Annotated in this window: 47 protein-coding genes and 3 pseudogenes; 8 read left to right on the forward strand and 42 right to left on the reverse strand. The window is 41.5% G+C overall.

Going from position 1 to position 56508, the window contains the following annotated elements:
- Together SORDD24_RS03035 and SORDD24_RS03040 are read right to left on the reverse strand one after the other, a co-directional pair.
- Positions 1–713, reverse strand: a 713-nt coding sequence (locus tag SORDD24_RS03035; protein WP_061407305.1) for a YebC/PmpR family DNA-binding transcriptional regulator, incomplete at its 3' end; no start/stop codon positions are given.
- Between the two features lie 96 nt (positions 714–809).
- Positions 810–2180 (reverse strand): MATE family efflux transporter, encoded by a 1371-nt coding sequence (locus SORDD24_RS03040; RefSeq protein ID WP_061407309.1) that lies wholly within the window; start codon positions 2178–2180, stop codon positions 810–812.
- 109 nt (positions 2181–2289) lie between these two features.
- Between SORDD24_RS03040 and SORDD24_RS03045 the strand changes: the two genes are divergently transcribed.
- On the forward strand, positions 2290–2844 hold the full coding sequence (locus SORDD24_RS03045) for a GNAT family N-acetyltransferase (RefSeq protein WP_061407312.1): 555 nt from the start codon (positions 2290–2292) through the stop codon (positions 2842–2844).
- Between the two features lie 174 nt (positions 2845–3018).
- Here SORDD24_RS03045 and SORDD24_RS03050 read toward each other — a convergent pair whose 3' ends face one another.
- The 7 genes and pseudogenes from SORDD24_RS03050 to SORDD24_RS03075 all read right to left on the reverse strand — a co-directional run.
- The gene (locus SORDD24_RS03050; RefSeq protein ID WP_007520719.1) at positions 3019–3708 is read right to left on the reverse strand and encodes an aspartate/glutamate racemase family protein; all 690 of its coding nucleotides are present in this window, start codon (positions 3706–3708) and stop codon (positions 3019–3021) included.
- 461 nt (positions 3709–4169) lie between these two features.
- Complete coding sequence (locus SORDD24_RS03055; protein ID WP_061407315.1) at positions 4170–4577, reverse strand: hypothetical protein; 408 nt, start codon at positions 4575–4577, stop codon at positions 4170–4172.
- 126 nt (positions 4578–4703) lie between these two features.
- Positions 4704–4922 carry an NAD(P)H-dependent oxidoreductase gene (locus SORDD24_RS11615; RefSeq protein WP_308248920.1) on the reverse strand — a complete coding sequence of 73 codons (219 nt, stop codon included), beginning with the start codon at positions 4920–4922 and terminating at the stop codon, positions 4704–4706.
- 711 nt (positions 4923–5633) lie between these two features.
- Positions 5634–7976 carry an ABC transporter ATP-binding protein/permease gene (locus SORDD24_RS03060; protein WP_061407318.1) on the reverse strand — a complete coding sequence of 781 codons (2343 nt, stop codon included), beginning with the start codon at positions 7974–7976 and terminating at the stop codon, positions 5634–5636.
- A gap of 85 nt (positions 7977–8061) precedes the next feature.
- The gene (locus SORDD24_RS03065) at positions 8062–8628 is read right to left on the reverse strand and encodes an NAD(P)H-dependent oxidoreductase (RefSeq protein ID WP_061407322.1); all 567 of its coding nucleotides are present in this window, start codon (positions 8626–8628) and stop codon (positions 8062–8064) included.
- Positions 8625–9221: a TetR/AcrR family transcriptional regulator gene (locus SORDD24_RS03070; protein ID WP_061407325.1), complete on the reverse strand. Its 597-nt coding sequence runs from the start codon at positions 9219–9221 to the stop codon at positions 8625–8627. The genes SORDD24_RS03065 and SORDD24_RS03070 overlap by 4 nt, the downstream gene beginning before the upstream one ends.
- A gap of 195 nt (positions 9222–9416) precedes the next feature.
- Positions 9417–10190 (reverse strand): annotated as a pseudogene (locus SORDD24_RS03075) (MATE family efflux transporter); the annotation flags it as partial.
- A gap of 128 nt (positions 10191–10318) precedes the next feature.
- Here SORDD24_RS03075 and SORDD24_RS03080 point away from each other — a divergent pair.
- The 5 genes and pseudogenes from SORDD24_RS03080 (at position 10319) to SORDD24_RS10770 (ending at position 15364) form a co-directional block, all read left to right on the forward strand.
- Positions 10319–11689 carry an aminotransferase-like domain-containing protein gene (locus SORDD24_RS03080; RefSeq protein WP_061407328.1) on the forward strand — a complete coding sequence of 457 codons (1371 nt, stop codon included), beginning with the start codon at positions 10319–10321 and terminating at the stop codon, positions 11687–11689.
- A gap of 181 nt (positions 11690–11870) precedes the next feature.
- Positions 11871–12266: a helix-turn-helix domain-containing protein gene (locus SORDD24_RS03085; RefSeq protein WP_231082670.1), complete on the forward strand. Its 396-nt coding sequence runs from the start codon at positions 11871–11873 to the stop codon at positions 12264–12266.
- 15 nt (positions 12267–12281) lie between these two features.
- On the forward strand, positions 12282–12947 hold the full coding sequence (locus SORDD24_RS03090) for a CPBP family intramembrane glutamic endopeptidase (RefSeq protein ID WP_061407331.1): 666 nt from the start codon (positions 12282–12284) through the stop codon (positions 12945–12947).
- Between the two features lie 77 nt (positions 12948–13024).
- Positions 13025–13630 (forward strand): DUF998 domain-containing protein, encoded by a 606-nt coding sequence (locus SORDD24_RS03095; protein ID WP_049514087.1) that lies wholly within the window; start codon positions 13025–13027, stop codon positions 13628–13630.
- A 427-nt stretch (positions 13631–14057) separates the two neighbouring features.
- A pseudogene (locus SORDD24_RS10770) lies at positions 14058–15364 on the forward strand (ISL3 family transposase).
- A 42-nt stretch (positions 15365–15406) separates the two neighbouring features.
- Here SORDD24_RS10770 and recA read toward each other — a convergent pair.
- The 9 genes from recA to rpoB form a co-directional block, all read right to left on the reverse strand.
- Positions 15407–16555 carry a recombinase RecA gene (gene recA, locus SORDD24_RS03115; RefSeq protein WP_061407338.1) on the reverse strand — a complete coding sequence of 383 codons (1149 nt, stop codon included), beginning with the start codon at positions 16553–16555 and terminating at the stop codon, positions 15407–15409.
- 54 nt (positions 16556–16609) lie between these two features.
- A complete protein-coding gene (locus tag SORDD24_RS03120) occupies positions 16610–17866 on the reverse strand; it encodes a competence/damage-inducible protein A (protein WP_061407341.1) in 1257 nt (418 codons plus the stop codon).
- 72 nt (positions 17867–17938) lie between these two features.
- On the reverse strand, positions 17939–18979 hold the full coding sequence (gene brpA / locus SORDD24_RS03125; protein ID WP_061407344.1) for a glycopolymer--peptidoglycan transferase LytR: 1041 nt from the start codon (positions 18977–18979) through the stop codon (positions 17939–17941).
- 4 nt (positions 18980–18983) lie between these two features.
- On the reverse strand, positions 18984–19505 hold the full coding sequence (locus SORDD24_RS03130) for a GNAT family N-acetyltransferase (RefSeq protein WP_061407347.1): 522 nt from the start codon (positions 19503–19505) through the stop codon (positions 18984–18986).
- A complete protein-coding gene (gene tsaE / locus SORDD24_RS03135; protein ID WP_061407349.1) occupies positions 19495–19938 on the reverse strand; it encodes a tRNA (adenosine(37)-N6)-threonylcarbamoyltransferase complex ATPase subunit type 1 TsaE in 444 nt (147 codons plus the stop codon). Before tsaE ends, SORDD24_RS03130 begins: the two co-directional genes overlap by 11 nt.
- Positions 19939–20021: 83 nt before the next feature.
- Entirely contained in the window at positions 20022–20645 is a 624-nt protein-coding gene (locus tag SORDD24_RS03140) for a hypothetical protein (RefSeq protein ID WP_081103508.1), read from the reverse strand.
- A gap of 134 nt (positions 20646–20779) precedes the next feature.
- Positions 20780–21199, reverse strand: a complete 420-nt coding sequence (gene ndk, locus SORDD24_RS03145; RefSeq protein ID WP_061407352.1) for a nucleoside-diphosphate kinase — start codon at positions 21197–21199, stop codon at positions 20780–20782.
- Between the two features lie 108 nt (positions 21200–21307).
- Entirely contained in the window at positions 21308–24973 is a 3666-nt protein-coding gene (rpoC, locus tag SORDD24_RS03150; protein ID WP_061407355.1) for a DNA-directed RNA polymerase subunit beta', read from the reverse strand.
- 32 nt (positions 24974–25005) lie between these two features.
- Positions 25006–28617, reverse strand: coding sequence for a DNA-directed RNA polymerase subunit beta (rpoB, locus tag SORDD24_RS03155; protein ID WP_061407356.1), 3612 nt, complete (start codon positions 28615–28617; stop codon positions 25006–25008).
- A 442-nt stretch (positions 28618–29059) separates the two neighbouring features.
- Between rpoB and SORDD24_RS03160 the strand changes: the two genes are divergently transcribed.
- Positions 29060–32770: a pullulanase gene (locus SORDD24_RS03160; protein ID WP_061407357.1), complete on the forward strand. Its 3711-nt coding sequence runs from the start codon at positions 29060–29062 to the stop codon at positions 32768–32770.
- A gap of 227 nt (positions 32771–32997) precedes the next feature.
- Here the strand turns inward: SORDD24_RS03160 and SORDD24_RS03165 are convergent, their stop codons facing one another.
- The 3 genes from SORDD24_RS03165 to glmS form a co-directional block, all read right to left on the reverse strand.
- Entirely contained in the window at positions 32998–33531 is a 534-nt protein-coding gene (locus tag SORDD24_RS03165) for a hypothetical protein (RefSeq protein WP_061407359.1), read from the reverse strand.
- Between the two features lie 40 nt (positions 33532–33571).
- The gene (locus tag SORDD24_RS03170) at positions 33572–34183 is read right to left on the reverse strand and encodes a helix-turn-helix domain-containing protein (RefSeq protein WP_061407362.1); all 612 of its coding nucleotides are present in this window, start codon (positions 34181–34183) and stop codon (positions 33572–33574) included.
- Positions 34184–34368: 185 nt separating this feature from the next.
- Positions 34369–36177 carry a glutamine--fructose-6-phosphate transaminase (isomerizing) gene (glmS, locus tag SORDD24_RS03175; protein ID WP_061407365.1) on the reverse strand — a complete coding sequence of 603 codons (1809 nt, stop codon included), beginning with the start codon at positions 36175–36177 and terminating at the stop codon, positions 34369–34371.
- A 250-nt stretch (positions 36178–36427) separates the two neighbouring features.
- Here glmS and SORDD24_RS03180 point away from each other — a divergent pair.
- Positions 36428–36640, forward strand: a pseudogene (locus SORDD24_RS03180) (EamA family transporter); the annotation flags it as partial.
- 33 nt (positions 36641–36673) lie between these two features.
- Here the strand turns inward: SORDD24_RS03180 and SORDD24_RS03185 are convergent.
- From SORDD24_RS03185 to secY, 21 genes are all read right to left on the reverse strand, one after another.
- Entirely contained in the window at positions 36674–38053 is a 1380-nt protein-coding gene (locus tag SORDD24_RS03185; protein ID WP_061407368.1) for a glycoside hydrolase family 1 protein, read from the reverse strand.
- A gap of 106 nt (positions 38054–38159) precedes the next feature.
- Positions 38160–40013, reverse strand: a complete 1854-nt coding sequence (locus SORDD24_RS03190; RefSeq protein WP_061407370.1) for a proline--tRNA ligase — start codon at positions 40011–40013, stop codon at positions 38160–38162.
- 16 nt (positions 40014–40029) lie between these two features.
- On the reverse strand, positions 40030–41286 hold the full coding sequence (rseP, locus tag SORDD24_RS03195; protein ID WP_061407374.1) for an RIP metalloprotease RseP: 1257 nt from the start codon (positions 41284–41286) through the stop codon (positions 40030–40032).
- A gap of 15 nt (positions 41287–41301) precedes the next feature.
- A complete protein-coding gene (locus SORDD24_RS03200) occupies positions 41302–42105 on the reverse strand; it encodes a phosphatidate cytidylyltransferase (RefSeq protein WP_061407377.1) in 804 nt (267 codons plus the stop codon).
- Positions 42106–42113: 8 nt separating this feature from the next.
- Positions 42114–42872, reverse strand: coding sequence for an isoprenyl transferase (locus SORDD24_RS03205; RefSeq protein ID WP_061407381.1), 759 nt, complete (start codon positions 42870–42872; stop codon positions 42114–42116).
- Between the two features lie 206 nt (positions 42873–43078).
- Positions 43079–43663 carry a nucleotidyltransferase family protein gene (locus SORDD24_RS03210; protein WP_061407385.1) on the reverse strand — a complete coding sequence of 195 codons (585 nt, stop codon included), beginning with the start codon at positions 43661–43663 and terminating at the stop codon, positions 43079–43081.
- Entirely contained in the window at positions 43644–44642 is a 999-nt protein-coding gene (gene ruvB, locus SORDD24_RS03215) for a Holliday junction branch migration DNA helicase RuvB (protein ID WP_081103492.1), read from the reverse strand. The genes SORDD24_RS03210 and ruvB overlap by 20 nt, the downstream gene beginning before the upstream one ends.
- Before the next feature lie 486 nt (positions 44643–45128).
- Complete coding sequence (locus tag SORDD24_RS03220) at positions 45129–45545, reverse strand: GNAT family N-acetyltransferase (RefSeq protein ID WP_061407388.1); 417 nt, start codon at positions 45543–45545, stop codon at positions 45129–45131.
- A gap of 11 nt (positions 45546–45556) precedes the next feature.
- Positions 45557–46252: a GNAT family N-acetyltransferase gene (locus SORDD24_RS03225; protein ID WP_061407391.1), complete on the reverse strand. Its 696-nt coding sequence runs from the start codon at positions 46250–46252 to the stop codon at positions 45557–45559.
- A 110-nt stretch (positions 46253–46362) separates the two neighbouring features.
- The gene (gene leuS / locus SORDD24_RS03230) at positions 46363–48864 is read right to left on the reverse strand and encodes a leucine--tRNA ligase (RefSeq protein ID WP_061407394.1); all 2502 of its coding nucleotides are present in this window, start codon (positions 48862–48864) and stop codon (positions 46363–46365) included.
- Between the two features lie 159 nt (positions 48865–49023).
- On the reverse strand, positions 49024–49716 hold the full coding sequence (locus SORDD24_RS03235; protein WP_061407397.1) for a histidine phosphatase family protein: 693 nt from the start codon (positions 49714–49716) through the stop codon (positions 49024–49026).
- A 236-nt stretch (positions 49717–49952) separates the two neighbouring features.
- Positions 49953–51290 (reverse strand): PFL family protein, encoded by a 1338-nt coding sequence (locus SORDD24_RS03240; protein WP_000354874.1) that lies wholly within the window; start codon positions 51288–51290, stop codon positions 49953–49955.
- 9 nt (positions 51291–51299) lie between these two features.
- Complete coding sequence (locus SORDD24_RS03245; protein ID WP_000644111.1) at positions 51300–51566, reverse strand: ACT domain-containing protein; 267 nt, start codon at positions 51564–51566, stop codon at positions 51300–51302.
- Positions 51567–51829: 263 nt separating this feature from the next.
- The gene (gene rplQ / locus SORDD24_RS03250; protein ID WP_061407400.1) at positions 51830–52216 is read right to left on the reverse strand and encodes a 50S ribosomal protein L17; all 387 of its coding nucleotides are present in this window, start codon (positions 52214–52216) and stop codon (positions 51830–51832) included.
- A gap of 11 nt (positions 52217–52227) precedes the next feature.
- The gene (locus tag SORDD24_RS03255) at positions 52228–53163 is read right to left on the reverse strand and encodes a DNA-directed RNA polymerase subunit alpha (protein WP_000568993.1); all 936 of its coding nucleotides are present in this window, start codon (positions 53161–53163) and stop codon (positions 52228–52230) included.
- A 42-nt stretch (positions 53164–53205) separates the two neighbouring features.
- Positions 53206–53589: a 30S ribosomal protein S11 gene (gene rpsK, locus SORDD24_RS03260; RefSeq protein WP_001118385.1), complete on the reverse strand. Its 384-nt coding sequence runs from the start codon at positions 53587–53589 to the stop codon at positions 53206–53208.
- Between the two features lie 17 nt (positions 53590–53606).
- Positions 53607–53972 carry a 30S ribosomal protein S13 gene (gene rpsM / locus SORDD24_RS03265; RefSeq protein WP_000090781.1) on the reverse strand — a complete coding sequence of 122 codons (366 nt, stop codon included), beginning with the start codon at positions 53970–53972 and terminating at the stop codon, positions 53607–53609.
- A 17-nt stretch (positions 53973–53989) separates the two neighbouring features.
- Positions 53990–54106 (reverse strand): 50S ribosomal protein L36, encoded by a 117-nt coding sequence (gene rpmJ / locus SORDD24_RS03270; RefSeq protein WP_001808836.1) that lies wholly within the window; start codon positions 54104–54106, stop codon positions 53990–53992.
- 24 nt (positions 54107–54130) lie between these two features.
- Positions 54131–54349, reverse strand: a complete 219-nt coding sequence (gene infA, locus SORDD24_RS03275; protein WP_001029883.1) for a translation initiation factor IF-1 — start codon at positions 54347–54349, stop codon at positions 54131–54133.
- A 116-nt stretch (positions 54350–54465) separates the two neighbouring features.
- A complete protein-coding gene (locus SORDD24_RS03280; RefSeq protein WP_001050433.1) occupies positions 54466–55104 on the reverse strand; it encodes an adenylate kinase in 639 nt (212 codons plus the stop codon).
- A 145-nt stretch (positions 55105–55249) separates the two neighbouring features.
- On the reverse strand, positions 55250–56506 hold the full coding sequence (gene secY / locus SORDD24_RS03285) for a preprotein translocase subunit SecY (protein WP_061407403.1): 1257 nt from the start codon (positions 56504–56506) through the stop codon (positions 55250–55252).
- Between the last annotated feature and the right edge of the window lie 2 nt (positions 56507–56508).

Raw genomic sequence — 56508 nt, forward strand, 5'->3', positions numbered from 1 at the left:
AATCCATCTACATTGGTATAGATCTTTTGTACATCTTCGTCGTCTTCAAGGACGCTGTAAAGTTTTTCAAAGGTTTCAAGGTCATCGCCTGACAATTCCACTTCTGACTGAGGAATCATCTCAAGTTCTGTCACTTGGAATTCTTCAATGCCTGACTCACGAAGGGCAACGATAGCCTTGTGAAGGTCAGTTGGAGCTGTGTAAACAGTGATTGTTCCATCTTCTGCTTCGACATCATCCACATCCACATCAGCTTCAAGCAAGAGTTCAAAGATAGCATCCGCATCTTCACCAGCAAATACGATCACACCCTTGTTGTCAAAGAGGTAAGAAACTGAACCAGAAGCACCCATGTTTCCACCGTTCTTACCAAAGGCTGCACGGACATTGGCCGCGGTACGGTTGACGTTTGACGTCAAGGTGTCAACGATCAGCATAGAACCATTTGGTCCAAATCCTTCGTAACGTCCTTCTGTAAAGGTTTCATCTGTGTTTCCTTTTGCTTTATCAATCGCTTTATCGATAACGTGTTTTGGCACTTGCGCTTGTTTAGCACGATCGATAACGAATTTCAAGGCAGTGTTTGATTCTGGATCTGGTTCCCCTTTTTTAGCTGCTACATAGATTTCTACACCAAATTTTGCATATACTTTAGAGTTAGCTCCATCTTTAGCCGTTTTCTTGGCTACGATATTGGCCCATTTACGTCCCATTAGGAATCTCCTTTTTTCACATTTTAATCTTTCTTATTATAACACAAGTCTAGCTGATTTTCACTAGAGGAAATGGATTTTCTTTTGCAAAGCAAGCTAGGATTTCCCTCCGACTGCCACGATTTTCTTGCCTTCTTTTATCCAAGGGTGTCGGGAAAGGGAGAAGTAAAGTTGGACAGTCATCACAACCCAGAGTAGCGGTTCACAGAGAATAACACCTGTATAGCCTGTCCATGGAATAATCCAAGCTACGAAAATAATTTTCCCAAACAACTCGATAAAACTAGATACGAGGGGCAAAAGTTTTTGGCCTAGTCCCTGCAAGCTATTTCTATAAATCAATAAAAGACTTAAAAATGGATAAAATACAGAACTGATACGTAAGTACAAGGTCCCGTTTTCTACCAAGTAGCTGTCTGTCGAACTTGCTAGGAAAGAAACTAGGCTAGGACTGGCAAAAAATAGGAAAATACAGGCAAGGGCTGCCCAAGACATACTCAAATAGCTCCCTAAACGAAGGCCTTGGACAATACGTTCGGGACGTTTTGCACCAAAGTTTTGAGAGATAAAAGTCGTCATCGATGCTGAAATAGCCGTCATTGGTAATAAGGCAAAGGCCATGATTCGCCGTGCTGCCGTTTGAGCACTGATAATGACTGCACCAAAACTATTGACAGAGGATTGCAAAATGACACTCCCTATAGAGACGATTGACCCCATCAGACCCATGGCTAGTCCCTGCTCCAAGAGATCCACATAGAGAGCCTTATTCCATTTGAAATGTTTGAGACCCGGAAGAAGCTCTGGAACACTCCTACGAATATAAAAATAACAGAGGATTGCTGACAAACCCTGCGAGATAATGGTTGCAAGACCCGCAGACTGAACTCCCAGATGCAGTTGCGTAATAAAATATAAATCCAAGATTACATTAACGATAGCTGAGAAGATAAGAAAAGCAAGAGCCGCAAGGCTATCGCCAATCGAGCGCAGTAAGCCTGCAAAAAGATTGTAAGCAAAACTAACCCCTACACAGGTAACAATCATGGAGATGTACTCATAGGATTGAGGAAGGATTTCTACAGGTGTCTCTAAATATTGCAAGAGTGGATAAAGACCGAAGAAGCCTATCAGCATGACAAGAGCACTCAGGATGGCACCCAGAATCCAAGTTGCTGCAACAGCTTCTTTAATCTTAGCAAAATTACGAGCACCGTAAAGACGAGCGATGACAACTCCCATCCCATTTCCAACTCCGAGGGCAAAACCGATAATCAGATCAAAGATAGCCGTCGTTGCTCCTACTGCTGCTAGGGATTCTTGTCCAAGGAACCGCCCTACAATCAAGACGTCAGCTGTATTATATAGTTGTTGAAAGATATTGGACAACAGAATTGGAAGGGCAAAGCTCAAAAGTGAGGGAAGAATGGGGCCATGAATCAGGTCCACTGTTCGTTTTTTATTCATAAAGATATTATATCAGCTTTCCAGAGGACCGACAAGATTCTTTAACGAATCCTAAAATCAATTGCTTACAGAGACACAATTTGCTATAATCAAGAAAAGGAGGTCATTTATGAGTTTGACCAGTCAATTAATAACCGATGTGTTTCCAGATCTTGATAAAGTTGAAAATCTAAATAATGAAGCTTTCCCCGAGGAGGAACGAGTCCCTCTTTCCGAGTTTTTGCGCTATCAGGACCGAGATGACGCCCACTTTTTTGCTTTTTATAACGAAGAAGAATTTGTTGGCTTTGCTTTTGCCATCTCCAACCAAAAGGCCTTCTATATTAGCTTTTTTGCCATCATGCCTCACTTAAGAAGTCACGGGTATGGGAAGGAAATTATCGACAAACTAACTGATTTTTACCAGCGGACCATGTTGCTTGAAGTGGAGCGATTGGATGAAGAATGCGATAACTTAGAACAAAGAAAAGCTCGTATGAGCTTCTATCAACAAAATGGCTTTAAAACAGCTAACGCTTTTCTAGAGTATGATGGCTTGAGTTTTGAAATTCTCTACCGCGGTGACCATTTCGACGAGGAAGCCTATCGCGATATCTTCCAAAAATTACAAGATGAACATTATTTCGACTTTCATATCAAATACAGACGCTTTAGTGATCATTAGTTGTTTCAAGGAAGAGAAGTCTAATGAACTTTCTCACAATAAAACGCATAATATCAGGGTTATGAATACCTGATATTATGCGTTTTTATGATGGCTCTATAATATTTGTAGTGGGTAAATCCCCCAATAATTGACTCATAGTCTTAAGAACTTAAGCTAAATACAACCATTCTTTCACTCAATCCCCATCTTCGCTGCTTTCTCTGCATGGATAACTGTTGTGTCATAAAGAGGAAGAGCTATATCAGATTGCTTTACTAGAAGACCAATCTCTGTACAGCCTAGGATAACGGCTTCTGCACCAGCATTTTTTAAATCGTCTATAACGGTAAGATATGTCTGTTTTGAACTTTCTCTGATATCTCCCAGACAGAGTTCATCATAGATAATCCGATTGACGTCCGCAATGCCTGCTTGGTCTGGAATCAGCACTTCTAGCCCAGATTCTAGTAATTTCTCCTTGTAAAAGTCTTGGGTCATGGTGTACTTAGTCCCCAAGAGTCCAACCTTTCGAATACCATCATCTACCAGGGCTTGAGCAGTTGCTTGCGCAATGTGCAAAATTGGAATTGCAATTTTCTTCTGAATCTGCGGCGCAACCTTGTGCATGGTATTGGTACAGATGACGATAAAGTCCGCACCCGCCTGCTCTAAGCGCTGGGCAATGTCCGCCAGCACCTGCGCACTCTTGTCCCAGTCTCCAACAGCCTGATAATGCTCAATCTCTGCAAAATCCACACTGTAAAGCAGGATTTTAGCAGAATGCAGACCGCCTAGTTCCCTTTTGATAGTTTCGTTGATAATTTGGTAGTAAGAAGTGGTGCTTTCCCAACTCATACCCCCGATTAAACCGATTGTTTTCATCGTCTAATTAAACTCCTCCTTGTTAATGATTGCCAATGAATTGTACAATATGCTACTGTGAGATCTGTTTCCGACGGCAATCGCAAACAACACTTCCGTGATAGTCGTCTCTTTACATCCTTCCACAAAGGGATCACTAATAATTTAGTTCATAACAGTCTTAATTTATATGACTAAATCCAGATTTTTAGCTTATCACTCTATCATCAAATTTTGGCTAATTTATGTAGTTTATATTCATAGTGATAGGTGGAATAAGTTAACAAAAAACCTGTTGTATTATACCGTAAGAAAAAATGTGGTAGTTATTCAAACGGGCTGTCCTCATTATACTACTAAAATCCCTTACTTACAATATATTATTCCCAACCTAAAATATCTGATTGCCAAATTCTCAACTTGTTCATTCTATTCTTTAAACAAAACTAGGAGAACTGAGCATACTGCTCTGCAAGTTTGCCTTATTTTGAAATATCATAAAGATTATGGCGGCGAAAAACTACTAAATAAAGTAAGAAAATAATCCATAAAATTGGAAGCCCCCAATTCACCAGAGAAAGACCAGCTGTAAACGGCATAGTCTTAAACAGAATAAATAAGATAAGGAGTAAAACAACTAACACAATGAAAGAGGGGGCGTTTCCAACTGTAACAGAGACATTGTCATTTTCTTTGATATCTAGAAGTAATGTCTGACTTGTAAATCCCAGAATGTCTTTAATATAAAGAGAATGTTTTCCTGCCGATAGTTCAATTTGCTTATCTACAATTGCAGTAACTTTGCCTTGATTGACATCGTCCACTATCAGATAAAGCAAGCCTCTGTCATTGACAAAACTTAATTTTCTATGAAGTTGCAAAACAGCCATAATAAATACCTCCTAACGACCAATATTATATATGTTTTAAAAATTGAATATAGGCAGATGCGCTTCTCTCAATTTCTTACTTTGTTGAAACCGGGTGTCCTCTCTGAACTATAAAAAGCAAAGAGATCACGATAATTTCAGCGACAATAAAAATTTAAATAAAATCTTAAAAGGAACTAATCCCTGCTCAAGAGTATAATAATATTTCCCATCAGGTTGATAATCCTTTTCCTGAATCCCAGCAGATACTGCTAATGCTATTTTTCTCCTCTGTAATTTATCTCCTCCATTTTTACCATAAGACCAACCATAAATTAATACATTATCTATCCACTTTTTAGCAATGACGGACTAGAAAAATTAAATATAGAAAATTGAAAAACTAAGTTTTGATGAGATTCAACTAATTACTATTCTCTTTTTTTATTTATAGTACCTTCTGGGCATTCTTTATATAATTCATGAAATTGTATATTCTTCTAGATATTTCCCCAATTCCTCAATCCAACGTTTATTAATGGTTGAATGTTCCATATCTGAGTGTGTCACTATGATTAATGTTTTCATCTATATTTTTCTCCCTATTTATTAGGTACTGAATTATCAAACTAGGTGCACAAATTCCTCATAGATACTTCATAAGATATTATTCAATTTAGACATTTCTGAGCTCTATGATTTAGTTTTTCTTCCTATTTTTTTGAATTAAGAAATCATCAATCTTTATCCGGTGTTGTGATTTCATTTGTCAATTACTTCACCATCAGAGTCATTAGCAGTTATAATTATCCTACTTTAACAGCTAGTTGATTTGAGGAAATGAAAATAGCAAATCTGTTAGTGCGGCAAGACAATTTCTATCATTTTAACCAATATTCTCTATTCCCTATTTCAAATACTTATCGGTTTTTTATTGGTTTTTACGAATGGTCTGAGAAATTAGTGAAGTAGGATAATTTTACTTACTACAGAAATTATGAAACTATTTTTAGATACTCCTTAGGACTCTATCTCAGATTCCCCAAAGGAATAGAATTTCCCGATTCATGCATTGCTCTATTCGGTTCGAAGAGCTTCAACAGGATTCTTGCGAGCGGCAATCTTGGAAGGAATATAGCCGGCAAAGAATGTCAAAATAATGCTAAGAGCCACTAATACAGCTGCATTCTCAGGAGAGAGGTTAGCTGTGAAACCTTTGATATTCAACGAATCAGCTACCAATTGGTTAATGGGAATAGTCAGAAGTGTTGCGATTCCGATACCTAATACCCCAGAGCTCAAACCTAACAGCCCTGCTTCAGCATTAAAAATGCGCGAAATATCTTTCTTACGACTTCCCAGAGCTCGCAAAATTCCGATTTCTTTCGTTCTCTCTACAACAGAAACATAGATTAAAATTCCAATCATAATGGAAGAAACTAACAGTGAGATGCCTGAAAAGGCAGTTAGAATAAAGGTTACAGAACCAATAATATCAGTAAAAGCCTCTGATACTGTTTTTGCCATATCCGTATAGGAGACAGAATAGCGTTCATAATCATTGCTGTTTTTGCCATATTTTTTGGCTACATCTTCATTAAATGTGTGTATAGTTTGCAGGATCTTCTTTCGATCTTCAAAAGACTTGGCATAAAAACTTAAACTTGTTGGTGTGTTATCACCTCCTAGTTGTTGCATCATTGTTTGGTAGCTTTCTTCTGACAGAACCTCGCCACTGATGTCCAAGACACTACGGGTCTGGCTTTTTTCCTGTGCTTGAACAATAGCTGAACTTTTTTCTACCTCCAATAATTGATTGAGAAAAGTTTGACTATAGCCAATCGTTCCATTAAATGGGGTTGTGGTGGCATCCTTTAGCTGCATGATTTCTGTTATTCTCAGAGTTTGCCCTTCTTGATAAAGGCTGTCTGTCACTTCATTAGGAATAAAGCGCTCTCCAATTTGTCGGAAATATTGGTCATTTGTAAGAACATGGATTTCTTTACCAAGAAGTTCCTCTACCTTTACTTTATTTTTTCCCTTATAACCTAACATAGCAAGTTGTTGTTCGCTTAAACTACCATCTGAATCTAAAAATAGAATAGCTTGATTACCAGTTGGATACTTAAATATCTTATCTTCGCTAGCAACTAATCGGTACTTATCCGTAATGGTGGTTTCATCTGTTGGAAGAACTGCAAAGTTGGTAGTAGTTGCCATCAAAGTTCGTACCACATTATTTTGAATCTGATGGATCTGACCATCTGTATCCTTGACAAAAGCCTTAAGAGTATAACCAGTATTGAAATTTAGACTTTTGTAGTAAGATTTAGCATGCTTTTTCATATATGAGATGAAATCGCCGTCTTTTCCCCCTAGAGCATCTTCAGTGTAACGATTCTGATGTGTTTTCCCTTGCTCAGCTACCTTGATTTCTTTGATTGGTTCTTCAGTTTTTTCTGCTAATCGATCGGATAAGGTTCGAATTCCTCCTGAGTCTGCTGCTGATATAGTTATGGGCATAGTGGAAAGGGTGTCTTCCTGCATACTTTTAATATAGCCATTCATCCCAGATGAAATCGCTAAAACAGAAGCAATACCTATAATTCCAATACTTGCTGCAAAAATCGTTAAAATACTCCGAACTTTCTTAGTCAGTAAATTTTTAAAACTAGAGCTAATTGCCCGAGCAAAAGACATAGAAGTTTTGCCCAGCTTGTAACCCTTATTGGAATCAATTTGAGGATTTGGGGCTGTATCTTCGATAATCTTTCCATCTGATAATCGGACAATTCGACTACTACAGTTTTCTGCCAACTCAGGATTATGAGTCACCATGATAACCAACTTACCCTGACTGATTTTCTTAATCAATTCCATAATTTGTATACTAGTGCTACTGTCTAGTGCGCCAGTAGGTTCATCAGCTAAAATAATTTTAGGATTGGTTACCAAGGCCCGAGCAATAGCCACTCGCTGCATCTGACCACCAGATAATTGATTGGGTTTCTTGTGAATATGCTGCTCCAGTCCAACATCTTTCAGAGCTACAACAGCTCTTTCCTGACTTTCTTTATTGGATAAACCTGAGATAGATAGAGCTATTTTAACATTTTCTAATACTGACAAATGGCTGATGAGCTGGTAATTTTGAAAGATGAAACCAATGGTCCCATTACGATAACTATCCCAATCTTTATCTTTGAAAGATTTCGTAGAAGTGCCATCTACAATCATATCTCCTTCATCATAACTATCTAAACCACCAATAATATTGAGGAGAGTTGTTTTGCCGCTGCCACTAGCGCCTAGGATAGAGACAAATTCATGTTCACCAAAACGGATGGATACATCATTCAGTACTCGGTTTTCTTCCTCACCACTATTGTAAATCTTTGTAATATGCTTTAATTCTAACATCAGCATCTCCTCTCTTCTTGCTCTCTACCTGACATACAGTCAAAATTCCAAGAAAAGTCTGTTTTTATAATTTTATTGACATTTATCAAATGCAGCTGGCGATCTGAGCTATGTCTTCCAAAAATTGTTGGCGTTTATCATCGGAAATCTTTTCGACACCTGCTAATTGAGTCAATTTAACCGGTGCAACAGCACAAGTTTTTAAAATTTGATTTTTCAGGACTTTACCATAGTCCTGAGCAAAAGGTGTTACAAAAGAAGGTGTGTTATGAGTCGTGATAATCCAAGCAGATTTTCCTTGTAAATGTCCTTCAAGACCGACTTTTTTATAAGAATAAGCAAAACCTGCTACAAAGACACGGTCAATGAACCCTTTGAGTATGGCAGGCATGCCACTCCACCAAAGAGGGAAAATAAAGATTAGATGATCTGCCCAAGTAACCAAATCACGGTATTCCTCCATTTCAACAACTTTGTCTAAGTCACGCCGTTTATGACTTTCATCAAATCGTAATATCGGGTCAAATTGCTCATTGTATAAATCTAAGGTTTTAACAGAATGTTTGCTCGAAATGTTAGCTTGAACCTGCTTGAGAATCGCTCCGTTAAAACTTTGATGGGTTGGGTGAGTATAGATGATTAAAATATTCATGATCGTTCTCCTTTGATATAAATATCAAGCATATGCTCAATAGTAGTTTGAATCGCTTTGTTATCAAAATCATAACCAATGGGACTGTTCGCCAGAACGGCAAGACCTGAAATGAAACTCCAAAAGTGAAACAATGTTTCAGCTTCACTATTGGTGAACTGTTCCTCTTTACGGAGCTTCAAAACAATACGCTTAAATTCTTCAAAACCTGGTAAATCTGAATCCAGCGAAATAGTATCCTGTGTGACCTTCATATATTTGAAAGGAAATTTAACAAAGAGAGCTTCAAAGAAATATGGATACTGTTTGGCAAAGGTGATGAAGTTAAATCCCATTTTAGCCAATTGATGACGAGCAGAAGCTTCCAAATCAATTTCCTGTTGCATTTCTTGATTGAGAAAAGTAGAGAGGCGTTTTAAAACCACTTTTAAATAATTTTCTTTGCTTTCAAAATGGCGATAAGGAGTTCCGTGGGTCACACCACAAGATTTAGCAATAGTTCTCAGCGAAAGTTGATCAATGCCATGTTTTTTGATCTCTTCCACTCCTGTCTGAATAAGTCTTTCTTTCAATTCTGCTGTGTTGCGTTTCATATCTCTCCTCCAAAAGTATACATCGTCTACATTTTTAGTATACACTGTCTACATTGTTTTGTCAATTCTAAGAGTATAATAAAATCCCTTTTCATTGTAAAAAGAATAAAAAGGGATTAGAGATAGAAAAGCCAGCATAGTTTATGCTTATTCATTCTACAGAGAGTTTGCTCTTCTTAAAATATATCTATAATAAAACAGTCGCATCAGAAAGCCAAAACTAATGAAAACCTGCTGCAGCATAGCAGGAAGCCCAATAGATAACGATGAACGCAATTCTTTGCTGCTCCATTTTAAATCGGATAAATGAGGAAATAAGTCTGGATATTTTTGCTTCATGTACAATAAACAGACAAAGAAAGAAAAGTACTGAGCGATGACAGTAGCACCGGCGGCACCAGCAACACCACAATGAAAGCCAGCAATAAAAACTACATCTAAAAATGCATTCAGACAAACCGAACTAATTAAAATATAAGTTGGTGTCTTAGAATCTCCAATCCCTCTCAAACAATTCGCTAAAGTATTGTATGCAAAAAGCGGCACCAAGCCTAAAAAGATAATTTTTAAATAAACATCCGCATCAGCTAATAAAGATTGAGGTACATTTAATTGTCTTAGAAATATGCTCGAATAGAAAATCCCCAAAATTGTTAAAATAAAAGCTAGAATACTCGTGAAAATCAAGTTCGTATCAAGAATATCTTTCATCTTTTGGAAACGTTTTGCTCCATAAAGCTGGGAGATAAGTACACTGGCTCCAATGGAGATTCCTGTTGAAAGGGCAACTGTTAAGGCTACTACTTGAGCACTAGCACCAACAGCTGCCAATCCTTTTGTCCCCACAAGATTTCCGACAATGGCAGTGTCTGTCACATTATATAATTGCTCAAATAAATTTCCTAAGAGGATGGGAACAGAAAAATAGAGTATAGTTTTTAATTCATTTCCTTTAGTTAAGTCCGTCATTTATTTTCTCCTTTTAATCTGCTATAATAAGATTAAAACCATACAATTCGTACAATATCATTATAAATAAAAAATTGGCTCTTATTATCCAAAAAATTGTCGGCAAGATAATTTTATAAGGAGAGAATATGTCTGTTAATTCATTTGAACATTATCCCATGACGTGGAAACCTAATAAGAAACTGTTAAAAGCCCCTCTGTACCTTACACTGGCAGAGTTGCTAGAGCAAGATATTGTCAGCGGCCGGCTGGCAGCTGAAACCAAATTGCCGCCACAGCGTGAGTTAGCAGACTTTTTAGATATTAATCTCAGCACTATTACACGAGCTTTTAAACTATGCGAACAAAAAGGAATCATTTATGCTGTTATTGGTAAGGGAACGTTTGTGTCGCCAAATAAAGCAACTCCTTTAGGGGCGCTTGAAAAGAATCAGTCACTAATTCCACTCGGTAATCTGAGACCTTACTATCAACTGAACACTATTGCATCAGATACCGTTAGGCGATTGCTGCAGAGCCCTTCTATTGATAGACTCTTTCGCTTTGATACGGTTAATGATACCGACTGGCACACAAGAATTGCCCAGTATTGGCTGAAAAATTTTTCTCTCAGTACTTCTCAAGAGAATATCTTTCTAACCTCCGGCACTCAAAACGCACTTGTTTTGCTTTTTTTAACGGTATTTCAGGCTGGTGATAAGATTGCCACAGATACCTTTACCTATACCAATTTCATCTCCCTAGCCCGTCAGTTTCGGATTGAATTGATTCCCATCATATCTGATACTAAAGGCATTCTTCCTGAAGATTTGGAGAAAAAGTGCCAACAGCATCAGATTAAGGGAATTTATCTAGTGCCGACAAACAATAATCCAACTGGTGCTACCTTAACCGCACAGCGCCGAAAAACTTTAGCTGATATCATCATAAAACATCAGCTTTTGTTAATTGAAGATGATACCTATGCCTTTATCAATAAGCAACAGCTGCCTCCATTAGCCAGCCTGATTCCTGACTGTACCTTTTATATCCATGGGCTTTCAAAAGCGTTGTTTCCTGGCTTGCGGATCGCCTATATGGTCGTGCCTGACCGATTTATCAAAAAGATTTCACTTACAGCTAACAATATCAATACTCATATCTCTTTGTTAAATGCTGAAATTACCAGTGAACTCATTTCAAGTGGACAAGCCCAAGAAATTATCCAGCAAAAAAACCGATTGTCAGAAGAACGCAATCGTCTTTACCGTCAGTTCTTCCCTGAAGTTACTTCTGAGAATCCTTTTGCTTTATTTCAATGGCTGCCATTACCAAAGAAATGGAAAGGATATGAAGTTGAAACTCTTGCCCGGCAGCATGGTGTAGAAATTCTTTGTGCAGAACGGTTTTTTGTCGGCGGTATCATAGAGCAGTCAGCCTTACGAGTATCCATCTGTTCGCCAGAAAATATGGAAGAATTAGAAAGAGGACTAAATATCCTTACGAATTTATTAAGATGATAAGAAGTACGAATTATATTAAAAATGATATTCTTTTACTCTTAAGAGAAAATTGAGAAAAAATAACATAAAACGGATTAATCGGTTAAAAGTTGTACAATAGGGCCTGTCAAAGAATTTTGACTTAGCTCCCCCCTAAATGTTAAAGAATTTAACCTAGACCAAAAAGGAGAAAAACGATATGATGATGATGAAAAGAGAAATGCTTGGAAAGCAGTTAAGAAAAAGCAGAGAAGTATTTGGCTACAGTCAGATTCAAGTAGCTAATTTGCTTGGTGTCTCCCGGCAAACAGTTTCTAACTGGGAAAATGACAAAACGATTCCAGATGGCATCAGTCTAATACAGTTAGCAGATATTTATCATATTTCTCTAGATGAATTATGCGGTCGGACAGTTTTGCTAAAATCGACATCTCATTCGGTTAGTAAGGTGGAAATCGGGCAAATGCTTGGCTTAGTTGGTGTATTCCTATGCTGCTCGCTCGTTAGTCTGACAAATATCCTATTTTTTAGTTTCCTTTTTCTCTGCTTCTTAATCTTTTTCATCTATTCTCATTTTCAAAAATACAATCATTAATATTGGAGGTCAGAAATGACGAAAGAGACAAGAGGATTAGCCTTAATTGCGGGTATTTATTTTCTTCTTTTTGTAATTCCGCATTTTATACATTTTTCATATGGAAATCAGTCACTTAGGATGATTATCCCGCTGCTGGCTTATATTTTCCTAGCTTTATTTGGACTCTATGTGTTGCGTTATCGGTTAAAGGAAAATTTGTCGTGGATAAAACAGCATAAGCTGAAAAGTTTGGGGATTACACTGCTTGTTTTTTTAGCGATGACCCTCTTTACGATAGCAGGCAGTTTTTTAGCTCAGTTAGGCTATTCATTTTTTAACATTGACCAGGCAAACTTAACTAACGATACCAATATTGGATCGGCAATGAATTTGTTTCCTGTACCTCTGCTAATCTTGGTTTTAGGTATCTTAGGACCTTTTGTTGAAGAAATTATCTATCGTTATATTTTGCTAAATTTTTTTAAAAAATATTGCTCTGTGGGAGTGGCGATTTTTTTATCCAGTCTTTGTTTTGCCATGATTCATGTCAATCATTTTACAGCCAATGAATTGTTAGGCGTTTTACCTCATTTTATGTCAGGTCTTGTCTTTGCTTATACTTATCACAAAACAGATAATCTCCTTTTTTCATCTGCTGTGCATATCTTCAATAATAGCAGTATATTTTTGCTGATATAAAGGCGAAGACTATACTAAACCGAGGTTGTTTAATCTGCTTTGAATTCTATATTTATTAAGGAAGAAGGTTCTTTTATATGTTGACCAGCTGTTTTAGTTTTTTAGTCATTCTTTGTATTTTAGTCTATTTCTATTTAATGTTAGACTTGCATTTAAAAAATAAGGGCATCTACAGTCCTATCAGACATGCTGTCAGTGACTATGGGGTAGGGGAGTATAAATATCTTTTTAACTGGGCAGGAATTGTCAGTACATTCCGTAATATTTTCTTGATAGGTGCTCTTATCTGTTGGAACTATGAGGCTGCCTTTAAAGAAAAAGCTATTTGGTTATTAGTACTGGCTTTGGTTGGCTATTTCGGAGTCATGGTTTTTCCAACAGATATTGAGGGAAGCCACAAAACAATCAGTGGTCGCCTGCACTTGCTATTTGCTATTTTACAGTTTACCGTCTTGGCCATTTTTCTTTTTCAATTGACCGATGTAATGAGTGCATTAGTGCCTTCATTAGCTGTTTTCTTCTTGGCAATAGAATGGCTGATAAAGATTGGTTTATATGGATTGGTCGCCGCACTTATTTTACCTTTTTTAAAACCCTTCTTTGGGTTATTAGAACGCATTTTTCTGTACGCAAGCAATATTTATATCCTGATTTTTTGTATAATACTATTTCAACAAAAATAGATTATGGATTTTATTATAGCCGTTTAGTGTATTCTTTATTATATATGAGGTTCTTAATAAAGAACTGCTTGACTTATACGATAAGATAGTAAAGCGAAAAGGGCGGAAGTTGCTTACTACAATTGAGATACTTTTACAACTAACTATAAGTGTGGTTACTAATTGAGATACAGATCATTTATTAGAAAGAGAAAACTATGCTGAATGAACAAGATACTTGTGTTCCGACGGGTATTTCTCCAAAAGAGACAGGCTTTGGTTATACTATGTCAGTAATTGGCAGGAAATATAAACGGCAATTCTACATATTTTACTAGAAAATCTTATGAGTTTTTATTTGTGCACTTATATTGTATATTCAAGGTAGAAAAAAGTCCCATATGACCTATAATGAAAAGCGACTAAACAACTCATTAGAAAGAATCTTATGAAATCATTACATTTTGTCACAAACCTACTCGATATTAAAGACCCTAATATCCAAATTCTAGACATCATCAATAAGGATACTCACAAGAAAATCATCGCTAAACTGGACTACGACGCCCCATCTTGTCCTGATTGCGGAACCCAAATGAAGAAATATGACTTTCAAAAATCGTCTAAAATTCCTTACCTTGAAACAACTGGTATGCTTACCAAAATTCTCCTTAGAAAACGCCGTTTCAAGTGCTATCATTGTTCGAAAATGATAGTCTCTGAGACTTCCCTCGCCAAGAAAGATCATCAAATCCCTCGTATGATCAATCAAAAGATTGCTCAAAAGTTGATTGAAAAGACTTCTATGACCGATATTGCTCATCAGCTGTCTATTTCAACTTCAACTGTTATTCGCAAGCTTAATGACTTCCGTTTTAAGCATGATTTTTCTCGTCTTCCAGAGATTATGTCTTGAAATGAGTATACCTTCACTAAGGAAAGGATGAGTTTCATTGCGCAAGATTTTGAAAAGCTCGACATCATCACTGTCCTTGAAGGTAGGACACAAACTATCATCCGAAATCACTTTCTTCGCTACGAGCAAGCTGTTCGCTGTCAGGTGAAAATCATTACGATGGATATGTTTAGTCCCTACTATGACTTAGCTAAACAGCTTCGCTTTCGAATTTCTAAGCTCAGGCTGAAACAGTCTCCTAGACCGTTTCACTCCCAAACGCTAAAATCGTTCTAGATCGTTTTCACATTGTCCAACATCTTAGCCGTGCTATGAGTCGTGTGCGTGTCCAAATCATGAATCAGTTTGAGCGAAAATCTCATGAATATAAGGCTATCAAACGTTACTGGAAACTCATTCAACAGGATAGCCGTAAACTCAGCGATAAACGATTTTATCGCCCTACTTTTCGTATGCACTTGACGAATAAAGAAATTCTAGACAAGCTTTTGGGCTATTCAGAAGACTTGAAACACCACTATAATCTCTATCAGCTCTTGCTTTTTCACTTTCAGAATAAGGAACCCGAGAAATTTTTCGGACTCATTGAGGACAATCTAAAGCAGATCCATCCTCTTTTTCAGACTGTCTTTAAAATCTTTCTCAAGGACAAGGAGAAAATCGTCAATGCCCTTCAGCTACCTTATTCCAACGCAAAATTGGAAGCGACTAATAATCTCATTAAACTCATCAAACGAAACGCTTTTGGCTTTCGGAACTTTGACAACTTTAAAACTAGAATTCTCATCGCTCTCAACATCAAAAAAGAAAGGACGAAATTCGTCCTTTCTCGATCTTAACTGATTTCAACCCACTACAGTTGACAAAGAGCCGTTTTATCTTTAATCTTCAATTTCGATTTCAAGTCCATCGCCAAGGTCAAGCGTTACTTCTTGGTTAGAAGTTGCCTCCGCTACTGGACTATGATCAGAAGCTTCTTCATCTTCAATCAACCCATATTGAACACGGACTTGGTGGTCAATGGCATCAAAAATTTCCGGATGATCTGCCAAGTATTTCTTAGCATTTTCAGATCCTTGCCCGATTTTTTCACCCTTGTAAGAGTACCATGCTCCCGCTTTTTGGATGATATCGAGATCACTTGCGATCTTCAAGAGCTCACCAGTCTTAGAAATCCCTTCTCCGTACATGATTTCAACAAAGGCTTCCTTAAATGGTGGAGCCACCTTGTTTTTCACGACCTTTATCTTGGTTTCCTTACCGACATTGGTATCTTTTTGGTCACCAGTTCCCTTGATTTGTGTGCTTCCACGAACATCCAAACGGACTGAAGCGTAGAATTTCAAAGCACGTCCACCAGGAGTTGTTTCAGGATTTCCAAACATGACCCCAACTTTTTCACGCAATTGGTTGATAAAGATGGCAATTGTTTTGGTTTTATTGATAGAAGCACCAAGTTTACGCATGGCCTGACTCATCATACGAGCCTGCAAACCAACGTGGCTGTCTCCAATATCCCCATCAATTTCTGCACGAGGTACAAGGGCCGCAACTGAGTCAATAACAACAAGGTCAACTGCACCTGAGTCAATCAATTTCCCTGCAATTTCAAGACCTTGCTCACCTGAGTCTGGTTGTGATAAGAGCAATTCGTCAATATTCACACCAAGGGCTGCTGCATAGGCTGGATCAAGGGCATGTTCCGCGTCGATAAAGGCAGCGATACCGCCTTCTTTTTGAGCTTGCGCAACAGCGTGAAGGGCAACTGTTGTTTTACCAGATGATTCTGGTCCATAGATTTCGATGATACGTCCCTTAGGATAACCACCTGAACCAAGGGCAATGTCTAGAGCCAATGAACCTGAACTCATCACTTGAACTTTTTGCTCCGCGCGCTCACCCAAGCGCATGATTGAGCCTTTACCAAAGTCTTTCTCAATCAATTTAAGAGCATCGTTCAAGGCTTTTTCACGATCAGCTCCAAATTTTTTTCCGATTTCATCTAATTTTTTTGTTGGTTTTTTCGCCATTTTGTTCTCCTATATTCTACTGGTCCTTAGACCTATCTTTTATTATACCAAAATTTAGTCACTTAATAAAGCCTTGCGAACTAGGTTAAAGGCATGCATAACCGCAATATGACGAACATCTGCACGGCTCCGTCCTGCGATATTCGCCTTGATAACCTCTGTTCCTTTTGCATGCGCCAAGCAGATAAAGACGGTTCCAGCTGGATGCCCCTCTAGGCTATCTGGTCCTGCCACACCCGTCAAACTAACTCCGTAGTCAGACTGAGTCTTGAGACGTGCCTGCTCTGCCATTTTTCGAGCGGTAAACTCAGAAACGACCCCGTATTCTTTCAGCTCTTGCTCGGAAATATCCAGCATCTTGGACTTTTCCTCTAGGCTGTAGGTGACAAATCCTCCATTAAAGATAGCTGACACACCTGAAAAGTCTGCTAAAGTAGCCTGAAAGAGCCCTGCCGTCAAACTCTCTGCTGCAGTAATGCTTTTCTGTCTCTTCTTTAGCTCTTCTACAACGACACTTGCGAGGCTGGTTTCTTCTCCATATCCATAACAGATGTCTCGCAGTGACTGTCCATCGAAAGTTTGGCGACCCAGGATTTCATTTTCTAGGACGTCCAGTGCTTGGTCAGCCTTTTCTTGACTGACTGCCTTTGTAGACAAGCGCAAGGTCACCTCTCCCGTTTTGGCATAAGGAGCCAAGGTTGGATCAGTTTGTTGGTCAATCAAGTCCGCCAAAATAGTCACCAACTGACTTTCACCAATCCCAAAGAAACGGAGCACTCGTGAATAGAGCTTAGCACCAGTCATTAACTTGGGTAAGAGCTGATTTAAGACCATGGGTTTCAACTCACTAGGAGGTCCTGGAAGAACCACGTAAGTCACTCCGTCAGCTTCCGAAACTCCTCCGACAGCTAATCCTGTCTCATTTGGCAGTGGAGTTGCCCCTTCTACAATTTGAGCTTGGCGCTCATTATTCGGTGTACGAGCATAGTCAGGTCTATGAGCAAAGAAAATATCCAATTTTTCTTGTGCTTGAGGGTCAAATACTAGATTTTTTCCCAAAAATTTTGCCAACGTTTGTTTGGTCAAATCATCTTCAGTTGGTCCCAAGCCTCCTGTCAAAATGACTAAACTGCTACGCAAACTCGCAATCTCTAGCAAGGACATCAGGCGCGCTTCATTATCTCCAACAGCTGTTTGGAAATAAACATCTACTCCAATTTCTGCTAGCTTTTCTGATAAGAACTGGGCGTTGGTATTGACAATCTGCCCTGTCAAAATTTCCGTTCCTACAGCAATAATTTCTGCTTTCATTTTTCCTCCTACCTATCTATTCGGATTCTTTTTGAAAAAATCGCAGGAACTTTCCCACGATTTAATCTTTTTTTATTCTGTTTCTTCGCTTGAAGCACTAGTACTTGATGAAGGTCCAGGTCGACCAAATGCCGTCTCGTAAAGAACAACATTGGTTTCCAACTCAGTCACTTCCTCTTTACCTAGTGAACGACGTAAAAGATTTTGCATTTCGAGCATATGTTCTGAGGTGACAATTTGATAAGAAATCCCCTGCAACTCGGCATCTTCTCCACGTAATTGATGGGTTTCAATATTCTTGAAGGAATCTTGATAGCCGAGCAATTGTGGAATGCTCTTGGCTGAAAGGTCGACGTTGGTCTGCATATTGTTGCTCAAAGCTTTGAGAATGCCTTGATAGTGGCTCACACTATTTAGACTCAAAACCTTCTCTACGATTTTTTGAATAACTTCCCGTTGACGTTTTTGACGACCATAATCTCCTTCTGGGTCTTGGTAACGCATCCGTGAATAAACCAGCGCTTCCTCACCATTCAAGGTTTGTTCTCCAACACCAATGGAAATCTTATTAAACTCTTCTTGATCAGCAATCGAAATCGGGAAACCGAGTGTATTGTTGACGGTGATTCCCCCAACTGCATCCACCAATTGTTGAAGACCTTGCATATTAACCATGACATAGCGGTCTATATGGATATTCATCATCTTTTGAATAGTAGAAATCGCCAGTTCCGCACCGCCATTGGCATAGGCAGCATTGAGTTTGGCTTCCTGAACTTGGCCGTCTCCAAGGTCAATCTTGGTTAAAATATCCCGTTCCAAACTCATCATAGTGGTTTTCTTGGTCTTCGGATTAACGGTCAGGAGAATCATGGAATCACTATTCCCCACCCATGGGTCTGTACGTTCCACATTTCCCGTATCTACCCCCATCAAGAGGATGGTCAGAGGCTCCGTCGCTTCGATAACGTTGGTTTCTTCCCCGATTTTTTTGTAAGTATTTTTACTTAGGGTTTCTGTTCCCTGTTGGTAGATGGTATAGCCATAAACCGCTACACCTAAAACTGTTACTGCCAGGAAACCTAGCATCATTCCAATTAATTTTTTAATCATCTCGTTATTTATTTATCAGCTTGCCCATAAGACAAACATCTAAAAATATCCCTTCTGCTAAATAGGCTCCTCTTTCCTGTAAGCCTTCTGTGATAAATCCCATTTTTGAGTAGAGGTGGATCGCAGCCTCGTTTCGTTTTTGTACACTAAGTTGCAAACGGCGCAAGACACCACTGGTTTTAGCCCACTCGATGCCTTCTTCTAGAAGTATAGTTGCCAAGCCTTGGTTCCAAAATTTCTTGCGAACTGCTAAAAAAACATCACCGATATGTCGAACTCTTAAATGTTGGTCCGCTGTGATATTTAAAACTCCTGCAATCTCATCATTCAGTAAGGCGAGGAGAGTAATTTGATTCTCTGATCCAGCTTGTTTTTCGATAAAAAGAGCCATTTCAGAAGCTGTCATCCCTATGCCATGTTCATCCAAGCTGGTAAAATCTGTCTCTCGACCGACTTGATTTAAAAATGCAACCAAAGCTGCGGCATCTGAAATCTCTGCCTCACGAATACACAATTCATACTCCATCCTGAAGCTCCTTGATAAGGTGTTCAGCTCGAGAGCCATGAGCTATAAATTGAAGGCAACGCCCCTCAGCTTCTTTCAAAATTTCCAACTCCAAGTAGGAATCTGGTAAATCCTCACCCAAAAGATGCCCCCACTCGATAACAGTCACACCGCCACCAAAGAGAAACTCATCCAAGTCAATAGAATCAGCGTCCCCTTCGATACGGTAGACATCCAAGTGATAAAGTGGCAAGCGTCCTTCATACTCTCTGACAATGGTATATGTTGGACTTTTAATCATCTGACGGATATTCAAACCCTTGGCAAGGCCTTTTGTAAAGGTTGTTTTACCCGCGCCCAACTCACCCGTCAAGATCAGAACATCGTCTTTTTGAAGGATACGACCTAATCTTTCTCCGAGAGCTAGAAGCTCTTCTTCATTTTTTGTGTGCATGCTACTATTATACCAAAAAGTTTCCTTTTGTGTGAATTTTCTTTACAAACTTACTATAATGATTTTAAAGAATTATCCTCTACTTAAAAGAATAGAAGAATCGCAAAAACAAACAAGATATCTCGAATCAGGTGTCCGTAAAAGGAGATTTCCCTTTGGATACATTTTGGAAAAAGGAAACGTGCGCATAGAAAACCAACACTGACATAAAGGAGAATCGAGGAAATCACTAAGGGATTCCTCAAAAAAACCATCGTAGCTAGAACGGAAATGACGACTGTTTTCTTTTTATTTAGGTGATTTTCTATATGGCGAAAAATTTTATCAAAAGGTAAGAAAATCAATAGATCTACTCCGAGCAAGAAAAAGAAGGAGGGTAAAAAGAGGTCAACCAGTTCCTGCTGCAATTTGCTAGTGGTTTGGATGCTTTCTGAGAGAACCAGACAGGTTGCCAGAAGATTGACTACTAAAAGGAGGCAATAAACAAGACTCACTTTCTTTTGAACATGTAAAATACTATGTCTAGACTGGTCTGCTGTATGGAAATAATTTATCCCAGCACAAAGAACAGAAAATCCTACTATCAAAATTAAAAAATAAGCATTGGTCTGCTTCAACGATAAAAAAGATTCTTTCCATAATAAGCAACTAGCAAAACTAATCTGGATGACCGCAGCCAACAATAATAGGCGAATTGATTTTATCATTTCTTGTCCCTCCATATAAGGGATTATACCCTGTAAGGAGTGTGAAATGAAGAATGCCCTCTCAAGTGTTCTTTTTTTATGCTCAACTGACCAAAAAACAGTTCCATTATGCATAGAACTGTTCTTTTACCAATCTAATCCTTAAACCAGAGAGCAATTTCTCGTTTGGCAGAAGCTTCAGAATCAGATCCGTGAACCACATTTTGAATGGCTTGATTGTCTCCTGCTGCTTTAGCAAAATCTCCTCGGATAGTTCCAGGCGAGGCTTCTTCTGGACGAGTAGCTCCCATCATTGTCCGCCAAGTTTCAATCACTTTCGGACCTGATAGAATGCCTACCACTACTGGTCCTGAGGTCATAAACTGACGGATAGGAGGATAAAAACTTTTTCCAACCAAGTCTTGATAGTGTTGGTCAACCAAATCTTCTGAAACTGCTGAACGCAACTCTAATTTTTCAATTTTGAAACCACGCTCCTCAATTCTTTTCAGAACCTGACCAATCAGACCTCTTTTCACACCATCTGGCTTAATGATAAAGAATGTTTGTTCCATACGGACACCTCCTTGGCATTTTAGTTCTTCTATTCTACCATACTTTATGAAAAAGTGGAAAATTTTCTGAAACAAAGAAAAGAGAACCCAAAAGTTCTCTTTTTGCTTTTATTCTACTGTTTCTTCAACTTGGATTTCCACAGCTTCCTCTACTGGAGCAAGTTCTGTCTCCTCTTGTTCTGGAGCCAGATAGGCTGCTTCATTGATAGCTTGTGGTTCAAGGTTACGGTAGCGAGCCATACCAGTACCTGCTGGAATGATCTTACCGATGATAACATTTTCCTTGAGTCCAAGGAGATGATCTTTCTTACCACGGATGGCCGCATCAGTAAGGACACGAGTTGTTTCCTGGAAGGAAGCCGCTGACAAGAAACTATTGGTTTCAAGTGAGGCTTTGGTGATTCCCATAAGGACAGGGCGACCAGTCGCTGGAACTCCACCTGCGATAAGAACATCCTTGTTGGCATCTGTAAAGTCGTTGATGTCCATGAGAGTACCCATAAGAAGGTCTGTGTCACCTGGATCCATGACACGAACTTTACGGATCATTTGACGAACCATTACCTCGATGTGTTTGTCACCGATTTCTACCCCTTGGCTACGGTAAACTTTTTGCACTTCACCGAGAAGGTAGGTTTCAACTGACAAGACATCACGAACAGCAAGGAGGCGTTTCGGTTGGATAGAACCTTCTGTCAATGCTGCACCACGAGAGACTTGGTCTCCAACTTCGACACGCATACGTGCTGTAAATGGAACGACATATTCACCTTCACCAGTTTCACCCTTAACAAAGACTTTCTTGGTACGAGTTGAAGCATCTTCTTCGATGGCTGTAACCTCACCCTTGACTTCTGTGATAACCGCTTCCCCTTTTGGATTGCGGGCTTCAAAGATTTCTTGGACACGAGGAAGACCCTGAGTGATATCGGTATTTGAGGCAACCCCACCCGTGTGGAAGGTACGCATGGTAAGCTGTGTACCAGGTTCCCCGATAGATTGGGCAGCGATTGTACCAACTGCTTCACCAACTTCAACCGCATCACCAGTCGCCAAGTTGATACCGTAACAGTGACGGCAGACACCATGACGAGTGTTACATGTAAATACGGAACGGATAGTGACTTCTTCCACACCAGCATTGACAATTTCACGCGCCTTGTCTTCTGTAATCAACTCATTTGGACCAATGATCACTGCGCCAGTTTCTGGGTGTTTAACAGTTTTCTTAGTGTAACGACCATTGAGACGCTCTTCGAGAGACTCGATCATCTCTTTTCCTTCTGCGATAGAACGGATCAAGAGACCACGGTCTGTTCCACAGTCGTCCTCACGGATGATAACGTCTTGGGCAACGTCAACCAAACGACGAGTCAAGTAACCTGAGTCGGCTGTCTTAAGGGCCGTATCGGTCATACCTTTACGGGCACCGTGAGTTGAGAAGAACATTTCGAGTACTGACAAACCTTCACGGAAGTTTGAAAGGATTGGCAATTCCATGATACGTCCATTCGGAGCGGCCATCAGACCACGCATACCGGCAAGCTGTGAGAAGTTTGAGATGTTACCACGGGCTCCAGAGTCCATCATCATAACGATTGGGTTCTTAGGATCTTGGTTGGCAATCAAACGTTTCTCCAATTTTTCACGAGCTGCACGCCATTCAGCGGTAACTGCATTGTAGCGCTCATCGTCTGTGATCATACCACGACGGAATTGTTTTGTGATTTGTTCTACACGTTTGTGTGATTCTTCGATGATTTCAGCCTTGTCTTCAACGACTGGGATATCGGCAATACCCACTGTCAAACCTGCAAGAGTTGAGTGGTGATAACCGAGGTTCTTCATACGGTCCAGCAGGGCAGATGTTTCTGTCGTACGGAAACGTTTGAAGATTTCAGCGATGATATTTCCAAGGTTTTTCTTCTTGAATGGAGGGTTGAGTTCAAGGCCATCGATAGCTTCCTTGATATTTCCACCCAGCGGCAAGAAGTATTTAGCTGGAACACCCTCTGTCAAGTTCGTGTTTGTTGGCTCTTGCAAGTAAGGTAAACCTTCAGGCATGATATCGTTGAAGAGGATTTTACCAACAGTTGTAAGCAAGATTTTGTGTTTTTGCTCTTCTGTCCATGGTTTGTTCAAGCTATCTGTTGCGATACCTACACGTGAGTGGAGGTGAACATAACCATTACGGTAAGCCATGACAGCTTCATCACGATCTTTGAAGACCATACCTTCGCCTTCGCGACCAGCTTCTTCCATAGTCAAGTAGTAGTTACCCAAAACCATGTCCTGAGATGGAGTAACAACTGGTTTACCATCTTTAGGGTTCAAGATATGCTCAGCAGCAAGCATCAAGATACGAGCTTCTGCTTGGGCTTCTTCTGAAAGAGGTACGTGGATGGCCATTTGGTCGCCGTCAAAGTCGGCATTGTAGGCTTCACAGACAAGCGGGTGCAAGCGAAGGGCCTTACCATCGATCAAGACTGGCTCGAAAGCTTGGATACCCAAACGGTGAAGGGTCGGTGCGCGGTTCAAAAGCACTGGATGTTCTTTAATAACTTCTTCGAGGATATCCCAGATACGCTCATCTCCGCGTTCCACCAAGCGTTTAGCTGCTTTCACGTTTTGCACGATGTCACGGGCAACGATTTCACGCATAACGAATGGTTTAAAGAGCTCAATCGCCATTTCACGTGGCACACCACATTGGTACATCTTAAGCGTTGGACCAACGGCGATAACGGAACGTCCTGAGAAGTCAACACGTTTACCGAGCAAGTTTTGACGGAAGCGTCCTTGTTTACCTTTGAGCATGTGGCTTAATGATTTGAGTGGACGGCTACCTGGTCCTGTAATCGGACGACCACGACGACCGTTGTCAATCAAAGCATCTACCGCTTCTTGCAACATCCGCTTCTCATTTTGAACGATGATGCCAGGTGCGTTCAACTCAAGCAAACGAGCCAAGCGGTTGTTACGGTTGATAACACGACGGTAAAGGTCATTCAAGTCAGATGAGGCAAAACGGCCACCATCCAACTGCAACATTGGACGAAGATCTGGTGGAATAACCGGAAGAATGTTGAGAATCATCCATTCAGGTTTGTTTCCAGACTTGTAAAAGGCATCCAAAACATCCAAACGACGGATGGCTTTGACACGTTTTTGTCCAGTAGCTGTTTTCAACTCTTCTTTGAGTTCGGTAATTTCTTTTTCAAGATCTACTTGTTTCAAGAGGTCTTGGATGGCTTCGGCACCCATCTTGGCAACGAATGATCCATAACCATACTCACGCAAGCGCTCACGATATTCACGCTCTGTCATGATAGACTTGTGCTCAAGTGGTGTATCCTTAGGATCAATCACCACATAAGCCGCAAAGTAGATAACTTCCTCGAGGGCACGAGGGCTCATATCAAGGGTCAAGCCCATACGGCTTGGAATCCCCTTGAAATACCAGATGTGAGATACAGGAGCTTTCAACTCGATGTGCCCCATACGCTCACGACGAACTTTCGTACGCGTTACCTCAACCCCACAGCGGTCACAAACAATTCCTCTGTAACGAATGCGTTTGTACTTACCACAAGCACATTCCCAGTCTTTTGTAGGACCAAAGATGACTTCGTCAAAGAGTCCTTCACGTTCTGGTTTCAACGTACGGTAATTGATTGTTTCAGGTTTTTTGACTTCTCCATAAGACCATGAACGGACTTTGCTTGGAGAAGCTAGGGTGATTTGCATACTTTTAAAACGATTTACATCAACCACTATTTCTTCCCTTTCTATTCTAAGTGAACTGCTTATTCTTGTTCAGCAGCTTCTTCTGTTGCTTCCGCTTTTGTTGCCTTCTCAGCTTCTTCTGCTTCAAAAGCTGCTTTAGCCTCTTGGGCTGCTTTTTCGCGGGCTTTTTCAAGGTCATCTACGTGGATGACATCTTCGTCCATTCCTTCATCCAAGTCGCGAAGTTCCACTTCTTTGTCATCTTCGTCAAGGACACGCATGTCAAGACCAAGAGATTGCAATTCTTTGACAAGAACTCGGAAGGATTCTGGAACACCTGGTTTTGGAATTGGTTTTCCTTTTGTAATAGCTTCATAAGCTTTCAAACGTCCGTTGATATCGTCAGACTTGTAAGTCAAGATTTCTTGAAGGACATTTGACGCACCGTAGGCTTCAAGAGCCCAAACCTCCATCTCACCGAAACGTTGTCCACCAAACTGAGCTTTACCTCCGAGTGGTTGTTGAGTAACGGTTGAGTATGGTCCGACTGAACGCGCGTGCAATTTGTCATCAACCATGTGGTGGAGTTTGATCATGTACATGACACCAACTGATACACGGTTGTCAAACGGCTCTCCTGTACGTCCATCGTAAAGGATTGTCTTGGCATCACTGTCCATACCTGCTTCTTTAACAGTGTCCCAAAGATCTTCAGAACTTGCTCCGTCAAAGACTGGTGTTGCGATATGGATACCAAGAGTACGGGCTGCCATACCAAGGTGGAGTTCCATAACCTGACCGATATTCATACGTGATGGCACCCCAAGTGGGTTCAACATGATATCGACTGGGGTTCCGTCTGGAAGGTAAGGCATGTCTTCTACAGGAACGATACGAGAGACAACCCCTTTGTTTCCGTGACGTCCGGCCATCTTATCTCCGACCTTGATCTTACGTTTTTGAGCGATGTAGACACGAACCAGCATATTCACGCCGGATTGCAATTCATCACCGTTTGCACGTGTAAAGATCTTAACATCACGAACGACACCATCGGCACCGTGAGGTACACGGAGAGAAGTGTCACGCACTTCACGAGACTTGTCTCCGAAGATAGCGTGCAAGAGACGTTCTTCAGCTGAAAGGTCTTTCTCTCCCTTAGGTGTGACTTTACCTACAAGGATATCGCCTTCTTTAACCTCAGCACCGATACGGATGATTCCCATTTCGTCAAGGTCTTTAAGAGCATCTTCACCAACGTTTGGAATTTCACGAGTAATTTCTTCAGGCCCAAGCTTTGTATCGCGCGTTTCTGATTCGTATTCCTCGAGGTGGACAGATGTATAAACATCGTCTTTGACCAAGCGTTCGCTCATGATAACGGCATCCTCGAAGTTGTAACCTTCCCATGTCATGTAGGCAACGATTGGGTTTTGTCCAAGCGCCATTTCCCCTTTTTCCATAGAAGGTCCATCAGCGATAAAGTCGCCTTTTTCAACAATATCGCCGACTTTTACGAGAGTACGTTGGTTGTAAGCAGTACCTGAGTTTGAACGACGGAATTTTTGGATGTGGTAAACATCAAGTGAGTTATCTTCACGACGAACTTCTACCTTGTCAGCATCTGCGTAAGTAACTTTACCACCATGCTGAGCAATCACAGCTGCACCTGAGTCATGAGCTGCTTGGTATTCCATACCAGTACCAACGTAAGGCGCTTTTGGATCAATCAATGGCACAGCCTGACGTTGCATGTTGGCACCCATGAGGGCACGGTTGGAGTCATCGTTTTCCAAGAATGGAATACATGCAGTCGCAACGGCAACTACCTGTTTTGGTGACACGTCCATGTAGTCAACCACTTCTGCTGGATACTCTTGGTTGACCCCTTGGTGACGTCCCATGACAACTTTCTCAGCAAAAGTACCGTCCTCGTTAAGACGAGAGTTAGCCTGCGCTACAGTAAATTCATCTTCTTCATCGGCTGTCAACCAAACAATCTCGTTGGTCACAACACCTGTTTCACGGTCAACCTTACGGTATGGTGTTTGAACAAAGCCATACTTGTTCAAGTGTCCGTAAGATGACAAGTTATTGATCAAACCGATGTTTGGTCCTTCAGGTGTCTCGATTGGACACATACGACCATAGTGAGTATAATGCACGTCACGTACTTCATATCCAGCACGGTCACGAGTCAAACCACCAGGTCCCAAGGCAGACAAACGACGTTTGTGAGACAACTCAGAAAGCGGGTTGTGTTGGTCCATGAACTGTGACAACTGTGATGAACCAAAGAATTCTTTAACCGCAGCTGTTACAGGACGGATGTTGATGATTTGTTGCGGTGTCAAAACTTCATTGTCCTGAACAGACATACGTTCACGGACATTACGTTCCATACGAGAAAGTCCAAGACGTACTTGGTTGGCAAGCAATTCACCAACTGCACGGATACGACGATTTCCAAGGTGGTCGATATCATCCACACGTCCGATACCTTCAGCCAAGTTGAGGAAGTAGCTCATCTCAGCAAGGATATCTGCAGGAGTTACAACACGCACCTTGTCATCAGGATTGGCATTCCCGATGATGGTTACAACACGGTCTGGATCCGTTGGGGCAACAACCTTGAATTTTTGAAGCACAACTGGTTCTGTCAGAACAGCTGCATCGTTTGGAATATAAACGATTTTGTTCAAGTCGCCATCCAAGTGACTCTCGATACTTTCAATCACGCTACGAGTCATAACGGTACCAGCTTCTACCAAGATTTCACCAGTTTCAGGGTCTACCAATGGCTCAGCGATAGTTTGGTTGAGCAAGCGTGTTTTAACGTTGAGTTTTTTATTGATCTTGTAACGACCAACTGCTGCCAAGTCATAGCGACGTGGGTCAAAGAAACGAGCTACAAGCAAGCTACGTGAGCTTTCAGCAGTCTTAGGCTCACCTGGACGAAGGCGTTCGTAGATTTCTTTCAAGGCTTCGTCTGTACGAGAGTCCATTGGATTCTTGTGGATATCTTTTTCAACGGTATTGCGAACCAATTCGCTGTCACCAAAGATATCAAAAATTTCATCATCACCAGAGAAACCAAGCGCACGAACCAAGGTTGTAAACGGAATTTTACGGGTACGGTCAATACGAGTGTAGGCGATGTCTTTAGAGTCACTTTCCAGTTCCAACCAAGCTCCACGGTTAGGGATAACAGTTGAACCGTAGCCAACTTTACCGTTTTTGTCTACCTTGTCGTTAAAATAAACACCCGGAGAACGAACCAACTGAGATACGATGATACGTTCACCACCGTTGATGATGAAAGTTCCCATCTCTGTCATGATTGGGAAATCTCCAAAGAAGACTTCTTGGGTCTTGATTTCGCCTGTTTCTTTATTGATCAAGCGGAAGGTTACAAAAATAGGTGCTGAGTAGCTAGCATCGTGGATACGAGCTTCTTCGAGCGTGTATTTGGGTTCCTTGATCTCATAGCCAACAAACTCCAACTCCATAGTTTCTGTGAAGTTTGAAATTGGCAATACATCTTCAAATACTTCCTTAAGACCGTGATCTAGGAAATCTTTGAATGAATCCGTTTGAATTTCAATCAAATTTGGTAAGTCAAGAACTTCTTTGATTCTTGAAAAACTACGACGGGTACGATGTTTCCCGTATTGAACGTCATGTCCTGCCAAGATGATTCTCCTTTGTAAATAAATTCCAAGCCTTGTCAATCAGGCTTTTCTAATCGTCATATGGTTTTAAAAACCCCTATCACCGTGTCCCTTTGACGAATTTTCAGAATCTTTAAATCTTTGTTACAAGCACTCAAAAACCTGAAAAAAAGCACAAAAAGAGCAGCTAAATCTGACTTTTTCAGAAGATTTAACTGCTGTGAGCCTTGTCTGGACAATATTTCAGACAAAACCTACGACAAATGATTACTCATATTATACCTTATTTAGCTAGATTTTTCAAGGTTTTTTTACTATTTTTTAAACAATCTTTTCCTATATATTATTTTAAAATTTCAAGAAAATGAAGCATTATATTTTCTCTTAAAAGTCAGGAAAACGCTTGCACTAATGTTTACCTCGTGCTATACTGTTAGGGAACAACTACACAAGGAGAATTGTGATGAAAAAAATCCCATCTCAAACTGAGAAAAAAATGATTTACGGTATCCGTTCCTTGAAGAACGGAACTGGTTCTGTCCTCATTGGTACCAGCATTGTCCTGCTTTCTGCTACAATGCCAACTATTTCGGCCAATGAAAACCTTCCTCAAACTCAGGAAAATACCAGCACTGTGACCAAGGCCCCTACTGAGACTGAAACGAGTCAAACTCAAAAGGAAACGCCTATTTCTGAACAAAAGAATGCAAACGCTTCCCTTGATTCTAAAAAAGAAGCTCCAGCTGCGGAAACTACTACAGTACCAGAAACACCTAAAACAGAAGATACTACTACAAGCCAGGCTAACAGCAAGGAAGAGAAAGTAGACGCCAGCACTTCAACGCCAACATCAGATCAAAAACCACAAGCTGACACATCTTCTGAAGAACCCATCGCAGACAACCACTTCCGCATCCATGTAAAAAAACTCCCTGAAGAAAACAAAGATTCTCAAGGTCTTTGGACTTGGGACGATGTTGAAAAACCGTCTGAAAACTGGCCCAATGGAGCCAAGTCCTTCAAGGATGCCAAACAAGATGACTACGGCTATTATCTAGATGTCAAACTCAAAAATGAGCAAGCCAAGAAAGTCAGCTTCCTTATCAACAATACCAAGGGGGATAACCTGACAGGGGACCGTTCTGTAGAGCGCCTCTCTCCAAAAATGAATGAGGCTTGGCTAGATGAAAACTACAAGGTACACAACTACCGCCCTCAACCAGCAGGAACTGTCCGTGTCAACTATTACCGCACAGATGGCAACTATGACAAAAAATCTCTTTGGTATTGGGGCGATGTCAAAAACCCAAGCAGTGGAGAATGGCCTGACGGTACTGACTTTACCGCAACTGGAAAATATGGACGCTACATTGATATCCCACTCAATGAAGCTGCAAGAGAATTTGGATTTTTATTACTAGACGAAAGCAAGAAAGGCGATGATGTGAAAATCAGAAAAGAGGATTATAAATTCACTGATCTAAAAAATCACAGTCAGATTTTCCTCAAGGATGATGACGAAACCATCTACACCAATCCTTACTATGTACACGATATTCGCATGACTGGTGCCCAACATGTTGCCAAGTCTCGTATCGAAAGCAGCTTTTCTACCCTTGTTGGAGCTAAGAAAGAAGACATTCTTAAACACTCCAGCATCACTGATCATAAAGGGAATAAAGTAGCCATCACAGATGTGGAAGTAGATGAAGCTGGTAAGAAAGTGACCTACATCGGCGACTTCTCTGATACCCAACACCCTTACACTGTCAGCTACAATTCAGACCGTTTTACCACACGTTCAAGCTGGCGCCTCAAGGATGAGTCTTACAGTTACGATGGTCCACTCGGCGCAACTCTAAAAGAAGATGGCAAGCGTGTTGATCTCACCCTCTGGTCTCCAAGTGCTGATAAGGTTTCCGTTGTCGTCTATGACAAGAAAGACCCTGAAAAGGTAGTCGGAACTGTCACCCTTGAAAAAGGAGAAAAAGGAACCTGGAAACAAACTCTGGATGCAAACTCTGGTCTCGGTATTAGCAACTACACTGGCTACTACTACCACTACCAGATCGAGCGCCAAGGTAAAACTGTCCTCGTTCTTGACCCTTATGCCAAATCATTAGCGGCTTGGAATAGTGACCTAGCAAAAACAGATGCCGCTCATAAGGTCGCTAAGGCTGCCTTTGTCGATCCAGCGAAGTTAGGCCCGCAAGACTTGACCTATGGAAAGATTCGTAACTTCAAATCACGTGAAGATGCCGTTATCTATGAAGCGCATGTACGTGACTTCACCTCAGATCCTGCCATCGCAAAAGACTTGACAAAGCCATTTGGTACCTTTGAAGCCTTTATCGAAAAATTAGACTATCTCAAAGATTTGGGTGTCACCCACATCCAACTCCTTCCAGTCTTGTCCTACTACTTTGTCAATGAATTGAAGAACCAAGAACGCTTGTCTTCCTATGCTTCAAGCAATAGTAACTACAACTGGGGATATGACCCTCAAAGCTACTTCTCCTTGACTGGTATGTACTCTAGCAATCCTAAGGATCCAGAAAAACGAATTGCAGAATTCAAAAACCTCATCAACGAGATCCATAAACGTGGCATGGGGGCTATCTTGGATGTGGTCTACAACCATACTGCTAATCTCGATATCTTTGAAGACCTAGAGCCAAACTACTACCACTTTATGGATGCAGACGGAACTCCTCGTACTAGCTTCGGAGGCGGCCGTTTGGGAACTACCCACTACATGTCTAAACGTGTCTTGGTAGACTCTATCAAGTATCTGGTTGAAACCTACAAAGTAGATGGTTTCCGTTTCGATATGATGGGTGACCACGATGCGGCTTCAATCGAAGAAGCTTACAAGGCTGCACGCGCCCTCAATCCAAATCTTATCATGCTAGGTGAAGGTTGGAGAACCTATGCTGGAGACGAAAACATGCCTACAAAAGCTGCTGACCAAGATTGGATGAAACATACCGATACTGTCGCTGTCTTTTCAGATGATATCCGTAACAACCTCAAGTCTGGTTATCCAAACGAAGGCCAACCTGCCTTTATCACAGGTGGCAAACGAGATATCAATACCATCTTTAAAAATCTCATTGCCCAACCAACTAACTTTGAAGCAGACAGTCCTGGAGATGTTATCCAGTATATCGCAGCCCATGATAACTTGACCCTCTTTGACATCATCGCTCAGTCTATCAAAAAAGACCCAAGCAAGGCTGAAAACTACGCTGAGATCCATCGTCGTTTGCGACTTGGAAACCTCATGGTCTTGACTGCTCAAGGAACTCCGTTTATCCACTCTGGGCAGGAATATGGACGTACCAAACAATTCCTTGATCCAGCCTATAAGACTCCTGTTCCTGAAGATAAGGTTCCAAACAAGTCTCACTTGTTGCGCGACAAGGACGGCAAGCCATTTGTCTATCCTTACTTTATCCATGACTCTTACGACTCTAGTGATGCTGTCAACAAGTTCGATTGGACCAAGGCAACAGATGGTAAAGCCTTCCCTGAAAATGTCAAGAGCCGTAACTATATGAAAGGTTTGATTGCCCTTCGTCAATCGACTGATGCCTTCCGACTCAAGAGTCTGCAAGACATCAAAGAGCGCGTCCACCTCATTACTGTTCCAGGACAAAATGGTGTTGAAAAAGAAGATGTGACCATCGGCTACCAAATCACTGCTCCAAACGGTGATGTCTACGCTGTCTTTGTCAATGCAGATGATAAGGCTCGCGAATTTACTCTAGGAACTGCCTTTGCCCACTTGAGAAAGGCTGAAGTCCTGGCAGATGAAAATCAAGCCGGACCAGTAGGAATCGCTAAACCTCAAGGTCTCGAATGGACTGAAAAAGGCTTGAAATTGAACGCTCTCACTGCCGTTGTTCTCCGCTTGTCTCAAGGTGGTGCCATCGTTGCCCCAGCTGTGGAAGAAAAACCAGAATTTAATCTTTCTAGCTTGGAAACCCAACAAGACCAAGCCCAAAACCTAGTAGCAAATCCTGACTCTCAAGAAACTGCTACAGAGGCTCTTGCTCAGAAAGTCCTTCCAAACACAGGTACTGAGAGCAAATCCCTTCTTGCCCTTGCTGGATTCAGTATCCTTGCCCTTCTCGGACTTGGATGGTTGATAAAAAACAAGAAAAAGAAATAGCACTCAATGAAAATCAAAGAGTAAACTAGGAAGCTAGCCGCAGGCTTTACACGAGTACGGCAAGGCGAAGCTGACGAGGTTTAAAGAGATTTTCGAAGAGTATAAACTAGCCCTCCTATAGAAAAACACCCCATGATTAGAAGACTCTTCTAGTCATGGGGTGTTGTTTTTTATATTTATCAATCTTTACCCAGCATAATAGGGAAAAAATTTTCGAAATCTATGAATTACTCAACTATCAGTTCCTGGTCTTTCAAAGTCAACTTCGAGTTTTCTGTCAATTCTGTTTGTTCAAAAGTGTAAATCGTCTCACCCTTTGTATCAATCATGTACCAGGCTTGGTCTTTACGGACAACCAGGGCAAGCTCCGTACTATTTGTGTCCTCGTTTTTGACAGACAAAGGAAAGGCCTTGTCCACACCTTCCAGAGCTACTTTCTCACCAGTTTTTAATTCTACTAGGTAGTGCACGCCATCCTTTGTACCAAAACTGTAGTCCCCATTAATCTTTGTGTGGCTATCGTAGTCTTTCATTAGAATGGAAGTTTTATCTAAACCATCAAATGCCTTTTTAAAGTGTTCTTTCTGCTCTTCAGCTTTCTTTTGATCTTGAGACTGAACCGTCTCTTGCACAGCAGCAATCCGTTCCAGGTTTTGCTTTTTCGCTTGTCTTGCCTGATGGATCAAGATCGTACGTATCAAGAAAGAACTAGACAAGACGATACCAATCAGCATAGCAATAATATTTTTTTTCTTCTTCATTTTTTCTCCTTAGAGTATACAATATAGGAGTGAGAAAATGCTATTTTATCTGTTTTTTTAAAACAATATAACTTGTAATCAAAATCACAAATAGAACTAATATAAAATTCAAAGTGTGAAATATTCCTATAGGATATGGCGCAACCCACCCCTGTTTGAAAATCAACAATGAAATAAAACCAGTAGCCATAGAAGTAGGCATAAAAGCAATTCCAATTATATTAAGCCAATTCACATAAAACGGTGCTTTTTCTTCTGATAATATTCTTGCGATAAAATATCCAACAATTCCTACCACTTGAATAATTATTGCCCCCAAAATAGCTTCCATTGTTTGTTTTTCATACCATTCAGCAAATGCACAAAACAGTCCAATAGCAATAAAAGCTGTTGATGAGATATAAAGTACCTTGCTCGCAAATTCTCTATTTTTTTGTTCTTTATCTACTACCGGTTCAATTCCTTTTAAAATATAATCTGTAGTAACACCAAAATAATCACTCATTATAATTACTTTTTCTAACTCAGGTGTACTTTGTTCACTTTCCCATTTTGAAACAGCTTGTCTTGAAACACCTACCTTATCAGCAAGTTCTTCTTGTGATATTCCTTTAGTTTTTCTTAAATATTGTATTCTGTCTGCCATGTTCATTTGACAACACTCCTTTCTTTTATGATACAATCATAACAATTTCGTTGGTTGCATAGCCACCATTAAAATATAGAAATATGTCAACTTGCAGTTGCAAATGTGTTTTTCAATACAAATCCCTATAAATTCCGATTTGTTATATAGTTACATTATACCCTACTTATGGCAAACTAGACTCTTTTAGCTTATTCTACTGTTACCGACTTGGCAAGGTTACGTGGTTTGTCCACATCAAGGCCACGGTGGAGTGTTGCAAAGTAAGCGACCAATTGAGTTGGTACAACCATTGAGATTGGCGAGAGGTAAGGGTGTACGGTCGTCAGAACGATATCGTCTGTCTCTTTAGCAACATTTTCTTCTGCAATAGTGAGAACCTTAGCACCACGGGCTGCGACCTCTTGGATATTTCCACGAGTGTGGTTAGCAAGGACTGGATCTGACAAGAGGGCCAAGACAGGTGTTCCTTCTTCAATCAAGGCAATAGTTCCATGCTTGAGCTCTCCTGCCGCAAAACCTTCACACTGGATGTAAGAAATCTCTTTGAGCTTAAGACTGGCTTCCATGGCTACATAGTAGTCTTGCCCACGTCCAATGTAAAAGGCGTTGCGAGTGGTTTCAAGAAGGTCACGAACTTTAGCATCAATGGTTTCTTTCTCAGAAAGGGTTGATTCGATAGACTGAGCCACGATAGACAACTCGTGAACCAGGTCAAAAGCTTGGGCTTTGGCATTGCCATTTGCTTCTCCGACAGCTTTTGCAAGGAAGGCAAGTGCTGCGATTTGCGCTGTATAGGCCTTTGTTGATGCTACGGCAATTTCAGGACCCGCGTGAAGGAGCATGGTATGGTTGGCTTCACGAGAAAGGGTGGAACCTGGGACGTTGGTCACTGTCAAGCTTGGAATGCCCATTTCATTAGCCTTGACCAAAACCTGACGACTATCCGCTGTTTCACCAGACTGACTGATAAAGATGAAGAGTGGTTTCTGGCTGAGAAGTGGCATACCATAGCCCCACTCAGAAGAGATTCCAAGTTCAACTGGTGTATCCGTCAATTCTTCCAGCATCTTCTTAGAAGCAAATCCTGCGTGGTAAGATGTCCCAGCTGCAAGGATGTAGATACGGTCTGCGTCTTGAACAGCCTGGATGATAGCTGGGTCAACCACTACTTGACCTGTCTCATCTGTGTATGCTTGGATGAGTTTACGCATAACAGTTGGCTGCTCATCGATTTCCTTGAGCATGTAGTAAGGATAAGTTCCCTTACCGATATCCGACAAGTCTAGCTCAGCAGTGTAGCTAGCACGCTCACGGCGATTGCCATCATAGTCTTGCACTTCGACACTATCAGCCTTGACAATCACCAACTCTTGGTCATGAATTTCCATGTATTGGTTGGTCTCACGAATCATTGCCATAGCATCCGAGCAGACCATGTTATAGCCTTCCCCAAGACCAATCAAGAGTGGTGATTTATTTTTCGCTACATAGATAACATCTGGATTTTCAGAGTCAACCAAGGCAAAGGCATAAGAACCACGGATGATATGAAGAGCTTTTTTGAAGGCTTCAAGAACTGAGAAACCAGCTTCTTCTGCAAATTTTCCAATCAAGTGAACGGCGATTTCCGTATCTGTTTGCCCCTTGAAGTGGTGACCTGCAATATATTCTTCCTTGATTTCAAGGTAGTTTTCAATCACTCCATTGTGCACCAAGACAAAACGTCCAGTCTCAGAGCGATGTGGGTGAGCGTTGTCCTCAGTTGGTTTTCCATGAGTCGCCCAACGCGTATGTCCGATACCAGTTGTTCCCTCAACACCAGCTGTCTTAGCAGACAATTCTGCTATACGACCGACAGCCTTAACTAGATGATTTTCAGCACCACCTAGGACAAAAATCCCCGCAGAATCATAACCACGGTATTCGAGCTTTTCAAGCCCTTGAATCAAAATATCAGTTGCATTTGTGTTTCCAACAACACCAACAATTCCACACATAGTATATACGACACAGACTAACTGTGCTTTCTCCTTAAATTGGTATAGTCTGATTTCCCTTTTACGGAATCAGCAAAGACAGTATATACTTGTTTTTCTCACTTGTCAAGGATAAAAATTGGTATAGCTTTTATAGGGTTCCTGAAATTGAGATTTCACCTAATAGCTGACAAGGCAGATGCTTTACTTATAGTCGTAAGAGGAGGGGGGTGCCATGTGATTTTTCTTCGCACTTTTATCTTCTCTTCCCATCTTGTCTAATTTCCCCATGGGCGCCTCCTGGCTCTGCTATTACAAGGCCTTGCAGATGGGCAATGCAACTGAGGTATCTGCTGTCGATAAATTCAGTCTCGTCCTTACCCTCGTTCTAGCCTTTTTCTTCCTACAGGATGTCCTGACGTTTAAAACAATTATCGGCTGTCTCTTGATTACGATTGGGAGCTTGGTGATGATCTTAGAATAAAAAGTGAGATGAAGATCATCTCACTTTTTATTCTTAAAATCCATTATTGTCACTAAGCTCTTTGAACCAGTGACCCGATTTCTTCAGGCGACGTTCCTGCGTTTCCAAATCAAGCTCAACCAAACCATAGCGGTTCTTGTAGCTATTGAGCCATGACCAGCAATCGATAAAGGTCCAAATCAAGTAGCCCTTACAGTTAGCACCGTCTTCAATGGCGCGATGAAGCTCAGCAAGATGCCCTTTGACAAAGTCAATACGATAGTCGTCCTGAATCATGCCATTCTCACGGAATTTATCTTCACCTTCAACCCCCATGCCATTCTCTGTCAGCATCCACTCGATATTGCCATAGTTTTCCTTGATGTTTTGGGCGATATGGTAAATCCCTTGCTCGTAGATTTCCCAACCACGGTGGGGATTAATTTTACGGCCTGGCATGACATAAGGCTCATAGAAATGCTCTGGCAAGAGGGGACTGTCAGGATGTTTAGCAAAACGTGGGGCCATGACGCGCAGAGGCTGGTAGTAGTTGACTCCAAGGAAGTCTACTGTATGTTCACGGATCAATTCCAACTCTTCTGCTGTAGAATCTGGCAGCAAATCATGCTCAGCTAAAATTTCCACTAATTCTTCTGGATAAGTTCCCAAGACAGATGGATCTAGGAAAGACTGGGCTTGAAAGAGATCCGCAATACGAGCGGCTTTCACATCCGCAGGATGTTGGCTACGTGGGTAGGCTGGTGTCAAGTTGAGGACAATCCCAATCTTAGAATCAGGCAGAACCTCATGACAAGCCTTCACCGCAAGACTACTAGCCAGTTGAGTGTTATAAGCTACCTGAACCGCTGCTTTAGCATCTACCTTATGAGGATAATGGGCATCATAGAAATAGCCAAACTCCACAGGAACAATCGGCTCATTGAAGGTAATCCACTGGTCCACCAAGTCACCGTAAGTCTCAAAACAGAAACGCGCATAGTCTTCGTAAGCCTTAATGGTTGCCTTGTTTTCCCAACCATCCCCATCTTCCTGCAGGGCAAAAGGCAGGTCAAAGTGATAGAGATTGACTAAGAGACGAATGCCCTTGGCCTTAATGGCTTCAAAGACCTGACGGTAGAAAGCCACACCTTGAGGATTGACTTTTCCACGACCTTGCGGGAAAATACGAGACCACTGGATAGAAGTACGAAAGGCTGTGTGACCAGTTTCTAGCAAGAGTTCGATATCTTTTTCCCAGTTTTCGTAAAAAGTCGATGTTTTGTCAGGTCCAATTCCATTATAGTAACGATTTGGCTCTACTTGGAACCAATAATCCCAGAGATTGTCTCCCTTTCCGTCACCAGGTACACGACCTTCTGTCTGTGGTCCAGAAGTAGAGGAACCCCAGACAAAATCCTTTGGAAATTTTAACATACTTATACCTCTTAACTTGATGATGTATTCTTCACTCTCATTATATAGAAAAAACAAGGTAAAAACTAGTTACATTTTTGCCTTGTTTTTCTTCTGATTATAGTTTTTATTTCTTGCTTAGGATTTCCAGCGTTTCAAGCAAGTTATCTGCGTGAACTTCAATTGTGTCCCCAGTTGCCTTGATCTTAACCTCTACGATACCATCAGCTGCTTTTTTCCCAACAGTGATACGGATTGGCAACCCAATCAAGTCGCTATCGCTAAACTTCACTCCGACACGTTCGTTACGGTCATCCGTCAAGACTTCGTAACCTTTATTTACCAAAGCTTCTTCGATACGATTTGTCAATGAAAGACTTTCTTCATCCTTGACATTAACTGGAATCAAATGCACATCAAATGGTGCCAATTCTTTAGGGAAGTTAACTCCCCAAGCGTAACGGTATTCACCTTTTGGAGTCTTGTTTACAAAGAGGCGAGCGTGTTGCTCCATAACTGCTGAGAGGAGACGGCTGACACCGATACCGTAACAGCCCATGATGATTGGAATCGCACGGCCGTTTTCGTCCAAGACATCCGCACCCATGCTTGCTGAGTAGCGAGTTCCCAATTTGAAGATGTGACCAATCTCGATACCACGGGCAAAGTTAAGGACACCTTGTCCGTCTGGTGAAATTTCACCCTCACGAACTTCGCGGATATCCACGTATTCTGCAGTGAAATCGCGACCTGGGTTCACACCCGTCAAGTGATAGCCATCTTGGTTGGCACCAGCAACAGCATTGCGAACATCTTGCACCTTGCGGTCAGCAATGATTTTGACATTTTCTGGCAAAGCAACTGGTCCAAGCGAACCAAAGCCTGCTGGGACGACACTTGCGACTTCTTCCTCGCTCGCAACGTCAAAGAAATCTGCACCCAAGTGGTTTTTCAACTTGACTTCGTTGAGTTGGTCATTTCCAACTAGAAGGGCTGCGATAAGCTCACCATCTGCCATGTAGAAGAGGGTTTTGATGGTTTGTTCTTCTGGCACGTTAAGGAAGGCTGCGACTTCATCGATTGATTTAACATCTGGAGTTTCCACTCGAGTCACTTCTTCTTCCGCAACGACACGGTTACTTGGTTTGTACTCGTTTGTTGCCATTTCCAAGTTAGCCGCATAGTCAGACTCACTTGAGTAGGCAATGGTGTCTTCACCAGAAACCATCCATTTGAGCAATTCTGCCTTGATTTCTTCTTGTACTTCTGCAGGAATTTCATCAAATGATGCAACTGACTTGTCCAAGACAACCCAGCGGTCAAGGTCTGTACGAGCAGGAGTGATGGCCATAAATTCTTGACTGTCCTTACCACCCATGGCTCCGCCGTCACCGATGATAGCCTTGAAATCCAAACCACTACGAGTGAAAATTCGTTCGTAGGCCGCCTTGTACTCGTCATAAGTCACATCCAAACTATCGTAATTAGCATGGAAACTATATCCGTCTTTCATGATAAATTCACGCGTACGGAGAAGACCGTTACGTGGACGTTTTTCATCACGGTACTTAGGCTGAATTTGGTAAAGGTTAAGTGGCAATTGCTTGTAAGATTTCACTGAGTCACGAACAATAGCTGTAAAAGTCTCTTCGTGTGTTGGACCTAGGATAAAGTCTGACTTTTCACGGTTCTTCAGTTTATAAAGGTCTTCACCATAGGTTTCATAACGGCCTGATTCACGCCAGAGATCCGCGCTTAGAAGGGCTGGAGCCAACATTTCCACGGCACCAATCTTATCAAATTCTTGACGCATGATGTTCTTAGCTTTTTCGATTACACGGTTAGCAAGTGGCAGGTAAGAGTATACACCGGCAGAAACTTGACGAACATAACCAGCACGCAACATAAGAGCGTGGCTGATAACTTGAGCATCACTTGGCATTTCGCGAAGCGTAGGGATTAGCATTTTACTTTGTTTCATAATATTCCTCGATTATCTAAAAAAAGAGTCGCATAATGTCATTCCAGGTCACAGCTAGCATCAAGACAACCATGATAACTACACCAGCCATGGTGACATAGGTTTCAATTTCTTGTTTAAGGGGTTTACGGCGGATAGCCTCTAGGATATTGAGCACAATCTTTCCACCATCCAAAGCCGGGATCGGAATCAAATTAAAAATCCCGATATTGATGGAAATCATGGCTAGGAAGTAGAGGACATTCTCAATTCCATTTTTAGCAGCATCGCTACTTGCCTTAAAAATGGCAACGGGACCACCGAGTTTGTTCAAATCTGGATGGAAAATCAAGTTTTTCAGAGCCGAAAGGATACGGAGTCCTGAGTCAGCAGCTGTCGTAAATCCACCAATAAACATGGATAGAAAGTCTGACTTGACCCCCGGTTGAACTCCGAGAATATAACGTCCTTGATTTTCTTCTGGAGTCACAGTGACTTGTTTTTCGCTACCATTTTCAGAAATAGTCACATCCAAGGTCGGGGCAGTCTTATCCTTGGTATCTGCTTCCACAGCCTGAATCAAATCCTGCCAATTCTTAACTTCGTGGGAGCCGACCTTGGTGATTTGAGCTGTCTCAGCTATACCCACCTTAGCCAAAGCTCCCTCAGGCATGACATGAAAGAGATTGGTTTGAGTGTCTCTAACACCACCCTGCAAAAAGATCAGGATCCAAAAAACAACAACACCTAAGATAAAGTTATTCATAGGACCTGCAAAGTTGGTGATGAGCTTACCCCAGATAGAAGCATTTTGGTACTGTACATCCAGAGGGGCAATGCGTACTTCGGTTCCATCTGCCTCAACAACTGTTGCATCGTGATCCACTGCAAAGGTCTTTTCTTCTTCCAAGACCAAGCCCTTGATAAAGAGCTTGTCTTCAAAGTCAAACTGGGTTACCTGCATAGGGAGAGCTGTTTGATCCAGTTTCTTCCCTGAGAGGTTGATCCGTTTGACCTTACCATCTTCGGCAAGTGTTAAACTGACCGGGGTTCCTGTCTTGATCTCCGTCGCATCATCACCCCAACCAGCCATACGAACATACCCTCCTAAAGGAAGTATCCGAATGGTATAAGCAGTTCCGTCCTTACCGATATGGGCAAAAATCTTGGGGCCCATACCAATAGCAAACTCACGGACTAAAATGCCTGATTTCTTAGCAAAATAAAAATGTCCAAACTCATGCACCACCACGATAATCCCAAAAACCAGGATAAAGGTTAGCAATCCAATCATTCAATATTCCTTTCTTTAGAAGAGACCAAACAAGTGCATGATAGGAAAGACGACTAGCATACTGTCAAAACGATCCAACACACCACCATGACCCGGGATAAATTTCCCTGAATCCTTGACACCAAAATGGCGTTTCATAGCACTCTCAATCAAGTCACCAAACTGACCTGCCACACTGAAGAAGACGGCAAAGAGGCTCATTCTATAAATTCCATAAGGGAGAGCAACTGTGCTATCTACAAGCATGAAGATTGCTGTTACCAGTACCGCACCTAGAATACCACCGATAAAGCCCTCAATGCTCTTATTGGGAGAAACTGTCGGAGCCAACTTATGCTTACCAAAATTCATCCCTATCAGGTAAGCTGCGCTATCTGTCGCCCAGACGATAAAGAGGGCCAGAAGCACCTTGTCAAAACCTGCCACCCGAGCATCTAGTAAGGCGTTAAAACCAAAACCAACATAAAAACTCATCGCTATCGGGAAAACGGCATCTTCAATCGTATAGCTTTTACTGAAAACGGTGGTCCCTAGCATAATCGTAATTAAAACGCTGTAGGCAACCACATTCCCATCAACTGGCAAAAAAGTTAGGTAATTTTCTAATGGGATTGTGAGAGCAAAGGTCGCAAAGAGGGTCAAGGCACCCTCGATGGTCATGGTCTTTAGCCCCTTCATGTGTAAGAGTTCATAAACAGCTAGCATGGCTAACAAACCAATGCCTATCTGTAACAAGAGTCCTCCCACAAACAAGACTGGAAGGAAAATGGCCAGGGCCAATACTGCAAACAATGTTCTCTTTTGTAAATCCTTGGTCATATCTTCTCCTAAACTCCTCCAAATCGGCGATTACGATGATTAAAGGCAACAATAGCTTCCTGCAGGGCGACCTCATCAAAATCAGGCCACAAGGTATCCGTAAAATAAAGCTCGCTATAGGCTGCTTGCCACGGCAAGAAATTACTTAAACGCAACTCACCACTTGTACGGATAATCAAATCTGGATCTCGCAAATCCTTTGGCAGGTGTTGCGTGAAAAGGTAATCCCCAATCATATCTTCTGTGATATCGCCAGGATTGATTTTGGCATCTAGAACTTCCTGAGCCAAGCTCTTAAGAGCCTGCGTGATTTCAGCACGACCACCATAATTAAGGGCAAAATTGAGAATCAAACCCGTATTGTTCTTGGTCAACTCCTCTGCTTTTTTCAAAGCTTCAAAAGTCGGCTTAGGCAGACGGTCTGTTTCCCCAATCATCTGAATCTTAACATTATTTGCATGTAATTCCGGGACGTAGTTGTCATAAAACTCGACTGGTAAGTTCATGATAAACTTGACTTCTTGATCTGGGCGCGTCCAGTTTTCCGTTGAAAAGGCATAAACCGTGATGACCTTGACTCCCATCTTGTTAGCTGCCTTGGTCACCTTTTGGAGGGCTTCCATCCCTGCCTTATGGCCAAAAACCCGTGGTTGCATCCGTTTTTTAGCCCAGCGGCCATTCCCATCCATGATGATGCCAATATGAGCAGGAACCTGTGTTGGAACCTCAACTTCTACAGCTTTATCTTTCTTAAAAAATCCAAACATGATCTTATTCCTATTCAAAAATCTATCGTTTCATTATACCATATTTCCCTATTTTCTTCTATTGGTAAGTTATTAGCTCTCCGTACAAACAAAAAATAAGCCACCTGATTGGGCGACTTAATTTTATAGGGAGATTATTATGAAAAAGTTTTAGGAGTTTAAGTTAAGTTCCTCTTAACTTATGAACCCAGTATACCGCCCCTAACTTAAATTTTTCTTAAGTTTTTTGAGAAAGTGAGATTTTTCCATTTTTCTTGCCAATTTTTCTTGGACAATCGCTCTTGATAGAGTTTCATTCGGTCTTCATTATCTAGAAAATGAGGAGTCGGGGAAACCTGGAAGTTCATAATATCCTCTAAACCATATGGGGCAAAGAGTTCTAAAGTGGAATCTTCATTCAAGCGAAGACCTACCGCCGTACAGCGCTCGGGATACTTACTCATAGCATCACGGGAACTCGTGTAGGGCGCAGTGTGAGAACTGTGCAGATGCATGTAGACCTGATTTTTCAACTCCCATTGATATTGGGGAAAATTCTCTTTCAGCTTGCGTTCTATACCCAACGTATCTTCGTAAGAGATAGCTGGATCAAAGAAAATCACATCCACATCTGTTTCACGGTCAAAAGGAGATTTGTCTGACAAGAGATTCCAGATAAAATTTCTAACTGAACCTGCTGCCAACCAAGAGTCTTGCAAACCAAGATCACGGATGATGGTTAGAATAGCCATCATATCTGGATTTTTTCTAAAAACCTCTAGAAGATCTTGCTCATTTTTCATTATACTCATAGCCCAAATGTTCGTAAGCCTTAGCTGTCGCAACCCGTCCTGAGCGAGTTCGCATGATAAAGCCTTTTTGGATGAGGTAGGGTTCATACATATCCTCAACCGTCTCACGCTCTTCAGCGATATTCACAGAAAGAGTTCCTAGACCGACAGGACCACCACCATACATCTCAATCATGGTACGAAGGATTTTCTGGTCCACATAGTCCAATCCTTCATGGTCTACATCCAGCATGGTCAAGGCCTTATCCGTAATGACATCATCAATCAAGCCATCGCCCATAATTTGGGCAAAGTCACGCACGCGCTTGAGGAGGCGATTAGCGATACGGGGAGTTCCTCGACTACGCAAGGCCAGCTCAGCAGCTGCCTTATGGGTGATTTCCATCTCAAAGATATCTGCCGTCCGCTCGACAATCTCTGTCAAGTCAGCATGTTCGTAATATTCCATGTGACCTGTAATCCCAAAACGGGCACGAAGAGGATTGGACAGCATCCCTGCTCGTGTCGTTGCCCCAATCAAGGTAAATGGTGGCAATTCCAGATGAACGCTGCGACTGGTTTCACCAGCACCGATCATAATATCGATATAAAAATCTTCCATGGCACTATATAAAACTTCCTCAACAGCCATGGGCAAGCGATGAATCTCGTCTATAAAGAGTACATCTCCTGGTTCCAAGTCATTCAAAATCGCTACCAAATCACCTGCTTTTTCGATAACGGGACCAGACGTCTGCTTGAGATTGACTCCCAATTCATTGGCAATGACAAAGGCCATGGTCGTTTTCCCGAGACCTGGAGGACCAAACAAAAGAACATGATCCAGCGCCTCATCACGCATTTTTGCTGCCTCGATAAAGATTTGAAGCTGATCCTTGACCTTGTCTTGTCCGATATATTCACGTAAATATTGGGGACGGAGGGTACGCTCTACCAACTCCTCATCACCCATGATTTCATTATCTAAAATTCTACTCATGTTCCTATTATAGCAAAAATCCAGCCTACAAACAAAAACTCCACCTGATTAGGTGGAGTTAAGGGAGATTATTATGAAAAAGAAAAGTTTAGGATTTCATTAAATAAAGTTAGGAGGTCTTTATTTAATGATTATATAATACAAGATGAATCTTAAAGCTAACTTAATTTTTTCTCTGATTTATCATTTTTAAAAAAAATGTTCCCAAATGGAATTTTCTTTCTTAAGCAACAAAAAAGCCACCTGATTGGGTGGCTTCTTTAGGAGATTATGATGAAAAAGAAAAGTTTGGGATTTCATTAAATAAAGGGTACTCAATGAAAATCGAAATCAGACTAGCCAGATAGACGCAAGCATAACGATAGTTAGCTAAGTCGACTCTAACGAAGGTTGGTGAGATTTTCGAAGAGTATTAGGAGGTCTTTATCTAATAACTATATAATACACGAGGATACTTAAACTTTACTTAAGAGAAAATAATTATTTTTATTTTTTTCGATCTACCCAAATCATTCCTGTACAATCATAAGTAGATAAGGTTTCAAAGCCCAGAGAACGATAGAATCTCAAGGTTTTTTCTGTCTGTTCGGTCACTAGTTGGACTTGATAGGTATCTTTGTAATCACCTAAAGCCTCTTTCATCAAGCAACTACCAATTCCTTGGCGCTGATAGCTAGGCAAAACAATCAAATCCTGGACAAAAATCGATGAAAAACCATCTCCGACCAAACGGACCATGCCCACCACGGCATCGCCATCAAATGCCAAATAAATCGCTAATGAGTGAGACAAGGCCTTCTCCAACATCTGAGGTTGATGAGTATAATTTGTCCATCCAACTGCCTGATAGAGATGCAAAACATCTTCTAACTTGACAACTTCTTGCTTTCTAACGCTAATCATGTCATCACCTCTTAGAACTCTCTCAAGCTCTTGTACTGCCGTCCATTTTTATCAAAATTTTCAGGAGCCAACCATGCTTCCAAACGAACTTTGACTCGAGCCCAGTCCTTATCAATCATAGACAACCAATCCGTATCCCTCGTACGCCCCTTATAAACGACTGCCTGGCGGAAGGTTCCTTCATAGACAAAGCCTAAACGTTCTGCTGCTCGTCTTGATGGCAGATTTAGAGCATCGCATTTCCACTCGTAGCGACGATAGTTAAGCTCCTCAAAAACATAGCGCGCCAAGAGATACTGGGCTTCTGTCCCTATTCGTGTTCCCCTTAGTTCTGGAGAAAAAATAACAGTCCCAACTTCAACTACACGATTATTTTGGTCGATGCGCATAAGCGAAAAGGTTCCCAAGACCTTACCCGTCTCCCTATCCAAGATAGCATAGAAAAAACGGTCCTTACGAGCCAACATCTGGTTTAAAAGGCTGACCAGTTCCTCCCTATCTGCCACCGGCTCCTGAAAGAGGTAGGTCCACATCTCCCGAGGAGTATCTGGGCCATAAACAGCTAGTAAATCTTCCGCGTGCTTTTCTACCGAAAGAGCCTCGATTCGAGCATAACGTCCTTCTAAAAAATCGATAGCAGGTAATTTACCAGACGTGTGACCGACTACAGACTCACCAATCATCTGACCATATTCATTTACTGGCATAGTTTTCTCCTTGTTATACTTTTCAAACTTTATAATTGCACATATTATATCATACTTTCATGAAAAAATTCAAAAAATCCTCCAGATTCTAACTCTGAAGGATTCCTATCTTATTTCACAACAATATTCACAAGTTTGTTAGGGACACTAATCACTTTGACAATTTCCTTACCGTCAATTTCTGCTTTGACTTTTTCATCAGTCAGAGCAATTTCTTGTAATTCTTCGCGTGACAGATCTTTAGCGACCATGAGTTTGGCACGAACTTTACCTTTGATTTGGACGACGATTTCGATTTCGTCTTCAACCAATTTGCTTTCGTCCCATGTTGGCCAAGCTACATAAGAGATGGATTCGCCTGTTGCTGCGACTGTTTGCCAGAGTTCTTCTGCCAAGTGAGGCGCAAATGGGGCGATCAATTGGATAAATCCTTTGGCGTAGTCAATATAGAGCTTTTCTTCCTTGTTAGCCGCGTTGACAAAGACCATAAGTTGGGCAATGGCTGTGTTGAATTTCATAGACTCGATTTGCTCAGTGACAGCTTTGACTGTTTCATTGTAGACCTTGTCAAGAGCACCATTGTTTTCCGAAGCGATTTCTTTACTTGTAATCAAACGATAAACACGGTCTAGGAATTTACGGCTTCCTTCCAAACCTTCTTCAGACCAGGCGATTGAAGCATCAAGCGGTCCCATGAACATTTCATAGACGCGAAGGGTATCGGCACCATATTGTTCCACCACATCGTCTGGGTTAACAACGTTCTTGAGAGATTTAGACATCTTGGCTGGTGCTTGCTCCAACTCTTCTCCTGTTTCCACATGGAAGAAAGAACCGTCACGTTTTTCAACCTTGTCAGTCGCCACAAGAGCCCCACGGTGGTCACGGTAGCTTGTCCCCAAAATCATTCCTTGGTTAAAGAGTTTTTGGAATGGTTCCTTAGTCGGAACAACACCTAAGTCATAGAGGAATTTATGCCAGAAACGAGCGTAGAGCAAGTGAAGAACAGCATGCTCTGCCCCACCCACGTAGATATCCACTGGCAACCATTGTTTGAGAAGGTCCTCATCAGCCAATTTCTCAGTATTGTGTGGGTCAATATAACGGAGGTAGTACCAGCTTGAACCAGCCCACTGTGGCATGGTATTGGTCTCACGACGACCTTTGACGCCATCTTCACGAGTCACCTCAAGCCAGTCTGTCAAGTTAGCCAATGGACTTTCACCAGTACCTGAAGGACGGATGTCCTTGGTTACTGGCAAGACAAGTGGCAATTCACTTTCAGGGACAGCTGTTGAAGTCCCATCTTCCCAATGAATGATAGGGATTGGCTCACCCCAGTAACGTTGACGGCTAAAGAGCCAGTCACGGAGACGGTAGGTAACCTTCTCTTGTCCACAGCCTTTTTCTTCCAACCAAGCGACAATCTTAGCAACCGCATCTTCTTTGTTCAGTCCATCTAGGAAATCAGAGTTTACATGAAGTCCATCTTCTGTGTAAGCAGCTTCTGCTACGTTTCCACCTTCCAGCACTTCTACGATTGGAAGACCAAACTGTTTGGCAAATTCCCAGTCACGTTGGTCGTGGGCTGGCACAGCCATGACAGCACCTGTTCCATAGCTAGCAAGAACATAGTCCGCAATCCAGATTGGAATTTCTTTGCCATTGACAGGGTTGATGGCATAAGCACCAGTCCAAACCCCTGTTTTTTCCTTGGCAAGGTCGGTACGAGCCAAGTCTGACTTGAGGCTGGCTTGATGTTTATAGTCTGCTACGGCTTCAGCTTGTTCGGGACTGACGATAGCTTCTACCAAATCATGCTCAGGCGCCAAGACAGTGAAGGTCGCACCGAAAAGGGTGTCCGGACGAGTGGTAAAGACAGTGAATTCCTTGTCTGTTCCTTTTACTTTAAAGGTTACATTGGCACCAGTTGATTTCCCAATCCAGTTGCGTTGCATATCCTTGATAGACTCTGGCCAGTCCAGGTCATCCAAGTCATTGAGCAAGCGCTCTGCATAGGCAGTGATTTTGAGCATCCATTGGCGCATTGGTTTGCGGACAACTGGATAGCCCCCACGCTCAGAAGTTCCGTCAGGAAGGACTTCTTCGTTGGCAATGGCCGTTCCCAATTCTTCGACCCAGTTTACTGGTACTTCAGCTTCATAAGCCAAACCTTTTTCGTAAAGCTTGGTGAAGATCCACTGCGTCCACTTGTAGTAGTTTGGATCTGTTGTGTTGACTTCACGATCCCAGTCGTAAGAGAAGCCAAGCGCATTGATTTGGCGTTTGAAATTAGCAATATTTTCCGCTGTAAATTCTGCTGGGTCATTTCCCGTATCCATGGCGTATTGCTCTGCAGGCAATCCAAAGGCATCCCAACCCATTGGGTGAAGGACATTGTAGCCTTGAGCACGTTTGTAACGGCTGAGAATATCCGTTGCTGTGTAACCTTCTGGGTGTCCTACATGCAATCCAGCTCCTGAAGGATATGGAAACATGTCGAGAGCATAGAACTTCGGTTTTGAGGCATCTGTTCCTGTCTTAAATGTATGATGTTTCGCCCAGTAGCCCTGCCACTTAGGCTCAATTTCCTTATGATTGTAAAAATTCATGGTATCTCTCCAATTTTATGATGTTACTATTATACCATTTTTGGGGGAATTTGAAAGATGAGAAATGCTCTTTTCAACTTGGATAATAAGAAATACTGAGTCGCAAATCCACCTTATTTAACAGGAAAAAAATTAGCTCCTAATCGGAGCTAACTTCTATCAATTTTTTATTTCTTCCATCTTCTCACGTCCGAGTTCTCGATAACTACGGTCGCCAACGACTTGGACCGTAAACTGGCCGTTCTCGTATTCTAGAATGGTCACACTACCATTATCTAGACCATGCGGATGCATGCCATTGATGAGATAAACCATCGTACCAATGGTCATCCCGTGGCTGACAACCAAGGCATTCCCGCCACCTTGTTCTTCCATTTCTTTAGCAATCGTTTCAAAACCTTCTTTGATTCGACCACTGAGTTTTTCCCAGCCTTCTGCCCAGCCAGCAGTATCAACCTCTACCAAACCTTCTGCTAGTTCTGCATAGGACAACTGATGAACATGGTCCACATTAAAAATACGAGGAATCAACCCCATAAAGAGGTCCCCATCATAGGCCCCATCAAAACTACCAAAACACCACTCACGGATCCGCTTGTCCATGCGGTAAGGGATTTTTCCCTGCAGGCCAAGTTCTTCTAGGATAATTCCCATGGTTTGAATAGTCCGCCCTGAATCGCTGGAATAAGCGCGGTCAAATTGTAAACCAGATTCTCTCAAGCCAATTCCTAACTCATGAATTCCCAACTCACCTTCTGCGGTTAGAGGCGTATCACTCCATCCTTGAGCACGTCCAATGGTGTTAAACATCGTTTTCCCATGACGGACCAAGTACAATCTTACTTTAGACATTTTCTATCCTCCATTTTCTTCTATTATATCATGGATCAAAGAAATATTCGGCTTTCAAAAGCAAAGCCAACATTTGTAAATTATCCAAAAGAAAAGCTACCCTCATGGTAGCTTCCCTAGGAGATTATTATGAAAAAGTTTAGGATTTCTATTAAATAAAGTTAGGAGGTCTTTATTTAATGATTATAGTATACACAGTCATCCTTAAACTCAACTTAAATCTTCTCTCTTTTTTATTAATTTTTAAAACTATGGATTGGAGCTGGGATTTGCCCACCGCGAGAGATGAAATCAACAGACGAAGCCCCGTTGACCTTCATCACTGGAGCTGTCCCTAGCAAACCACCAAACTCAATCATATCGCCTTCTTTGCCTTTTGGAATAATACGGACAGCCGTTGTTTTCATGTTAATAACACCAATTGCCGCCTCATCCGCAATCATAGCCGCAATGGTTTCAGCAGGCGTATCTTCCGGAATGGCAATCATATCCAGCCCAACAGAACAGATAGCCGTCATAGCTTCTAGTTTCTCTAAATTCAGAGAGCCATTTTGCACCGCAGCAATCATCCCCTCATCTTCAGAAACAGGGATAAAAGCACCAGACAAGCCACCAACCTGGTTACAAGCCATCACTCCGCCCTTCTTAACTTGGTCATTCAAAAGAGCGAGTGCCGCAGTCGTCCCATGCGTTCCTACTGTTTCCAAGCCCATCTCCTCCAGTACTCGAGCCACTGAGTCTCCAACTGCAGGAGTAGGCGCAAGACTTAGGTCGACAATTCCAAAGTCAACACCAAGGCGTTCACTCGCCATTTGCCCAACCAGCTGACCGATACGAGTAATCTTGAAGGCTGTTTTCTTGACTGTTTCCGCTACTACATCAAAACTCTGACCACGAACTTTCTCCAAGGCGCGTTTGACAACACCAGGACCTGAAACACCAACATTGATGATGACATCTGCTTCACCGACACCATGGAAGGCCCCCGCCATAAAAGGATTGTCCTCAACAGCGTTAGCAAATACGACCAATTTGGCAGCACCCATATCTGATAAGTTCGCTGTTTCCTTGATGATACGTCCCATATCTGCAACTGCAGTCATGTTGATGCCTGACTTGGTTGAGCCAATATTAACAGACGAACAAACCTTGTCTGTCTCAGCTAGAGCGCGTGGGATAGAATTGATGAGAATTTCATCTCCTTTTTGGTAGCCTTTTTGTACCAAAGCTGAGAATCCACCGATAAAGTCAACACCAATCTCCTTGGCAGCCTTGTCAAGTGCCTTTGCCAAAACGACATAGTCTGTCGCATCAGTCGCTGCTCCAATCAAGGAAATCGGAGTCACCGATACTCGTTTATTGACAATCGGAATCCCAAGTTCTGCAGCAATTTCATCTCCTACAGCCACTAGATTTGCAGCTTTAGTCGTGATTTTTTGATAAATCTTTTCAGCAGCACGTTCGATGTCTGGATCAATACAGTCCAAAAGGGAGATGCCCATGGTGATGGTTCTGATATCGAAGTTCTGCTCCTCGATCATAGCAATGGTTTCAGTAACTTGTCTAATATCCATGATGACCTCCTAGATATTATACATGGCGTCAAAAATCGCTGCACTTTGAATATTGATTTTAACATTCAAGGTCTGACCGAACGTTTCAAACTCATTTCGCAGATAAGTGAAATCCTGTTTTTCGTCACTAGAAACGACTGCCATCATGGTAAAATACTCATCCAGTACTGTTTGAGAAATATCATCAATATTCAAACCCAATTCTGCAATTTTAGTAGACACGCCAGCAACAATACCTGCCTTGTCCTTGCCAACCACTGTAATAATAGCCTTCATCTTTAGACTCCCATTCTACGATTATTAGAAAACCTGAACGTTTTTGATTTTCTTTTTCCTTAGTATAGCATATTTCTGTAAAAAATACTAAAAAACGCCTGCTTACGAAGTTGTTCTTAAACAAAAAACAATTTCGTAAACAAGCGTCTACCCTATCAAATGATGATGAGTGTTCCCGCTAGGACCGAAGTCCCAGCGGTAGACCAGAGCTAGACTAAGAGCACAAGACTCCATCATCATAACACTCAACAAAATTGATGATTTTATACTAATTCGATGATCGCCATTGGCGCAGCATCACCACGACGTGGTTCAGTTTTAAGGATACGAGTGTATCCACCGTTACGTTCAGCATAACGAGGTGCGATTTCTGAGAACAATTTTTGAAGTGCTGTAGTAGAAGTGTACTTATCAGTTGCTTCATTATAGTTTTCAGATGCGATTTCATTACGTACGAAAGCAGCTGCTTGACGACGTGCATGCAAATCACCACGTTTACCTAGAGTAATCATTTTTTCAACAGTTTTACGGATTTCTTTAGCACGAGCTTCAGTTGTCACGATTGATTCGTTGATCAAAAGGTCAGTTGTCAAATCGCGAAGCATTGCTTTACGTTGTGAGCTAGTGCGTCCTAGTTTACGGTAAGCCATGTATTCCTCCTTTATTTATCTTTTAATCCAAGACCCAAGTCAATGAGTTTGAGTTTCACTTCTTCCAAACTCTTGCGTCCAAGATTTCGTACTTTCATCATCTCTGCTTCAGATTTTTCTGTCAAATCATGCACAGTATTGATACCGGCACGTTTCAAACAATTGTATGAACGCACAGACAAGTCCAGTTCCTCAATCGTCCGATCCAAAATACGATCGTCAGATTCAGTATCAGCTTCTTTCATCACTTCAGTTGACTTCGCAATCTCAGTAAGATTTGTAAACAAATCAAGATGTTCTGTCAAGATACGTGCTGAAAGCCCTAAAGCATCTTCTGGAATAATTGTTCCATTAGTCAAGATTTCAAGGGTTAATTTGTCAAATCCATCATTGCTACCTACACGAGCAGGCTCTACTTGATAGTTGACTTTTGTAACTGGTGTATAAATAGAATCTACAGCAAGTGTTCCAACTGGTGCATTATCTTTTTTGTTTTCATCAGCAGGTACATATCCACGACCACTGTTAACAGTCATTGTCGCTTTTAGAGAAGAACCTTCACCGATTGTAAAGAGATAATGATCTGGATTTACAATTTCAATATCACTGTCAGTCAAAATATCTCCAGCTGTAATTTCAGCAGGACCTTCAACGTCAAGTTCAATGATTTTTTCGTCTTCAACGTATGATTTCACTGCAATCCCTTTAATGTTCAGAATGATTTGCATCACGTCTTCACGAACACCTGGAACTGTGTCGAACTCATGCAAGACACCTTCAATGTTGATAGATGTCACTGCTGCTCCCGGTAGAGAAGCTAGTAGTACACGACGAAGAGAGTTACCAAGAGTTGTACCGTAGCCACGTTCAAGTGGTTCGATTACAAACTTGCCATAATCTTTATTTTCATCAATTTTTGTTATATTTGGTTTTTCAAACTCAATCATTTAGTTACTCCCTCTTAAACGAAAAGCAGTGTAATGCGATGATTATACACGGCGACGTTTTGGAGGACGAGCACCATTGTGTGGCACTGGAGTCACATCACGAATTGCTGTTACTTCAAGACCAGCGGCAGCAAGCGCACGAATAGCTGACTCACGACCAGAACCTGGACCTTTTACAGTAACTTCAACTGATTTAAGACCGTGTTCTTGTGCAGATTTAGCAGCAGCTTCAGAAGCCATTTGAGCAGCGAATGGTGTAGATTTACGAGAACCTTTGAAACCAAGAGCACCAGCTGATGACCAAGCAATTGCATTACCATGCACATCAGTAATCATAACAATAGTGTTATTAAATGTAGCGTGAATATGAGCAATACCAGATTCGATATTCTTTTTCACACGACGTTTACGTGTTGGTTTAGCCAAGACTTTTACCTCCTATATTATTTTTTCTTACCAGCAATCGCAACAGCTTTACCTTTACGAGTGCGAGCGTTGTTTTTAGTGTTTTGTCCACGGACAGGAAGTCCACGACGGTGACGAATACCACGGTAAGAACCGATTTCCATCAAACGTTTGATGTTCAAGTTTACTTCACGACGAAGGTCACCTTCAACTTTGATTGCATCCACTTCACGACGGATAGCATCTTCTTGATCTGATGTAAGGTCACGTACACGAACATCTTCTGAGATTCCAGCAGCAGCCAAGATTTTCTTAGATGTTGCAAGTCCGATACCATAAACGTAAGTCAATGAGATTACTACGCGTTTGTCATTTGGAATGTCAACTCCAGCAATACGAGCCATGTTTTCTCCTTTCTATCTTATCCTTGACGTTGTTTGTGTTTTGGATTTGCTGGGCAAATTACCATAACACGACCATTACGACGAATTACTTTACAGTATTCGCAAATTGGTTTGACCGATGGTCTTACTTTCATTTCTTATCCCTCCAAGTTTTTCGATTATTTAAAGCGGTAAGTGATACGTCCACGTGTCAAGTCATATGGACTCATCTCGACAGTAACACGATCTCCCGCTAAAATACGAATATAGTTTTTACGAATTTTACCAGAAACTGTTGCTAAAATCTGATGTCCATTTTCAAGTTCAACCGTAAACATTGCGTTAGGCATTGTATCGACTACTTTGCCTTCAACTTCAATCACATCGTCTTTTGCCACGCAAAAGCACCTCCATAAATTTCGATTTGATGCCTCTAAACATAGAGACAACAATTATAAGTCAGACTATCTCAGTATAACATTTGTAGCGATTTTTTGCAAGTGTGAAAAACGCTTTATTTCAAATTTGTCAATACTTTTTCGATGTCTTTGAACACATCATTGATATCTTGATTTCCTTCGATATCGTGGACCAAACCTTTGGCACGATAGTGAGCAATAATTGGTTCACCTTGTGCGATGTTAACATCCAAACGACGCTTCACTGTCTCAGGTTTGTCATCTTCGCGTTGGTAGTAATCTTCTTCTTTGTAGTCAACTGGTGGGTTGAAAACTTTGTGGAAGGTTTCACCTGTTTCGCGATGGATGATGCGGCCGCTCAAACGTTCCAAGAGACAGTCTGGGTTCACTTCGATGTTGATCACACCTTCCAATTCGATACCAAGTTCAGCCAATGTTTTGTCCAAGGCATGCGCTTGTTCAATCGTACGTGGGTAACCATCCAACAAGAAACCTGTTTCTTTGATGTCGTCCTGAGAAAGGCGTTCTTTAACAATTCCATTTGTAACTTCATCTGGAACCAACTCACCTTTGTCGATGTATGACTTGGCAAGTACACCCATTTCAGTTTGATTAGCCATAGCAGCACGGAACATATCTCCAGTTGAAATGTGTGCCACGTGGAATTGTTCCACAATTTTAGCTGCTTGCGTTCCCTTACCTGCTCCAGGTAAGCCCATAATCAAAAGATTCATGATAGGATCTCCTTATTTTGTATTTAAATAGAAGCAGAAATTCGTTTCAACCCCTATTTAAAAACAAAATAGAAGAGGGGAGACGAAAGTCTCTCTGATAGGTAGACCTTCATACTCCACTCTCTAAGCAAAAGTAATCTTGCTTTTATTCTGTTTTGTCCATGAAACCAACATACTTACGTTTCAATAGGTAACCTTCAAGTTGTTTGATTCCTTCGATACCGGTCGAGATAATGATCAAAAGACTAGTTCCCCCAAAAGCAACTGCTTCTGAAAGTCCAAAGACGTCTTTTGCCACAATCGGCAAGATTGAGATCACACCAAGGAAGATTGATCCGACCGTCGCAAGGCGACGAAGAAGTTTCGACATGAATTCTTCAGTTCCCTTACCAGGACGGACACCATGAATGTAGGCTCCACTCTTTTGCAAGTTTTCTGCTGCTTTCTCTGGATTGATCTGTACAAATGTATAGAAGAATGTAAAGAGAATGATTAACAAGGCATACATAGCAACACCTGTCGGAGATGTTGTAGATAACATTTCCTGTGCTGTACGTACCCAAGCCCAATCATGACCTGTAGCACTCAAAAACTGAAGAATGGCTGCAGGTGCTGCTGTAATGGAACTTGCAAAGATAACTGGGATAACTCCCGCTGGGTTTACCTTCAAAGGAAGGTATGAGCTTGATGGGGCTCCTTGAGCAACTTTTGTATATTGGATTGGAATTTTATATTCTGCTTGTTGAACATAGGTTGTAAAGTAAACAATCAACAAGACAGCGATAATCAAAATAACGACAAAGATAATAGATGAAGTCAAACGGCTACTTGGGATATTGACGAAGTAGTCAACATAGATGCCTTTAATCATCTCAGGGATTGATGCGACAATACCTGCAAAGATAATCATAGACACACCATTTCCGTATCCTTTATCCGTAATTTGTTCTCCAAGCCACGTTACAATCATACTACCTGCTGTGAGGATAATACCAATAGTAACAAAGACTTGTGGAGTTAAAGCTGTCGTTAATAATTTCGCTCCAGATAGAGTATTAAATCCTGCTGTAATCCCGATAGATTGAACAAATGCAAGCACAAGTGCAATATATCGAGTAGCTTGGTTTAGTTTTCTCCGTCCTACTTCCCCTTGTTTGCCCCATTCTACAAACTTCGGTAAAATATCCATTTGTAGCAATTGAACAACGATGGAAGCAGTGATATACGGACTTACACCGAGTGCGAAAACGGAGAAGTTCTTCATGGCATTCCCTGAAACAAGACTAAGCATGTTCAAGAAAGATAAACCACTGAGAGCTTCTAAACTTTTCGCATTCACACCTGGAACAGTAATACTTGTCCCAATACGGAAAACAAGAATGATAAAAATCGTAAAGAGAATTT

Origin of the sequence: Streptococcus oralis, from assembly GCF_001579175.1 — a bacterium.
Taxonomy (GTDB): domain Bacteria; phylum Bacillota; class Bacilli; order Lactobacillales; family Streptococcaceae; genus Streptococcus; species Streptococcus oralis_O.

Coding starts and splice junctions, on each gene's coding strand:
- SORDD24_RS03040 (WP_061407309.1), bottom strand. CDS start 2,180: ATGAATAAAAAACGAACAGTGGACCTGATTCATGGCCCCATTCTTCCC.
- SORDD24_RS03045 (WP_061407312.1), top strand. CDS start 2,290: ATGAGTTTGACCAGTCAATTAATAACCGATGTGTTTCCAGATCTTGAT.
- SORDD24_RS03050 (WP_007520719.1), bottom strand. CDS start 3,708: ATGAAAACAATCGGTTTAATCGGGGGTATGAGTTGGGAAAGCACCACT.
- SORDD24_RS03055 (WP_061407315.1), bottom strand. CDS start 4,577: ATGGCTGTTTTGCAACTTCATAGAAAATTAAGTTTTGTCAATGACAGA.
- SORDD24_RS03060 (WP_061407318.1), bottom strand. CDS start 7,976: ATGTTAGAATTAAAGCATATTACAAAGATTTACAATAGTGGTGAGGAA.
- SORDD24_RS03065 (WP_061407322.1), bottom strand. CDS start 8,628: ATGAATATTTTAATCATCTATACTCACCCAACCCATCAAAGTTTTAAC.
- SORDD24_RS03070 (WP_061407325.1), bottom strand. CDS start 9,221: ATGAAACGCAACACAGCAGAATTGAAAGAAAGACTTATTCAGACAGGA.
- SORDD24_RS03080 (WP_061407328.1), top strand. CDS start 10,319: ATGTCTGTTAATTCATTTGAACATTATCCCATGACGTGGAAACCTAAT.
- SORDD24_RS03085 (WP_231082670.1), top strand. CDS start 11,871: ATGATGATGATGAAAAGAGAAATGCTTGGAAAGCAGTTAAGAAAAAGC.
- SORDD24_RS03090 (WP_061407331.1), top strand. CDS start 12,282: ATGACGAAAGAGACAAGAGGATTAGCCTTAATTGCGGGTATTTATTTT.
- SORDD24_RS03095 (WP_049514087.1), top strand. CDS start 13,025: ATGTTGACCAGCTGTTTTAGTTTTTTAGTCATTCTTTGTATTTTAGTC.
- recA (WP_061407338.1), bottom strand. CDS start 16,555: ATGGCGAAAAAACCAACAAAAAAATTAGATGAAATCGGAAAAAAATTT.
- SORDD24_RS03120 (WP_061407341.1), bottom strand. CDS start 17,866: ATGAAAGCAGAAATTATTGCTGTAGGAACGGAAATTTTGACAGGGCAG.
- brpA (WP_061407344.1), bottom strand. CDS start 18,979: ATGATTAAAAAATTAATTGGAATGATGCTAGGTTTCCTGGCAGTAACA.
- SORDD24_RS03130 (WP_061407347.1), bottom strand. CDS start 19,505: ATGGAGTATGAATTGTGTATTCGTGAGGCAGAGATTTCAGATGCCGCA.
- tsaE (WP_061407349.1), bottom strand. CDS start 19,938: ATGCACACAAAAAATGAAGAAGAGCTTCTAGCTCTCGGAGAAAGATTA.
- SORDD24_RS03140 (WP_081103508.1), bottom strand. CDS start 20,645: ATGATAAAATCAATTCGCCTATTATTGTTGGCTGCGGTCATCCAGATT.
- ndk (WP_061407352.1), bottom strand. CDS start 21,199: ATGGAACAAACATTCTTTATCATTAAGCCAGATGGTGTGAAAAGAGGT.
- SORDD24_RS03160 (WP_061407357.1), top strand. CDS start 29,060: ATGAAAAAAATCCCATCTCAAACTGAGAAAAAAATGATTTACGGTATC.
- SORDD24_RS03165 (WP_061407359.1), bottom strand. CDS start 33,531: ATGAAGAAGAAAAAAAATATTATTGCTATGCTGATTGGTATCGTCTTG.
- SORDD24_RS03170 (WP_061407362.1), bottom strand. CDS start 34,183: ATGAACATGGCAGACAGAATACAATATTTAAGAAAAACTAAAGGAATA.
- glmS (WP_061407365.1), bottom strand. CDS start 36,177: ATGTGTGGAATTGTTGGTGTTGTTGGAAACACAAATGCAACTGATATT.
- SORDD24_RS03185 (WP_061407368.1), bottom strand. CDS start 38,053: ATGTTAAAATTTCCAAAGGATTTTGTCTGGGGTTCCTCTACTTCTGGA.
- SORDD24_RS03190 (WP_061407370.1), bottom strand. CDS start 40,013: ATGAAACAAAGTAAAATGCTAATCCCTACGCTTCGCGAAATGCCAAGT.
- rseP (WP_061407374.1), bottom strand. CDS start 41,286: ATGATTGGATTGCTAACCTTTATCCTGGTTTTTGGGATTATCGTGGTG.
- SORDD24_RS03200 (WP_061407377.1), bottom strand. CDS start 42,105: ATGACCAAGGATTTACAAAAGAGAACATTGTTTGCAGTATTGGCCCTG.
- SORDD24_RS03205 (WP_061407381.1), bottom strand. CDS start 42,872: ATGTTTGGATTTTTTAAGAAAGATAAAGCTGTAGAAGTTGAGGTTCCA.
- SORDD24_RS03210 (WP_061407385.1), bottom strand. CDS start 43,663: ATGAGTATAATGAAAAATGAGCAAGATCTTCTAGAGGTTTTTAGAAAA.
- ruvB (WP_081103492.1), bottom strand. CDS start 44,642: ATGAGTAGAATTTTAGATAATGAAATCATGGGTGATGAGGAGTTGGTA.
- SORDD24_RS03220 (WP_061407388.1), bottom strand. CDS start 45,545: ATGATTAGCGTTAGAAAGCAAGAAGTTGTCAAGTTAGAAGATGTTTTG.
- SORDD24_RS03225 (WP_061407391.1), bottom strand. CDS start 46,252: ATGCCAGTAAATGAATATGGTCAGATGATTGGTGAGTCTGTAGTCGGT.
- leuS (WP_061407394.1), bottom strand. CDS start 48,864: ATGAATTTTTACAATCATAAGGAAATTGAGCCTAAGTGGCAGGGCTAC.
- SORDD24_RS03235 (WP_061407397.1), bottom strand. CDS start 49,716: ATGTCTAAAGTAAGATTGTACTTGGTCCGTCATGGGAAAACGATGTTT.
- SORDD24_RS03240 (WP_000354874.1), bottom strand. CDS start 51,290: ATGGATATTAGACAAGTTACTGAAACCATTGCTATGATCGAGGAGCAG.
- SORDD24_RS03245 (WP_000644111.1), bottom strand. CDS start 51,566: ATGAAGGCTATTATTACAGTGGTTGGCAAGGACAAGGCAGGTATTGTT.
- rplQ (WP_061407400.1), bottom strand. CDS start 52,216: ATGGCTTACCGTAAACTAGGACGCACTAGCTCACAACGTAAAGCAATG.
- SORDD24_RS03255 (WP_000568993.1), bottom strand. CDS start 53,163: ATGATTGAGTTTGAAAAACCAAATATAACAAAAATTGATGAAAATAAA.
- rpsM (WP_000090781.1), bottom strand. CDS start 53,972: ATGGCTCGTATTGCTGGAGTTGACATTCCAAATGACAAACGCGTAGTA.
- rpmJ (WP_001808836.1), bottom strand. CDS start 54,106: ATGAAAGTAAGACCATCGGTCAAACCAATTTGCGAATACTGTAAAGTA.
- SORDD24_RS03280 (WP_001050433.1), bottom strand. CDS start 55,104: ATGAATCTTTTGATTATGGGCTTACCTGGAGCAGGTAAGGGAACGCAA.